Genomic DNA, 43,694 nt, shown 5'->3' on the forward strand with positions numbered 1-43,694 from the left:
ATAACTCATGGTGCAGCAACAAATACAATTATAGATATTAACGAAAAATTCTGTGTGACAGAAAATGATAAAATTATGGGGATTTCTTCACTGTGCTTTGATTTGTCAGTTTATGATGTTTTTGGTGCATTGAGCTGTGGAGCGGCCCTTGTAATTATAGATGATCAAAGGGATGTATATAACCTAAAAAAAGTTGTAAAGAAAGAAGGAATCACAATTTGGAACTCAGTTCCAGCAATTATGGAACTGACAGTGGACTTATATAATGATAGTGAACAGGATGATAGTCTAAGGCTTGTATTGCTTAGTGGGGACTGGATACCGCTGGAACTTCCTCAGAAGATAAAGAAAACTTTCAAAAATGCGGAAGTTATTAGCTTAGGTGGAGCAACTGAGGGGTCAATATGGTCCATATATTACCCTATTAAGGAAATTAAGGGTGATTGGAAAAGTATACCATATGGAATGCCGTTGGCTAACCAGAAAATTTATGTATTAAATCAAAACAAGCAATTGTGTCCCGTAGATGTAGAGGGAGAATTGTACATTGGTGGAGTGGGAGTAGCAAGTGGATATATAAATGATATTGAAAAAACTAAGATGTCATTTATTTTGCACGAAGAATTAGGATATATTTACAAAACCGGTGATTATGGCGTGTTAAAAGAGGACGGATATGTCGAATTTTTAGGAAGAAAAGACAGTCAAGTTAAGATAAGGGGATATAGGGTAGAATTAGGGGAAATTGAAAATTGTATAATCAAATATAAAGGTGTAAATAAAACAGTAGTAATTGACTATACAAACGATAATAAAATGAAAAGCCTATATGCTTTTGTAGTTTCAGATGAAGACATAAACCCAAATGAACTAAAACAATATTTGCAAAATCAGCTCCCGAATTATATGATTCCATCAAGATTTTTCAAAATAGATGAAATACCATTGACTGTAAATGGGAAAGTAAATAAGAGTATTTTGGGGGAATTAATAAAAAATCATGAACTAGATGAAGTTGCAGCAACTACATGTGAAGAAGCAGAAAATGAAACTCAAGCCCAAATATTAGATATATGGAAAGACGTATTTGGAATAGAAAACATAGGAATAGATACTAATTACTATGAAATAGGCGGAGATTCATTAAAAGCGATATCGATTGTTACTGAAATTAAAAAGAGAATGAATATAGAGGTGCCGATAGGAGAAATATTTAAAAATGACACTATAAAGGTATTAGATCAATATTTGAAAAATAGCCAAGACAATCATAGGGGAAATAGGATTGAAAGGGTATCGAAAAAGGATTATTATGCTACATCACCTTCTCAAAAACGAATGTACATGCTTTCTATGATGGAAAATAATAGAGGAGCATATCATATTCCTATGGCGTTACTTGTCGAAGGTGAAATCGAATGTAATAGACTTGAAAATGCATTTAGAAAATTTATAGATAGACATGAAATCCTGAGAACAGGATTTGAAGTATTAGATAATGAATTAGTTCAAAGGGTTTATGATAAAGTTGATTTTGATTTGGAATACCAATGTTTAGATATAGTCGTAACAGATGATGAAGGTTTAAGAGATTTCACTAGCAAAATGTGTAAGGAATCAACAAAGCCTTTTGATTTAAGTAAACCATCATTAATGAGGGCTAAACTAATTAAAATCGGAGTAGAGAAGCATATATTGGTTGTTAACTTCCATCACATAATAGCAGATGGGGTATCACAAGGAATATTTATGAATGAAATACTCGATTTATATAACAATCTTGATCTACCTAAGATAAATATACAATACAAGGATTATGTAGAATGGAATAATACGTATAATCAATCTAATGCTATAAAAAAACAAGAGCAATATTGGCTGAATTTATACAGTCATCTGCCATCTAAATTAGAATTACCTTATGATTATAGAAAAGAAAATATTGATACCTTTGCAGGAGAAAATGCATACTTTCATATAGAAAAAGAGTTATCTGAACAGATAAGAAGGGTAGCTAAGGATACAGGGTCAACTTTATATATGCTTATGCTTAGCGCTTATCATATATTACTTCACAAATATACTGGAAAAACTGATATTGTTGTCGGAACAGCAGCATCAGGTAGGTTACATCAAGATTTACAAAATATTTTTGGTGTGTTCGTCAACACTATTGCTTTAAGAAACAATATAGATGCTACAAAAAGTTTTAAAGAAATTTTGGAACAGGTAAAAGAAAATACAATTACAGCATTTGAAAACTCAGAGTATCAGTTTGACGAACTAATTCGCAGTATAGACTATGAAAGAGACTCTAATAGAAACCCTTTATTTGATACCATGTTTGTATTGGAAGACGCTAAATTATTTACTAAGAAGCAAGGTGCTTTAAATCTTAGTCCAATAATATTTGAATTAGATAATGCAAAATTCGATATCACTTTTAATATTTTAGATTATGACGATGAGATCGTGTTAAATGTCGAATATAGTACTGGATTATTCAAAAGAGACACAATATTAAGAATGACAGAAAATTATATTAATATTCTGAGGGAAATATCAAGGAATCTTTCGATAAGTGTAAATAAAATAGATATGATCCCACAAGAAGAAAAGCGCTTTTTATTGTATGAACATAACGATACAAATGTAGATTTCTCTAAAAACCAGTTAATACACAAGTTATTTGAAGAACAAGTAGAACGAACGCCAGATAGCATTGCAGTTGTTTTTGAAGATAAGAAATTGACATATAGGGAGTTAAATGAAAAATCTAATCAATTGGCAAGAGCGTTAAGAGAAAATGGTGTTGGTTCTGATAAAATAGTAGGAATATTATTAGAACGTTCAGTTGATGTGATTGTGGGAATTATGGGGATTTTAAAAGCTGGTGGTGCGTATTTACCAATTGATCCTACATATCCTATAGATAGAATTAAATATATACTTCAAGATAGTCAAACTGAAATATTATTGACCCAGGATAAATTAATTAATTTGGTTGATTGTACAGAAGTTGATGATATTAGCATTATTAATATTCATAATGAGCATTTGTTTAAATACGGAACCGAGAACTTACGTATTGATAGCAGCAGTAAAGATTTAGTCTATGTCATTTATACATCTGGTTCTACTGGAAAGCCAAAAGGAGTTATGGTGGAGCATCATTCATTGGTGAACTTATGTAATTGGCATAATTCCTTCAATAAAATAAGTGAAACTGATAAAAATGCTAGTTATGCAAGTATAAGTTTTGATGCATTTGCTTGGGAAGTATTTCCTTATATCATAGCGGGTTCAGAGATTCATATTATAAATGATAATTTAAAATTAGATATTACGAAATTAAACAAATATTTTATTGAAAAAGAGATTTCAATAAGCTTTTTACCTACACAAGTATGTGAACAATTTTTAATGCTTGAGAATACATCTTTAAGGAGATTATTAACAGGTGGAGATAAACTAAATTATTTTGAAAATAAAAGTTACCAGATTGTTAATAACTATGGTCCTACAGAGAATTCAGTAGTAACAACAAGCTTTATTATAGAAAATTCTTATGACAATATACCGATAGGAAAACCAATATGTAATACAAAAGTCTTTATTTTAAACGAATCTAATGGGCTTTGTCCATTGGGAGTGCCAGGCGAGCTTTGTATCAGCGGAGAAGGTTTGGCCCGTGGTTATTTAAATAGACCAGAGCTCACAGCAGAAAAATTCATTCCAAATCCGTTCATTCCAGGAGAGAGAATGTATCGAACAGGAGACCTTGTGAGAATGTTACCTGATGGAAATATTGAGTTTTTAGGAAGAATTGACCATCAAGTTAAAATTCGTGGTTTCAGGATTGAACTGGGTGAGATAGAGAGTCAGCTTCTAAAACATAAGGAAGTAAAAGAAGCTGTTGTTATCGCAAGAGAAGATAATAATAATCATCAATATTTATGTGCGTACTTTACTTCCGAAACATCGAAGGGCGAGACTAGGGTTCAAGAAATTCGAAAGTTTTTGGCAAAAGAGTTACCAGAGTATATGATTCCTGCTTTTTTTATTCAGCTAGACAAGCTACCACTTACTACAAATGGGAAAGTGGATCGAAAGGCTTTACCAAGTCCTGATGGAAGTTCGGTTGCAGGAGTAGTAGAGTATGAGGCGCCAAGGAATACAGTCGAAGAAAAGCTTGTATCCATTTGGCAAGATATTTTAGATATAGAAAACATAGGAATTCAACACAACTTTTTTGAAATTGGAGGCCATTCACTGAAAGCGACTACGATGGTTTCTAGAATCCATAAGGAACTTATGGTGGAGATACCTTTAGGACAAATCTTCCAAACACCTACTATAAAAGGGATTGGAGAATATATTGACTCTACAAAAGAAAGTGTATATGCATCGATCAAAAAAGTAGAAGAACAAGATTATTATCCGCTTTCATCTGCCCAAAGAAGACTCTACATTTTAAACAAAATAGAGGGTAGCGGAGTATCTTATAATATGCCTTTTGCTATGAAAATAAAAGGTGATTTGGATGTTCATCAGCTTGAACAGGCTTTCCATAAATTAATCGAAAGACATGAAGCTTTAAGAACTTCTTTTGTAATGGTAGATGGTGAACCAGTTCAAAAGATTGAAAAAGACATAGATTTCCAAGTGACGTATAGAGAAATGGGTACCAATCAGCTAGATGATATGATCAATGGATTTGTTAAACCGTTTGATTTGGAGAAGGCTCCTCTTTTACGGGTTGAAATCATACATGTTACAGATGATGAGCACGTGGTGGTATTAGATATGCATCATATCATATCAGATGGTGTATCAATGGGGATTTTCATGCAGGAATTAGCTGAATTATATAATGGTCAAAAATTATCTCCATTAAGCATTCAATATAAAGATTATTCTGCGTGGCAAAGAGGCTTGTTTACTCAAGAAGAAATCACAAAGCAAGAAAAGTATTGGATGAATGTGTTCAATGAAGAAGTACCAGTACTAAATATGCCAACGGACTATAAAAGGCCAAAAAGAAGAAGTTTTGCTGGAGATAGAATCAATTTAAAAATCAATAGTGAAACTTATAATCAGTTAAACAAGTTGGCTACTGAAAATGAAGTTACTATGTATATGCTGATGTTAGCAGGATACACGACTTTGCTTTCTAAATATTCAGGGCAAGAGGATATAGTAGTAGGATCACCAATTGCAGGAAGAAAACATGTAGATTTAAATAACGTAATGGGAATGTTTGTGAATACCCTTGCGATGAGAAATTATCCAAAGGGCAATAGATCTTTTAGAGAGTACTTAAAAGAAGTAAAAGAAAATACATTGAAAGCATATGAAAATCAGGATTATCAATTTGAAGAATTGGTAGAAAAGGTAAATGTGAGAAGAGACATTTCACGAAATCCACTATTTGATACGATGCTTGTATTTCAACACACTGATAATATGCTATTAAATTTGGATGGACTAAAGGTTAGCATGTTAGAAGATCAGAGGAAAATAGTTAAGTTTGATATTACTATACATGTAAGTGAGTTAGAGGACGGATTAGGATTAGAAATTGAATACTGTACGGCTCTCTATAAAAAGGAAACAATAGAGAGGTTTTTAGAGCATTTTATAAATATCTTAAGAGAAGTAGTAGAAAATCCAGAACAGAAATTAAGTGAAATAGATATATTAACAGAGAAAGAAAAAAGTAAGTTATTAAACGAATTTAATAATACAAAAGGAAAATATGATAAAGAAAAAACACTTCCAGAGCTTTTTGAAGAACAGGTAGAGAAGACACCTAATAATGTGGCACTTGTTTTTGAAAATCAAAGTATAACATATAAAGAGCTAAACGAAAGGGCAAATAGCCTTGCGCATATACTTCGCGAAAAAGGAGTTGGTCCTGACGTAGTAACGGGAATAATGGTGGAACGCTCTATTGAAATGATAGTAGGTATAATGGGGATTTTAAAAGCTGGAGGAGCTTATTTACCGATTGATCCAACTTATCCTAGGACAAGAAAAGAATATATGTTACGTAATAGCCATATAGAGATACTATGCGTAACGAATGAGGTTCATAGCGATATATCTTTTCATGGACAAATTATACAATTAGATAAATTAAAATATAAAGAAAATAAAACGAATATCAGTAAAATAAATAGTCCCCGAAATTTAGCTTATGTAATATATACATCGGGTTCTACAGGGAATCCTAAAGGTGTAATGATAGAACAAAATAGTGTAAATAACTTAGTCAATGGGTTAAATGATGTAATTTATAAAAGATTCAATACTAATGTTAATGTCGCGTTGCTAGCACCATTTATATTTGATGCATCGGTGAAACAAATATTTGCAACATTACTTTTAGGACATACCTTATTTGTTGTGCCAAAGGAAGTAAGTTGGAATGCAATGAGTTTAATTGAGTATTATGCAGCAAATAAAATACATGTATCCGATGCTACTCCGGCACATTTAACAATGCTTAGCTATGTAAATAAAATAGAACAAGAATTAGAAATTAAAGAATTTATTGTAGGAGGAGAGGCATTAACGCCTTATTTAATCAAAGGTTTATTTGAAAAATTTGCTGATTTTAAACCTAATATCACAAATGTTTATGGGCCTACAGAGTGTTGTGTAGATTCCACAAGTTATAGAATTGAGTTTGATCAAATAAGCGGTGATAAGGTAATTCCGATTGGAAAACCAATTTTAAACACTAATATATATATATTAGACAAGGGAAATAATCTTCAGCCAATTGGAGTAGCTGGAGAACTGTGTGTATCAGGTGAGGGGATAGCAAGAGGATATTTGAATAATCTAGAATTAACAGCTGAAAGGTTTATTGAAAATCCATTTAATAACGGTAAATCTATGTATCGAACTGGAGATCTTGCAAGGTGGTTACCTGATGGGAATATAGAATTTTTAGGACGGATAGATCATCAGGTGAAAATACGTGGTTATCGAATTGAACTTGGAGAAATAGAAAGTCAACTGTCAACTCATCAAGATATCGAAGAAACGATTGTTATAGCTAGAGAAGATAAGGAAAGTAATCAATATTTATGTGCGTATATTGTTTCACAAAAAGAATTACATGCAAGGGAAATTCGAGAATATTTAGAACAGAAACTTCCGGATTATATGATTCCTGGATATTTTGTGAAATTAGATAAACTTCCGTTGACAACGAACGGGAAAGTAGACAGAAAAGCACTTCCTGAACCAGATGGAAGTATTAATACTGGGGTAGAGTATGAGGAACCGAGAAATGAAGTGGAAGAAAAGCTCGTTGAAATTTGGAGAAGTATTATTGGGATAGAGGATATAGGGATTAATCATAATTTCTTTGTATCTGGAGGAGATTCCATTAAGGCAATCCAAATTATATCTAGATTATCTAAAATTGGTCTTAAACTAGAAATGAAAGATTTATTTGCAAATCCAAAAATTAAAAATCTTGGAAAATATATAAAACGAGAAAAGAAAGAACAAAAGGTTCATGAAATAGTAAAGGGGGAAGTAGAATTAACCCCGATACAAAGCTGGTATTTTGAGAAAAACCAAGAAGAGATACATCATTTTAATCAATCGTTCATGCTATTTAGAGAAAATGGATTTGATGAAAAACAGATAGAAGAAGTATTTAATAAAATTATGGAACATCATGATGCTTTACGCATGATATATAAAGAAAAAGAGGGAGAAATAATTCAATATAATAGGGGTTATGACAAGAACCTATTTGATTTATATATTCATGATGTTAAGGGCATTGAGAATAAGGAAGAGAAGGTATATGAAATTGCTACAAATATTCAAAAAGAGATGGATATTAAAGAAGGTAAACTTGTAAAGCTTTGTATATTTAAATCGGATGAAGGAGATCATCTTCTGATTGCGATTCATCACCTTGTAGTGGATGGAGTATCATGGAGAATCCTACTCGAAGATTTGGAGACTTTATATTCACAACTAGAAAAGGGTGAAAAGCTAGAAATAGGATTCAAAACAGATTCCTATAAAGAATTTGCATCAAAGTTAAAAGCTTATAGCGTGAGTAGGGAATTAATGAAAGAAAGGGAATATTGGACAAGTATATCAAAAGAGAATGTACAGTTTATCCCTAAAAAGAAAGAAATCACAAAAAACAACTTTGAAAATAGTAGTACAGTAAGTATTACATTAGATAAAGAACTCACTACATCTTTACTTAGAAATACAAATAGGGCATATAACACAGAAATAAATGATATTTTATTAACAGCTTTAGCAGTTGGAACCAGAGAATTGACGGGGAAATACAAGCTAAAAGTAAATATGGAAGGGCATGGAAGAGAGGACGTAATAGAGAATTTCGAAATCAATAGGACTGTTGGATGGTTCACGACGATGTATCCAGTGCTTTTAGATATAGGGAATGAAAATGAACTTTCGACCAACATAAAGACAGTTAAAGAAATTTTGAGGAAAATACCAAATAAAGGAATAGGTTATGGAGTATTAAAACATTTAGCAAAAGATAAGGGATTTATGAATGAAGAAAAGGCACCAATTTCATTTAACTATTTAGGTGAATTGGATCAAGATATTAACAGGAGAGAATTCTCTGCATCGAAATGGTCTATAGGTGAAACAGTGGGTAAGAAAATTAATAGGAATACATCTATAGAAATGAATTCAATGGTTTTAAATGGTGAATTGGTTATTCATACAACATTTAATAAATTAGAATACAGTGAAAAAATGATAAAGGACTTAAATCAGAAATATAAAGAAAGTCTTGAAATGATAATTAATCACTGTGCGAATAAAGTAGAACCAGATCAAACACCTTTTGATTATGGAGATATAAATATAACATTAGAAGAACTTGAAGAAATAAAAGAAAAATACAATGGTTTTATTATTGAGAAAATATATCCGTTAGCAAATATGCAAAAAGGGATGTTATTCCACGCATTAGAAGATAAAAATTCAAGTATGTATTTCGAACAAATTGTAATGGATATAAAAGGGACTGTAGATGTAGATATTTTAGAAAAATCATTTAATACAATAATGAGGAGACACGAAATATTAAGAGCAGCATTTGAGTATGAATTAGTGGAGGAACCAAGACACGTCATACTTCAAGATAGAAAAGTAGGTTTCAAATATTATGATATTCAAGACGAAAGCATTGAGCAGAAAACAAAGTTTATAGAGAATTATTTACAAAATGATAAACAAAAAGGCTTTAATTTAAGTGTAGACACATTAATGAGAATTAGCTTAATTCAAATGAATCAGGATTCATATAAATTGGTATGGAGTCATCATCACATATTGTTAGATGGATGGTGTCTTGGGATTATATTAGGTGAGTTATTTGATGTTTATGGAAGAAAGATGAAAGGTGAAGATAGCCATTTAGCGGAGCCAACACCATATAGTGATTATATAAGATGGTTGGAAGAACAGGATAAAGAAGAAGGATTAGCACATTGGAAGAGCTATTTGGATGGATATGAAGAACAAGCACAGGTTCCTAAAATCTTGAATAAAGTTAATGAGTATAAAAGAAAAGAAAAAATGATAGAATTTTCAAAAGAAATGACTCGTAACATTATTCAACTCGCAAATAGAAATCAAGTTACTTTTAATACCGTACTGCAGACAATTTGGGGCATTCTTTTAGCGAGGTACAATAATATAGAAGATGTTGTATTTGGAACAGTCGTATCAGGAAGAGAGGCAAAAGTAGAAGGAATTGAAGCGATGGTAGGATTATTCATTAATACAATTCCGACTCGAGTTAAACTGGAAAAAGATAGTAGTTTTAAAGAGGTTTTAAGAAATGTCCAGGATGAATCAATAGAAAATAATAAATATAACTATATAAATTTAGCTGAAATTCAATCTTTACATGATCTAAAAAGAAATCTAATTGATCATGTAATGGTATTTCAAAATTATTCACTGGATGATAGTAGTTTTAATCATGCAGAAAGTAATACAGGTTTTATGTGTCAAAATATAAGGGGAGAAGAGCAAACCAATTATGGATTCAACATTGTAGCAATTCCTGGAGAACAGTTAGTATTAAAATTAACTTATAACGAAAAGATTTATCCACAGAAAATAATAGACAATATAGAAATGCATCTTAAAAAAGTAACCGAACAAGTTGTTATAAATGAGGATAAGAAATTAAATGAGATAGACATAATCCCAGAGAAAGAGCGAAATGCATTATTGTATGGATTTAATGATACAAAGACGAATTATCCGAAGGATAAGACTATACATCAGTTGTTTGAGGAACAGGTAGAGAAAACGCCTAATCATATTGCCGTTGAATTTGAAGGCACTAAAATGACGTATCAAGAATTAAATGAAAAGTCTAATCAAGTTGCTAGATGGTTACGAGATAAAGGGATTACTGCAAATACAATTGTGGGAATTATGGTTGAGAGATCCCCTGAGATGATAATTGGAATAATGGGTATCTTAAAATCAGGTTCAGCTTATTTGCCGATAGATCCTAAATCTCCGCAGGATAGAATCAAATTTATGATACAAGATAGTGATATTCAAATTCTATTAACGCAGGAGAAGTTCATTAATGATTCCTCATTGGATGTAGAGATGGTTAGTTTAGATAAGAGTGAGAATTTTCAATTGAGTAAAGAGAATTTAGCTCCTATCAATGATTCTGGGAACATAGCTTATATCATATATACATCGGGCTCTACTGGAATACCAAAAGGTGTGGTTACATCACACTCTAATGCAGTAAGAGTTGTTCGTGACACAAACTATATTAAGATTGATGCAGATGATATTATTTTACAGCTTTCAAATTATTCTTTTGATGGATCCGTATTTGACATCTACGGTGCATTGTTAAATGGTGCAAAATTAGTGATGGTATCAATAGATACAGTATTGAATTTAAGTAAGCTAACAAAATTAATAAAAGAAGAAAAAATTAGTGTTATGTTTATAACTACAGCCTTATTTAATACGGTGGTTGATTTAGAAATAGAGTGTTTATCTAATATAAGAAAAATCCTTTTTGGTGGTGAAAGAATTTCAGTATCACATACAAAACGAGCATTGGAGTATCTAGGGAAAGATAAGCTGATTCATGTATACGGTCCGACAGAAAGTACTGTTTTTGCTACGTATTATTGTATAAATGAAATCAAGGAAGAATTCGACACAATACCAATTGGGAAGCCATTAGCAAATACTTCAGCATTTATAGTAGATGGAAATCAGAGACTACTTCCAATCGGCGTAGCTGGAGAACTTTGTTTAAGTGGAGCAGGATTGGCTCAAGGATATTTAAACCGACCAGATTTGACAGCAGAAAAGTTTGTCTCAAATCCATTTATACCAGAAGAAAAAATGTATCGAACAGGGGATCTTGTTAGGATGTTGCCTGATGGAAATATTGAGTTCTTAGGTAGAATAGATCATCAAGTGAAAGTTCGTGGTTTCAGGATTGAACTTGGTGAGATAGAGAGTCAGCTACTTAAATATAAAAAAGTAAAAGAAGCTATTGTTATCGTAAGAGATGATATTCATGGTGAAAAATATATATGCGCTTACTTTACTTCTGAAACATGGAAAGATGAATTAATAATTCAAGAAATTAGAAAGTATCTAACTAAAAAGCTTCCAGAGTATATGATTCCTGCATTTTTTGTTCAACTTGATAAGCTACCGCTAACTACAAATGGGAAAGTAGACCGAAAGTCATTACCAAAGCCTGATGGGAACGTAACAACTGAGGTAGAGTACGTAGCACCAAGTAATTTTGTAGAAGAGACTATTATTTCAATTTGGGAAGAAATCCTAGGCATCAAATCTATTGGAATTTCTCATAACTTCTTTGAAATAGGAGGAAATTCACTGAAGTTAATGAGTGCTGTTGCTGCTATTAATAAAGTTTTAAATACAGATATAAGCATTCACAATTTCTTTGAGAATCCAAGTGTAATGGGTTTAGCAAATTATATCCTATCAACTGAACATGATCGTCAAAATAGTTCTTATGATTATGTTGAGGAAGAGGTATAACGGTTTAAAATGAAATTCATTTCTTTTGGAGGTAAAAGATATTAGTACTAGGTGTAAAAAGGCACATTTTCTATAATGTTGATTGTTTTGAGATTTAAGATTCAATTATAAGAAAAGGGGATTTATCCTAGGAAAACTGTACAATCTATACTTCTTCTCAGCAGAGAAAAAGGAATAGATTGTGCAGTTAAACTAGGCCCAATGGTTTAAATTTCAAAGATGTATATGAAATTTGATAGTTGTTTTAGTTATTTACTAACAGTGTGAGAAATTGAATGGGCACCGCGAAGGGAATGATTCTAGTTATGGATATTAAAGGGTTTATAAATGATTTGAAAAAATCAAACATTTTCTTATATCAGAATCAAGGGAAGATAAAAATTATTGGACCTCGTGAACTAATAACAGCTGAATTAAAGGGAAAAATAAAGTTATATAAAGAAAAAATTATTATAGCTTTAAAAAATGAAGATATAGAAAAAAAGAATGAAATTCCAAAAGCGAAACAATCAGAAAATGATTGTTATACCTTATCAATGGCACAAAAAAGGATGCTTATTTTGAATAATTTGGAATCTAAAGGTACGACATATAATATTCCTTTAGTTATCAAAATCGTGGGCGATTTCCAAATGCAAGTTTTTGAGAATGCTTTTAAGGTACTAATTGATAGACATGAAGCATTAAGAACATCCTTTGTAATGATTGATGGAGAACCAGTTCAAAAGATAGAAAAAGAAATAGATTTTAAAATTGAATATAGTGAATTAGGAGAAGATAGCGTATCAGAACGAGTGGCACGATTTATAAGACCTTTTGATTTAGAGATAGCGCCGCTTCTAAGGGTAGAGATTTTACGTGTTAATCAGAATGAGCATATCATGATGCTTGATATGCATCATATTATTTCAGATGGAGTATCAATGGGCATTTTGATGAAGGAGTTAGCTGATTTAGTTAGAGAAAAAGAATTAGCACCATTAAAAGTTCAATATAAAGACTATTCGGAATGGCAAAAAGAATACTATAAAGGAGATAACATAAAGCAGCAGGAGGAATATTGGCTCAAGGTATTTGAGGGTGACATTCCAGTTCTGAATATGCCAACTGATTTTCCAAGACCACAAATACAAAGTAGTGAGGGAGATAGGCTTGGTTTTGAAATAGATTCTGAACTAACAAATAAACTTAAATTTCTTGCAAGGGAAAATGGAGTTACTATGTATATGCTTCTTTTAGCAGTATATAAAACGCTTCTTTCTAAATATACAAGGCAAGAGGACATAATAGTTGGTTCACCAATTGCGGGAAGAACACATGATGATTTAAAAAATACAATTGGCATGTTTGTCAATACCCTTGCAATGAGAAGTCATCCAAAAGCAGATACTAAATTCATTGATTATTTAAAACAAGTAAAAGAAAACACATTAAATGCTTATGAGAATCAAGAATATCAATTTGATACATTAGTAGAGAAACTAAATTTAAGAAAAGAAACAAGTAGAAGCGCATTGTTTGATACGATGTTTGATATACAAACTCAAAATAATTTTGAGTTTAATATAAATGGAGTAACCACTGAGGTTTGCGATATTGATTTTAATGTGGCGAAATTTGATTTAAGTCTTACGGCGATAGAATATACAGATCATTTGAAATTTGATTTGCAATATTGCACAAAATTATTTAAAAAAGAAACAATCAAAAGACTTGCAGGTCATTTAGTAAATGTAATAAAGGAAATTACCAATAATCCGGGGCTTAAATTAGGAGAAATAAATTTACTTTCAGAAGAAGAAACGGAAATCATATTACACAAATTTAATGATACTATGGCTGAATTTCCTAAAAATAAGACCTTAAACCATGTATTTGAAGAGCAGGTTCTAAAAACACCAAATCATATTGCAGTTATATTTGAAGAGGAACAATTAACATATACACAACTAAATGAAAAAGCAAATCGACTGGCAAGGTTGCTTAGAAAAAATGGTACAAAGCCGGATACTGTAATAGGAATTATGGCGGATAAATCCCCAGAAATGATAATAGGCATATTGGCGATTTTAAAAGCTGGAGCAGCATATTTACCAATTGACCCTGAGTATCCTGAAGAAAGAATTGAATATATGCTAAAAGATAGTGAAGCAAAATTAGTTGTTACTCAGGAGCACTTACAATTCAAAGTAAGAACAGTTCCAAGTATTTTATTTAATGATGAAGAAATTAGTTCTTTAAATAAGGACAACCTAGAAAATTTAAATCATTCATCTGATTTAGCTTATTTAATATATACGTCAGGTTCTAGTGGAAAGCCTAAAGGGGTTATGACTACACATCGTAACGTTATTAACTATATTTATGCATTTTCAAAACAAATTCCTTTAAATGAAGAAGATTCTATATTACAAGTAGTTTCATTTTCATTTGATGCTTTTACGGAAGAAATATTTCCTATTTTGGCTAATTCAGGGAAATTAATCATTGGTAAAAAAATTGGTGATCTGAACATAGATGAGCTAGTTAAAAATATTGAAAAATATAATGTGACTTTAGTAAGCTGTTCACCAATGTTACTCAATGAAATTGATAAAAATAAGCATTTAATACTTAATAAAAATATGAAATTTATTAGTGGTGGAGATGTTTTAAAGTATGAATATATAAAAAATATTATTGAGATTGCCGATGTTTATAATTCATATGGTCCTACAGAAACAACTGTTTGCGCAACATATTATAAGGTCAGTTTCAATGATTGTATGGGAATGAGTGTACCTATAGGTAAACCACTAAGCAATTATAAATTGTATGTTTTGGATAATAACGCTCAATTACTGCCGATAGGAATACCTGGTGAATTATATATAGGTGGAGAAGGTGTAGCGCGAGGATACAAAAATAAAAAAGAATTAACTGAAGAAAAATTCAAGTCTAATGCTTTTAGTTTAGGAGAACGAGTGTATCGGACTGGAGATTTAGTAAGATGGCTACCTGATGGAAATATTGAATTTTTAGGTAGAATAGATAATCAGGTAAAAATTCACGGTTTTAGAATTGAACTGGAAGAAATTGAATATCACTTATTAAGACAATCGAACATAAAAGAAGCTAAAGTAATTGATAAAGAGGGGATAGATGGAAACAGATATCTTTGCGCATTTATTACAGTTAATGATTTGAATGAAGAACTGAACATAGATAAAGTGAGAGAGTTGCTTGCCAAAGAGCTTCCTGGTTACATGATTCCTTTGCATTTCATAGAGATGGAAAAATTGCCGATTACACTTAATGGAAAAGTGGATGTGAAAGCATTACCGGAACCAGATTTCAATAAATTCATAGAAGATCATTATGAAGCACCTCGAAATCTAGTAGAAGAGAAGTTGGCTTTAGTGTGGAAGGACGTTTTGGGTATAGAGAAAATTGGAATAAATCATAACTTCTTTGAAGCTGGAGGACATTCACTAAAAGCTTTTTCATTGGTATCAAAGATACACAAAGAATTAAATGTTGAAATGCCATTAAAACAAATATTTAATTTTCCTACTATCAAAGGCATTGGTGAATATATAAAAGGGAAAGAAACGAGTACTTACTCAAAAATAAAGAAAGCTGAGGAAAAGCAATTTTATAATCTTTCATCGGCTCAAAAAAGGTTATATATTTTAAATCAAATAGAGGATAGTGGAATTACTTACAATCTACCAGTTGTTATACAAATGAAGGGGCGCTTTCAATTGGACACTTTTGAAAAAGCCTTTAAAGCATTAATTGATAGACATGAAGCATTAAGAACTTCTTTTGTAATGATTGATGGAGAACCAGTTCAAAAGATAGAAAAAGAAATAGATTTTAAAATTGAATATGGTGAATTAGGGAAAGAGAATGTATCAGAACGAGTGGCGCGATTCATAAGACCCTTTAATCTAAAGGTAGCTCCTCTTCTAAGAGTAGAAATCGTACAAGTTAGTCAGGATGTGCATATCATGATGCTTGATATGCATCATATTATTTCAGACGGAGTATCAATGAGCATCTTGATGAAAGAGTTAACAGATATATTTGGAGAAAAAAAATTAGCGCCATTAGAAATTCAATATAAAGACTATTCAGAATGGAAAGAAAAGTTTTGTAACGGTGATAATATAAAGAAACAGGAGGAATATTGGCTTAAAGTATTTGAGGATGAGATACCAGTTCTGAATATGCCAACTGACTTTCCAAGACCACAAATACAAAGTAGCGAGGGAGATAGATTAAGTTTTGAAATAGATTCTGAACTAACAAACAAGCTTAAAATGTTTGCAAGGGAAAATGGAGTTACTATGTATATGCTACTTTTAGCAGCATATACAACGCTACTTTCGAAATATACGGGACAAGAAGACATTATAGTTGGCTCACCAACTGCAGGAAGACAACATGATGATTTAAAAAATACTATTGGTATGTTTGTTAATACTCTTGTGATGAGAAATCGTCCTAAAACAGACAGTAGATTCATTGATTATTTGAAGAAAGTAAAAGAAAATACCTTAAATGCTTATGAAAATCAAGATTATCAATTTGATGAGTTAGTTGAAAAGCTAGCCTTAAAAAGGGATATTAGTAGAAACGCATTGTTTGATACGATGTTTTCTATTCAAAATTTAGATAATCTAGAGTTGAATATAAAAGGCTTAAAAATCGAACCGTATGACATTGATTTTAAAGCGGCAAAGTTTGATTTAAGTTTATCGGCAATTGAAAATACAGATCATATAGAATTTATTTTAGAGTATTGCACAAAATTATTTAAAAAAGAAACAATAGAAAGAATTGGAAATCATGTAGTTAATATCTTAAAAGAAATTGTTAATAATCCTGAACAAAAATTAAGTGAAATAAATTTGCTTTCACAAGAAGAAAGAGAAATGATATTAAACAAGTTTAATGATACTGCTGTTGAATATCCAGTAGGTACTATACACGAACTTTTTGAAGAGCAGGTTAAAAAAACACCAAATCATATAGCTGTAGTGTTCGAAGAAAAGCAGTTGACCTATGAGGAATTGAATAAAAAAGCAAATAAACTAGCTAGAACTTTGAGAGAAAAAGGTGTTGCACAAAATAGCATAGTTGCAATAATGGTGGATAGATCAGTAGAAATGATTGTAGGAATATTGGGGGTTCTAAAAGCTGGAGGAGCATATCTGCCGATAGATCCAGAATACCCTACAGAGAGAATAGAATTTATGCTTGAGGATAGTAATGCGGACATTATTATTACCCAAGAACATCTAACGGATAAAAATGGTTCCTACGGTGAAGTAGTAAATATAAATCATATAGATATATATGATATTGATGAAGATAATTTAAATCATATCAATTCACCAGATGATTTAGTGTATATCATATATACATCAGGAACAACTGGAAACCCTAAAGGTGTGTTAGTAGAGCATAAAAATTTGGTTAATGCCCATTACACTTGGAGAGATCACTATGAATTGTCAAAGTATGAAGTCAATTTACTACAAATGGCTAGTATGTCGTTTGATGTATTTGCAGGGGACTTATGTAGAAGTTTATTAAATGGTGGGACAATGTATATAGTACCGAGTCATATCAAGCTAGAACTGGATTTATTATATAAGACAATTAAGAAGTATAAGATTAATATTTTTGAATCTACTCCAAGTCTTATTATACCTTTTATGAATTATGTATATGAAAATAATTTTGATCTCACGACATTACGATTATTAATATTAGGTTCTGATAGCTGCCCTATACATGAGTACAAAAATTTGGTTAAAAGATATGGGGAGAATATGAGAGTAATTAATAGCTATGGAGTTACAGAAGCAACTATTGATTCTAGCTATTATGAAGAAGAGTACGATTATATACCACAAATGGTAAATACTCCTATAGGAAAGCCATTAAATAACACAAAATATTATGTTTTAAATTCTTTATTAGAACCACAACCTATAGGGGTGTATGGTGAATTGTACATTGGTGGAAAAGGCCTTGCAAAAGGATACTTAAACAAACCAGACCTTACTCATGAAAGGTTTGTTTCAAATGGCTTTATACCTGGTGAAAAAATGTATAAAACAGGAGATTTGGCAAGATGGCTTTCAGATGGAAATATTGAGTTTTTAGGAAGAATAGACAATCAAGTAAAGGTTCGAGGGTTTAGGGTAGAAATAGGAGAAATTGAAGCTAAACTATTAGGTAATCAAAATATAAATCAGGCGGTAGTAATTGATCGGAAAGATAATGCTGGTTTTACCTATTTATGTGCATACATAATAGCTAAAGAGGAGCTAACTACAAGTGAATTAAGAGACTACTTGTCAAATTATTTACCAGATTATATGATCCCTTCATTTTTTATTCAATTAGATAAAATGCCTCTTACACCGAATGGAAAAATAGATAGAAAAGCATTGCCTCTTGTACAAGAGGGGGATCTTTCTAAGGGAACAGATTATGAAGCGCCTCGAAATGAAGTGGAAGAACATCTTGTATCAGCTTGGCAGGATGTCTTGGGTATTAAAGAAATTGGAATTAACGATAGTTTTTTTGAGGTTGGTGGAGATTCTATAAAAGCGTTACAAATAGTTTCTAAACTATCGAAAGTGAATCTTAAACTCAAAATTAAAGATTTATTTGAAAACCCGAAAATTAAAAATCTTAGTAAGTATGTAAAAAATGAATCGAGAGTAAAGAAAAACTATGAAATAATTCAGGGAAATGTTCCTTTAATGCCAATACAGAAAAGACATTTTGTATTAAACGAAGCATTAAATAATAAAGAGCTAAATCACTATAATCAATCATTTATGCTGTATAGAAAAAATGGATTTGAAGAACAGATTGTAGAAAAGGTGTTTCGTAAAATTTGTGAAAAACACGATGCTTTACGAATGATTTATAAAGAGGAAAATGGTGAAATTATCCAATATAATCGTGATTTGAATGGGGATTTCTTTGATTTATATGTCCATGATATTAAGAATCAAGATAATCAACAGGAGATAGTAGGTCAACTAGCAACAAATATACAAAAAGAAATTTCGATTACTGACGGTAAAATGTTAAAAATTTGCATTTTTAGAACAAATGAGGGTGATCATTTGCTTATTACTATCCATCATCTTGTAATAGATGGAGTATCATGGCGAATATTATTCGAAGATTTCGAAATGTTATACAAACAAGCATATCTCAATGAAAAACTTGATATAGGTTTTAAAACGGATTCATTTAAGGAGTTTTCAGAAAAGTTAATGGATTATGCGGTAGGTAATAAACTTCTAAAAGAAAAAAAATATTGGGCAGACATATCTAAAATGAAAGTAGATTTTTTAGCGAAAAATGAAGAAATAGATGTGACCGATTATAAAAATAGCAAGACCTTAACCATTTCACTAAATAAGGAGAACACTCAAAAGTTATTGGGAGAAACAAACAAAACATATAATACTCAAATAAATGATATTCTTTTAGCGACTTTGTTAGTAACAGTAAGAGATTTAACAGGAGAAAACAGGCTGAAAATTCTCATGGAAGGTCATGGAAGAGAAGAAGTCATTGAAAACATAGATGTTAGTAGGACTATTGGGTGGTTTACTACAATATACCCTGTATATTTTGATTTAGGTAAAGAAAAAGAAATTTCTATGAGTATAAAATTGGTAAAAGAGACTTTAAGAAAAATCCCTAATAACGGAATAGGATATGGGGTTTTAAAATACCTAAAAAAGGATCAAGATTTGTTAAATGATGAGCCGGCACCTATATTATTTAATTATTTGGGAGAAATGAGTAAAAAAGCGACCAATGAAGAATTTTCTGCATCGTGGCTATCACCTGGCGAAAGTATAGGTGGCGAAAATGCAAGAGATGCTTCTATAGAAATTAATTCAATAATTGTAGAGGATACATTAATAATAAACACTACCTTCAACGAAGGGGAATATTCTGAATTTTTAATCGCTGATTTTAACCAAAAGTATAAAGAGAATCTTGAAATGATAATCGATCATTGTATTAATCAAACGGAATCAGAAAAAACAGCTTCCGATTATGGTTACAATAAAATGTCACTAGAAGAGCTTGATGAGTTACTAGGTGAATATGAATTCATCGATAATTAAAGCCTGGAGGCAAAACACAATCATAGCGACTACTTAATTGTACAAATCATATTTATAATTTTTGTGCCTTTTCCGACGGAAACTATTTAGGGGGATAAATTTATGAAAGTTAATAAAGTTGAGAAAATCTATCCATTGTCAAATATGCAAAAGGGGATACTGTTTCATGCTATTGAAGATAAAAATTCAGATGCATATTTTGAACAAATTATATTGGATATAAAAGGTTATGTAGATGAAACTATTTTTGAGGAAAGTTTCAACGAGATTATGAAACGGCACGAAGTGTTAAGAGCATCATTTAATTATAAATTGGACGAGCCATTACATGTAATATTAAGGGATAGAAAAATTAAGTTTAGCTATAATGATGTAAGTGATTTAGATTTAAACACTAAAGATTTATATGTGGAAAAATATATAGTAGATGATAAGGTGAAGGGCTTTGACCTAACAAAAGAAACCCTTATGAGAATTTGTTTGATCAAAACAAATGATAACTCATATAAAGTAATTTGGAGCTTTCATCATATATTACTTGATGGTTGGTGTATTGGGATTATATTAGATGAGTTATTTACTATCTATTCACATAAAATGAAAGGTGAAGAGCATCAATTAGAAGATCCTAGACCCTATAGTGATTATATAAATTGGCTAAATAATCAGGATAATGAAGAAGGATTGAAGTATTGGAGTAAGTATCTGGAGGGGTATGAGTTAAATGCTACCCTCCCTAAATTTAATAACTCTAGTGCTGGAAAGTATCAGAGAAGAGAAAAAGTGATAGAGTTTTCAAAAGAGTTAACTGATAAGATTACACAACTGGCAAATAAAAATAACGTCACCTTAAATACAGTGATGCAGAGTATTTGGGGGCTTATTCTAGCGAAGTATAACAATAGTGAGGATGTTGTTTTTGGAACAGTTGTCTCAGGCAGAGATGCAGCTGTAGAAGGTATAGAGAATATGTTAGGTTTATTTATAAATACAATACCAACTAGAATAAAGCTGCAAAGTGAAAAATCATTTAAAGAAGTTTTAAAAGCAACTCAACATGATGCAATAGAGGGTAATGATTATAATTATATTAATCTAGCCGAAGTTCAAGCTCTTAGCAACTTAAAAAGTAATCTTATTGATCATATATTAGTATTTGAAAATTATGCTATTGATGAAAAAGGATTGGAAGAAAAGGAAAGTGGATTAGGGTTCGAAGTTGTATCTGTAACCGACGAAGAGAGAAGTAATTATAGCCTAAGCCTTACTGTAGGAATAGGAGAGAAATTGAAACTAACAATTGTATATGATGAAAATGTATATGAAGAAAGACTAATCAATAATCTAGAGTGTCATATTCAAAATGTAACGAAGCAAGTTATCGAAAATGATGCTAAGAAATTGATCGATATAGATTTAATTTCAGAAGAGGAAAGAAACATCCTTCTTTATAAATTTAATGAAACAACCGTTGAATATCCTAAAGATAGGTTGATACATCAATTGTTTGAGGAACAGGTTGAGAAGACACCTGACCGTGTGGCAGTTAGCTTTAAAAGTAATAACCTAACTTATAGGGAATTAAATGAAAAATCAAATCAAATAGCTAGACTACTGCGAGAAAAAGGTGCTCAATCAAACACAATTGTAGGAATCATGGTCGATCGTTCTTTAGAAATGATTATAGGAATTATGGGGATTTTAAAATCCGGAGCGGCTTATTTACCAATTGATCCTGAGACTCCTAAAGAGAGAATTGACTACATGTTACAAGATAGTAATGTAAAAGTTTTATTGACTCAAGATAGATGTATAAGTCAACTTAATTTGAATGTGGAGTTAATTAATTTAGATCAAGAGAATTTTTTAAGGCTAAGTACAGATAATTTGAATTTGATAAATCATTCAAGTGATACAGCTTATATCATTTATACTTCAGGATCAACAGGAACACCAAAAGGAGTAGTTATTCCGCATTATAGTGCAATTAGAGTAGTTAAGAATACAAATTATATTGAAATTAATGAGAATGATACGATACTACAACTTTCGAATTATGCTTTTGATGGGTCTATATTTGATATTTATGGTGCGCTTCTAAATGGTGCAAAGTTAATAATGGTTGAGAAGGACACTGTATTAAGTCTTGTTAAACTAGCTAAGTTAATAAAGGAAGAACAAATAAGTATTATGTTTATTACCACAGCTTTATTTAATGCGCTTGTAGATTTAGAAATAGATTGTTTAGATAAAATAAGAAAAATATTATTCGGTGGTGAAAGAGTTTCAGTTTCACATGTGAACAAAGCCCTTGAGAAATTGGGCAAAGATAAAATTATTCATGTTTATGGTCCAACTGAAAGCACGGTATATGCTACTTATTATTTTGTTAATGAAGTAACTGAGGTTATCCCAATAGGAAAACCGTTAGCAAATACTTCGGTTTTTGTAGTAGATAAAAATTCTAACCTGCTTCCACTTGGTGTGCCTGGAGAACTATGTATTTCTGGAGACGGATTAAGTAAAGGGTATTTAAATAACGAGAGATTAACAGTTCAGAAATTCGTTCCAAATCCGTTCATTCTAGGAGAGAGAATGTATCGAACAGGAGACCTTGTGAGGATGTTACCTGATGGAAATATTGAGTTTTTAGGAAGAATTGACCATCAAGTTAAAATTCGTGGTTTCAGGATTGAACTGGGTGAGATAGAGAGTCAACTTCTAAAACATAAGGAAGTAAAAGAAGTTGTTGTTATCGCAAGAGAAGATAGTAATAATCATCAATATTTATGTGCGTACTTTACTTCCGAAACATCGAAGGGCGAGACTAGGGTTCAAGAAATTCGAAAGTTTTTGGCAAAAGAGTTACCAGAGTATATGATTCCTGCTTTTTTTGTTCAGCTAGACAAGCTACCACTTACTACAAATGGGAAAGTGGATCGAAAGGCTTTACCAAGTCCTGATGAAAGTTCGGTTGCAGGAGTAGTAGAGTATGAGGCACCAAGGAATATAGTCGAAGAAAAGCTTGTATCCATTTGGCAAGATATTTTAGATATAGAAAACATAGGAATTCAACACAACTTTTTTGAAATTGGAGGCCATTCACTGAAAGCGACTACGATGGTTTCTAGAATCCATAAGGAACTTATGGTGGAGCTACCTTTACGACAAATCTTCCAAACACCTACTATAAAAGGAATTGGAGAATATATTGACTCTACGAAAGAAAGTGTATATGCATCGATCAAAAAAGTAGAAGAACAGGATTATTATCCGCTCTCATCTGCCCAAAGAAGACTCTACATTTTAAACAAAATAGAGGGTAGCGGAGTATCTTATAATATGCCTTTCGCTATGAAAATAAAAGGTGATTTGGATGTTCATCAGCTTGAGAATGCATTCTATAAACTAATCGAAAGACATGAGGCCTTAAGAACTTCTTTCGTAATGGTAGATGGTGAACCAGTTCAAAAGATTGAAAAAGAGATAGATTTCCAAGTGACGTATAGAGAAATGGGTACCAATAAGCTAGATGATATGATTAATGGATTTGTTAAACCGTTTGATTTGGAGAAAGCTCCTCTTTTACGGGTTGAAATTATACATGTCACAGATGATGAGCACGTGATGGTCCTAGATATGCACCATATCATTTCAGATGGAGTTTCAATGAACATTTTAAATAGAGAGCTCTGTAAACTGTATGAAGGGAAAGAGTTATCCCCATTGGACCTACAGTATAAAGATTATGCAGTATGGCAAAAAGACTTGTTTACTCAAGAGGAAATGAAGAAGCAAGAAGAATATTGGATAAATGTTTTTAAAGAAGAAGTACCTATTTTAAATATGCCAGCAGATTATAAAAGGCCGCCGACACAAAGTGTTGAAGGGGCCCGAAGAAGTTTTGAAATAGATAGTGAGTTGACAAAGAAGCTTAATAGAATTGCAAAAGAAAATGGGGTTACCATGTATATGCTTCTGTTAGCTGGATATACAACTTTACTTTCAAGATATACGGGTCAAGATGATATTGTGGTAGGATCTCCAATTGCAGGAAGAAGCCATCATGATTTTGAAAATATTGTCGGAATGTTTGTGAATACCCTTGCGATGAGAAATTATCCAAATGAAGATAAAACATTTCGTAATTATTTAAGAGAAGTAAAAGAAAATGCATTAAAGGCGTATGAAAATCAAGATTATCCTTTGGATGAACTGGTTGAAAAGCTGGACTTACAAAGAGATATGAGTAGAAGTGCATTATTTGATACGATGTTTGTGCTACAAAACTTAGATACCTCTAATGAAGAGATTAAAGGGTTAAGTTTTGAAACATATGATAGTGAACTTAATATAGCAAATTTTGATTTGACATTATCAGCAGTAGAAACTAATAACATCATAAAATTTGATTTAGAATATTGTACAAAATTGTTTAAGAAAGAGACAATAGCTAAAATATCAGAGCACTTTGTTAGTATTTTAAGAGAAATTACTAATAATCAGGAAGTTTGTTTAGGTCAAATAGATATGCTTTCGGGAGAAGAAAAGCACATTCTTTTGAATGAATTTAATGAAACTTATATGGATTATCCAAAGAATAAAACCATTTATCAATTATTTGAGGAGCAGGTAGAGAGAACTCCAAACAAGGTTGCCGTAGAATTTGAGGGGCAACAAGTTACTTATAAGGAGCTCAATGAAAAATCCAATCAAGTAGCTAGAGTACTTTATGATAAGGGTGTTCATCCAGAAATGATTGTAGGAATTATGGTGGAACGTTCTTTAGATATGATTGTCGGTATCATGGGGATATTAAAATCAGGGGCAGCGTATTTACCAATAGACCCTGAATATCCTGAAGAGCGAATTAAATATATGGTAGAAGATAGTAACACAAAGTTCGTATTAACGCAGACTCATTTATACGATAAACTTCATTTTATCAATAATGAATGTATAACTAAAATCTCAATTAATGATGAAACAATAAAAAATCAAGAGCAAATTAATATGGAGAGGCGTAATAATAGAAATGATTTAGCCTATGTCATTTATACGTCTGGTTCCACGGGTTTACCAAAAGGGGTGTTAGTGGAACATCATTCCTTAGTCAATTTATGTAATTGGTATGTAGATTTTCATAAAATAACAGAAAGAGATCGAATTACAAACTATTTGAAAGTCTCATTTGATGCATCTATTGGAGAAATTTTCCCTTGTTTAATCACCGGAGCTACTTTGCATGTTTTAGGAAAAGATATTAGGCTTGATCTAGATAAATTAAATGAATATATGAATAGTAAAGACATAACAGTTGCAACATTCCCATCTAAGGTAAGTGAACAATTTATATTACAAGATAATCATTCTTTAAGAATGTTAGTATCCGGTGGCGAAAAGTTAATTTTAAATAAGAATACCCGCTATCAGCTTGTAAATGCCTACGGTCCAACCGAAAATACAGTAGTAACTACAAGTTTCTTAATGAATAAAAATGATGATAATATTCCAATTGGAAAACCAGTGTATAATACTAAAGTTTATATAGTAAATAAGTATAATCAGCTTTGTCCAATTGGAGTAACAGGAGAGTTATGTATATCTGGAGTTGGATTGGCAAGAGGTTATTTAAATAATCCAGCCTTAACTGCCGAGAAATTTGTGGAAAATCCTTTCGTCAGTGGGGAAAAAATGTATCGTACAGGTGATCTTGTAAGATGGATGCCTGATGGAAATGTTGAATTCATAGGAAGAATTGACCATCAAGTAAAAATACGTGGGTATAGAATAGAACTTGGTGAAATAGAGATCCAGTTGTTAAAACATCAAGATATAAAAGAGGTCGTAGTAGTAGCAAAAGAGGATAAGGAAAATCATACGTATATAAGTGCTTATATTGTGTCTGAAAAAGCAATATCTTCAGCCAAGATAAGAGAATTTTTAGAAAAGGAACTCCCTGATTACATGATTCCCTCTTATTTTGTTCAACTTGACCAGTTACCACTTACATCAAACGATAAAGTGGATCGAAAAGCACTTCCAGAACCAGATAGAAGTAGTCAATCAGGGGTAGAATATGAGGCACCAAGAAATGAAGTTGAAACACATCTTGTTGAGATTTGGAGGGATATCCTAGGCATAGAGGATATAGGGATAAATCATCATTTCTTTGTATCAGGTGGAGATTCTATTAAGGCTCTGCAAATTGTGTCCAGGTTGTCTAGAATAAATCTTAAGTTAGAAGTGAAAGATCTATTTGCAAACCCTAAAATTAAAGATCTTAGTAAGTATGTAAAAAAGCAAATCAAACAGTTAAAACCTTATGAAATAGTTACAGGAGAAGTAATATTATCTCCAATTCAAAAATGGTATTTTGAGAAAAATAAAGAAGAACTAGATCATTTTAATCAATCATTTATGCTGTTTAGGGAAGATGGATTTGATCGAAAGAGAATAGAGAGAGTCTTTAATAAGATATTAGAGCAGCATGATGCCCTTAGAATGATTTATAGAGAAAATGATGGAGAGATTATTCAGTATAATAGAGGCTATAAGGATAACCTCTTTGATTTATACGTTCATGATGTTGAGGGAGTAGAGAATAAGGAAGAGAAAATATATGAATTAGCGACAAATATCCAAAAGAAATCTTCCATCAAAAATGGTAAACTCGTTAATCTTTGTTTATTTAAAACGAATCAAGGTGATCATCTGCTTATTACCATTCATCATCTTGTAGTAGATGGAGTATCATGGAGAATAATATTAGAAGATTTTGAAACTCTATATTCTCAGGATTTAAGAGGTGAGAAGTTAGACGTTGGATTCAAAACTGAATCCTTTAAAGAATTTTCCTCTAAGCTGAGGGAGTATGCTAGTAGCAATAAATTATTAAAGGAAAAAGAGTATTGGCAAGAGATAGCAAATACTGAGGTTGCATTTATACCTAGAAAAAAAGAGCTCAAAAGTGACACATTCGAAAATAGTAAAACAGTTAGTATTTCTTTAAATAAGGAAAAGACTATAAGTTTATTAAGAGAATCCAATAGAGCATACAATACAGAAATAAATGACATATTGTTAACTTCCTTATTATTAGGTGCTAGAGAGATAACAAGTGAAAATTGTATAAAAATAAATATGGAGGGACATGGAAGAGAAGATATCTTAGAAAATGTAGATATTAGTAGGACTGTAGGTTGGTTTACAACTATGTATCCAGTACTTATAGATTTAGGCAATGAGACCGATCTTGCTACTAATATAAAAATGGTAAAAGAAATTTTAAGGAAAATTCCTAACAAGGGAATCGGATTTGGTATACTAAAATATTTATCAAAAGAGAAGTATCTATTAAATGAACAAAAAGCACCAATTTCATTTAACTATTTAGGTGAAATGGATAATGATGTTAACAGAAATGAATTTTCTGAATCAAAATTTTCTTATGGGGAAACAATTGGAGGAAAGATTTCAAGAAATAATTCGATAGAAATCAATTCGATAATTATTAATAATGAATTGGTTATAAATACTACCTTTAATGAGCTAGAGTTTGATGAACTAACAATCAGGAAATTAAATGATAAGTTTAAAGAAAGTCTTGAAACTATAATTGATCATTGTGTTAGTCAAATAGAGGTGGAAAGGACGCCTTATGACTATGGGGATACTAAATTAACTCTAAGTGAACTTAAGGATATTAAAGAGAAGTATAAAGATTTTGAAATTGAAAAGATTTACCCGTTAGCAAATATGCAAAAGGGAATGCTGTTCCATGCTTTGGAAAACAAAAATTCAAAAGCATATTTTGAACAAACTGTCATGGATATAACAGGATACATTGATGTAGAGATATTAAAAACAAGTTTTAATAAAATCATGCAAAGATACGAAATACTAAGAGCATCATTTGAATATGAAATAGTTGAGGAGCCTAGACAAATAATAATAGCGGATAGAGAAATAGGTTTTCAATATTGCGATATAAGTGAAAGAGGAACTATAGAAAAAGAGTTATTCATAAAAAATTATAGAGAAGAAGATACAGAAAAGGGATTTAACTTAAGTAAAGATACTTTAATGAGAGTATGTTTGATTAGAACAGATGAAAACTTATATAAATTGGTATGGAGTCATCACCATATTTTATTGGACGGTTGGTGTCTTGGAATCGTATTAGGTGAGTTATTCACTGTATATGGAAAATTAATAAATGGTGAAGAATATGAGTTAGAAGAAACGAAACCTTATAGCGATTATATAAAATGGCTGGAAGAGCAAGATAAAGAAGAAGGTAAAAGTTATTGGGAGCAATATTTAGATGGTTATGAAGAGAAAGCGCAAATACCAAAATTACAGATTACTAAGAATAATAGTGAGTATTTAAGAAGAGAAAAAGTAATTGAATTTTCGAACGAACTAACAAATAAGATTACACAGCTTGCTAATAGGAATAGCGTAACCTTTAATACAGTATTCCAGAGTATTTGGGGTATTATTTTGGCGAAGTATAACAATACAGACGAAGTAGTATTTGGAACTATTGTATCGGGAAGGGAAGCACCAGTAGACGGAATTGAAAAGATGATTGGTTTATTTATTAATGCCATTCCAACTAGAATAAATCTTGGAAAGAATCAGAAGTTTAAAGAGGTTTTAACGGTTGTACAGAGTGAAGCTATAGCTAGCAATAATTATAACTATATGAATTTAGCTGAAGTTCAAGCAATGAGTAAATTAAAGAATGATCTTATTGATCATATAATTGTGTTTGAGAACTATGCTGTTGATAAACGTATTGCCGGAAATGAAAAAATGGATATAGGTTTTGAGGTAGAAGATATACACGCAGAAGAGCAGAGCAATTATAGTTTTAGTATTGCTGCAACTCCAGGTGAGAAGTTAAATTTAGTTTTAACTTATGATGGCAATATTTATGATGACAAAATAATAGATAATATCGAAATGCACATTAAAAAAGTAACTGAACAAGTGATTGCAGATGAGAATAAGAAAATAAATGAAATAGACATAATTGCAGAAGAAGAAAGAACAACTTTATTGTATGAATTTAATGATACAAAAGTAGATTACCCAAAAGAGAAGACGATCCATCAATTGTTCCAAGAACAGGTAGAAAGGACACCTGAAAATATTGCAGTTGTGTTTGAAAATCAACAATTGACTTATTGGGAACTGAACGAAAAATCTAATCAAGTCGCTGCTCTGCTAAGAGAAAAAGGTGTGAAATCTAATACTGTGGTTGGTATTATGGTTGAACGTTCGATTGAAATGATAGTTGGTATGATGGCGATATTAAAAGCCGGGGGAGCATACCTTCCAATTGATCCAGAGTATCCAGAGGATAGAAGAAGATATATGTTAGAAGACAGTGGTATAGAAATATTGTTAAAACAAGAAAATAAACATGTAGATTATGATTTAACTTGTATTGATATAAATGTACAAAAGATTAAGGATAGATTTACAGAAAACTTGCCTAGTCTAAATAAGTCCTCTGACATGGCTTATATAATATACACTTCAGGTTCAACTGGAAAACCAAAGGGTGTTATGGTGAATCATAAATCTATTCTCAATACGTTATGTTGGAGAATAGAATCATATCAATATAATGAAAGTGATATTACGTTACAGATGCCTTCTTTCTCTTTTGACAGCTCTGTTGAAGATATTTTTACTACTTTGCTTTCTGGAGGTAAATTAATTTTAATAGAAGATATAAGAATGAATTTCAGTAAATTTATAAATATTATTCAAAATAATAAAGTAACTAATTTGTTAGCTGTTCCAAGTTATTATAATAATCTATTAAACACTATTGATAAGCCTTTAGTAGATTTAAGATTTGTGACAATTGCAGGTGAAGGTTTTAATGAAAATTTAATTACAAAACATTTTCAGAAAATGCCTCACGTAAAATTGTTTAATGAATATGGTCCAACAGAAAATAGTGTTTGTTCTACAATATGTGAATTAAAACAGGAAGATCAGAAGGTACTTATTGGTAAACCAATAAGTAATAACAGGGTTTATATCCTTGATATGGAAAATAATTTAGTGCCATTAGGAGTTGCAGGTGAACTTTGTGTAAGTGGGGAAGGTTTGGCACGTGGTTATTTAAACAGACCAGAGCTCACAGCGGAGAAGTTTGTTCCAAATCCATTCATTCCAGGGGAAAGGATGTACCGGACAGGAGATCTTGCAAGGTTATTACCTAATGGGAATATCGAATTTTTAGGTAGAATTGACCATCAAGTGAAAATTCGAGGTTTCAGGATTGAACTTGGTGAGGTAGAGAATCAACTTTTGAAACAGAAAGAGATTAAAGAAGCCGTTGTCATCGCAAGAGAGGATAATAATGGTCAACCATATTTATGTGCTTATTTTACGTCTGAAACACGTAAGAAAGAATCCAAATTACAAGAAATTCGGAAGGATTTGGCGCAAGAGCTTCCAGAGTATATGATTCCTGCGTTTTTCGTTCAGTTGGATAAACTACCACTTACAGCAAATGGAAAAGTGGACCGAAAGGCCTTACCAGAACCTGATGAAAGTGCAGTTGTGGGAGTAGAGTATGAGGCACCAAGGAATGAAGTCGAAGAAAGACTTGTATCCATTTGGCAGGAAATTTTAGGAGTGGAAAAAATCGGTATCAACCAGCACTTTTTTGAAATAGGAGGTCATTCTCTTAAAGCAACTACGATGGTTTCTAAAATCCATAAGGAACTTATGGTGGAGATACCTTTACGACAAATCTTCCAAACACCTACTATAAAAGGGATTGGAGAATTTATTGACTCTACAAAAGAAAGTGTATATGCATCGATCAAAAAAGTAGAAGAACAAGATTATTATCCACTTTCATCTGCACAAAAAAGACTCTATATTTTAAACAAAATAGAGGGTAGCGGAGTATCTTACAATATACCGTTCGCCATGAAGATAAAAGGTGATTTGGATGTTCAGCAACTTGAGAAGGCTTTCCATAAATTAATCGAAAGACATGAAGCTTTAAGAACTTCTTTTGTAATGGTAGATGGTGAACCAGTTCAAAAGATTGAGAAAGACATAGATTTCCAAGTGACGTATAGAGAAATGGGTGCCAATAAGCTAGATGATATGATCAATGGATTTGTTAAACCGTTTGATTTGGAGAAGGCTCCTCTTTTACGGGTTGAAATCATACATGTTACAGATGATGAGCACGTGATTGTATTAGATATGCACCATATTATATCGGATGGTGTATCAATGGGGATCTTTACACAGGAATTAGCTGAGTTATACAACGGGAAAGAATTATCTCCATTAAGCATTCAATATAAAGATTATTCTGTATGGCAAAGAGAATTGTTTACTCAAGAAGAAATGAAAAAACAAGAAGAGTATTGGATGCATGTATTTAAAGAAGAAGTACCAGTACTAAATATGCCGACAGATTATAAAAGACCGCCAATTCAAAGTACAGAAGGTGACCTTGTACATTTTGAAATTGATAGTGACATATATGTTAATCTTAAGAAGATGGCGAAGGAACATGGTGTGACGCTGTATATGCTTCTGTTAGCGGGATACACAACACTGCTTTCAAAATATACGGGGCAAGAGGAAATCGTAGTGGGATCTCCAATCGCAGGAAGACCTCATGATGATTTGAAACAGATTATGGGTATTTTTGTTAATACTCTTGCAATGAGAAATTATCCAAAACGAGACGTTTCATTCCAAGATTATTTAAAAGAAGTTAAAGAGAATGCTTTAAAAGCCTATGAAAATCAGGATTATCCATTTGATGAATTAGTTGAAAAATTAGATTTAAAGAGAGATATGAGCAGAAGTGCTTTGTTTGATACAATGCTCGTCTTACAAAACTTTGACTATGATGATTTTGAAATACAAGGTTTAACTTTCTCACCATATCAAATGAAGGCGCATGTATCTAAATTTGATTTAACACTTACCGCTGTTGAAGAAGAGCGTAGTATCAAATGTGTATTAAATTACAGAACTAAATTATTTAAGAAGGAAACTGTAGAAAGATTAGCTAAACATTTAATCCAGGTTTTTAAAGAAATTATTGAGAAGCCAGAACAAAGCATTCAGGATATTATGTTGCTTTCAGAAGAAGAAGTGCAGATGCTATTGCAGGATGATAAAGATACAAAAGCTGATTATCCGAAAGATAAAACAATTTCACAATTATTTGAGGAACAGGTGAAACGAACACCTCACCATGTAGCCGTGGTATTTAAAAATCAGAAACTTACGTATCTGGAACTGAATGAAAGAGCGAATCAAATGGCAAGGTTGCTTCAAGAAAAAGGAGCAAAGCCAGGGATAACAGTAGGTATGTTAGTGGAAGAATCTCTTGAAATGATTATTGGAATTATGGCCGTATTAAAAGCAGGAGCGACTTACTTACCAATAGATCCTGAACAACTGGATAAAAGAACGAATGTCATTTTAAAGGATAGTAATGCTAGCCTATTGATAGTAAAAGGAGAAAGGAAAGAAACTCTCCAATTTAATGGAGAAATAATCTCCATGGAAGATGATTCTATAAAAGAGAGGGATACATCAAATTTATTAGTCAATTATAAATGGAATCATAATGCGTATATCATTTATACATCAGGTTCGACTGGTACACCTAAAGGTGTATGTGTTCAGCACAACAACGTTGTAAACTACATGACTTGGTTTACAAAGGAAGCGAATCTAAAAGAAACAGATAAGGCAATGTTAGTATCTTCCTATGCATTTGACTTGGGCTATACAAGTCTATATTCATCACTTTTAAATGGATGTGAACTGCATCTCGTTACAAAAGAAGTATATACTAATGCTCAGAAGGCATTACAGTATATAGAAGAACAAGGGATTTCTTATTTGAAATTAACACCGTCTCTCTTTAACGTCTTGGTGAATGATCCGAGTTTCTCAAATAATCAGAGCTGTAAAACTTTGAGATTAGTCGTGTTAGGTGGAGAGAAAATCAATCCAATAGATGTTGAAAAATTCTATACACATTACCCAAATCATGCGGTAATGAATCACTATGGACCTACAGAGGCGACAATTGGTTCGGTATATCAAGTTATTGAATATGATACAATGGCAGCTTTCAAAGAATGCCCTGTGATTGGGAGACCAATTCAGAATATGAAGGCTTACGTAGTGGATCAACAAATGAAACTTGTCCCAGAAGGTGTTTATGGTGAATTATGCTTATCAGGAGATGGCGTAGCAAGTGGATATTTAAACAGAGCAGATTTGACAGAAGAAAAATTTGTTCAAAATCCGTTTGAACCAAATAAAAAAATGTATCGGACAGGGGATCTTGCTCGAAGACTATCAGATGGTAGAATTGAGCTTGCAGGTAGGATTGACGGTCAAGTGAAAATAAGAGGTTATCGAATTGAAACAGAAGAGATTAAGCGTCATTTAGTTAAACACGAACAAATTAAAGAAGCATTCGTGATTGATCGAGAAGGTCAGGACGGAAGAAGATATCTATGTGCATATATTACGTCCCAGAGGGACCTATCATTTGAAGAATTAAGAGCGTACTTAAAAGTAGAAATCCCTGAATACATGATTCCATCTTATTTTGTTCAGATGGAGCGTATTCCACTTACGGCAAATGGAAAAGTAGACGAAAAAGCCTTACCAGAGCCAGATGTGAGTAAGGGAGTAGATTATGAAAAGCCAAGAAATCAGGTAGAAGAAAAACTTGTGAAGGTATGGGAAGATATATTAGGAGTCAAGCCAATTGGGATTAGCCATAACTTTTTTGCTTCGGGTGGAGATTCTATTAAAGCTTTACAAATTATCTCACGTTTATCACGAGAAGGTATCACGTTAGAGATGAAAGATCTATTTACCTATCCGGAAATCAAGTTTTTAAGCAACTATGTCAATATTGAGACAATACAAGAAGGCTCTTATGAAATTGAAACAGGAGATGCGTTGCTCACTCCAATTCAAAAAGCGTATTTTATGAATGGAAAAGAAGAAGTAAATCATTATAATCATGCAGTTATGTTGTATAGGAAAGATGGATTCCGTGAGGAAATGATAAAAGAAGTTATGGAAGCAATTTTTGTACATCATGACGCATTACGAATGATTTATAAAGAGGAGAATAATGAAGTAATTCAATTCAATCGAGAAGTGGAAAAAAATCAATTTGGTTTTAATGTTTATGACGTTTCGAGAGAAGATAATCCAGATGTGAAAATTCAAGAACTTGCGACAATATTGCAGAAGAAAATTGATATACAAGAAGGACCTCTTGTAAATGTAGCACAGTTTAAGACGAATGTTGGAGACCATCTGTTACTTATTATTCATCACCTTGTGGTGGATGGAATCTCTTGGAGAATCCTATTTGAAGATTTTGCACTTGGATACAGCCAGCTAATGAAAGGCGAACCAATAGCGTTTTATCCAAAAACGACTTCTTATAAAGAGTATGCTACTCAGCTCAACGAGTATGCTAAGAGTGCAAAAATCCTTAGAGAAAAGCAATATTGGGTGAACACATTAAAGGATAATGTTAACTTTTTAGAGAAAAAAGAGGAAGTTGGACTATTCCGATATGAGGATAGTGATACTTTTAGTACCGCTCTCGGAATAGAGGAAACAAGCCGATTGTTAAGAGAAACAAATCAAGCATATCATACTGAAATCAATGATTTACTGATTAGTGCTCTTTTAATAGCTACAAGGAGAGTAACTGGTGAAAATAAAATTAGGATTAGTCTAGAGGGCCATGGTAGAGAACGGATTATAAAAAATGTAGATATTAGCCGAACAGTTGGATGGTTTACAACCAAATATCCTGTATACATCAATTTAGGAGATGAAAAGGACCTTTCAATGACTATTAAAACAGTGAAAGAGTCTCTTAGAAGAATTCCGAATAAGGGAATAGGCTATGGGGTTTTAAAACAATTGAGTGGAGATCCAGATTTATGGCATATTGAACAGCCACCTATTTTGTTTAATTACTTAGGTCAAATGGATGCAGATCTCAATAATACAATCTTTTCTTCTTCTTGGATATCGGCAGGAGAGTCGATTGGAGGTAAACATACAAGAGAAACACCTATAGAAATGAATGCTATTGTCTTAGATGGAAAGCTCACTATTGATACGACTTATAATACAAAAGTATATGCAGAGGATGTCGTAGTGGAGTTTACAGAAGCTTTCAAGGCTGCTCTTCTTGATGTAATCCATCATTGCATTTCTAAGGAACAGGCTGAAAAAACACCATTTGACTATGGAGACAAAGAATTAAGCTTCGAACAACTAGAGGAAATCAAGGCGAAAAATAGGTGGGGAGAAATAGAAAAGATTTATCCATTAGCTAATATGCAGCAGGGTATGCTATTCCATGCATTAGAAGATCCACAATCAGGTGCATACTTTGAACAACTTGTCATTGATGTCAAAGGGTTTATTGATGTCAACTTATTCGAGGAAAGTTTGAACGATATTATGAAAAGACATGAAATCCTTCGGACAGCAATTGAATATGAAATTACAGAACAACCAAAAAATGTAATTATAAAAGGTCGAAAGATTGGCTTTAGATACCGAGATATTAGACAGCAAGGAATAGATCAGCAAAAAGAAAGTATAACAACCTACATTGAACAAGATCGAGAAAAAGGTTTTGATTTTAGTAAAGATGTCTTAATTAGACTGGAACTTATTCAAACTGATGATAAGGCTTATACAATTATATGGAGTAATCATCACATCTTGTTCGATGGATGGGGCAGAGGTATTATTTTGGGAGAATTGTTCCATATCTATGGAAACAAACAAGTAGGACAGTATCCTAATTTAGAAGAGCCAAGACCATATAGTGATTATATTAGATGGTTAGGAGAACAGGAAAAAGAAGAGGGAATTCAATATTGGAAACAATATTTAGCAGGATATCAAAAACCTGCGAAAGTTCCATCGTTCAAAATTGATAGTACAAGAGAGTACCATGGACAAGAGACGCTCATTGAATTTTCAAGGGAGCTTACGAAAAAAATGACTGAATTGGCTAATCAAAATAATGTTACGTTAAACACTGTGCTACAAACTTTATGGGGGATTATTTTAGCCAAGTATAATCATACAGACGATGTTGTATTCGGTTCTGTCGTTTCTGGTAGAGATGCCAAAGTAGCTGGAATTGAAAAAATGGTTGGATTATTCATTAATGCAATTCCAACGAGAATTAATATAAAAGAACAGAAGAGCTTTAAAAATATTTTAAAAGAGGTACAGCAACAAGCAATAGAAAGCCAAGCATACAACTATATGAATCTTTCAGATATACAGTCTCTTAGTGATTTAAAAAGGGATTTAATTGATCATGTAATGATTTTTGAGAATTATGCACTTGATGAACGTTTACTTCAGGAAGAAGAAAGTAAGAGTAGTTTCGTATTTAAGGATATTAAAGGGATTGAACAAACCAACTATGGATTTACAATAGTTGTCGTTCCAGGTGAACAGCTTATTCTCAAAATATCATATGATGGAAATCTCTATTCAGAAAAACTCATCCAGAACATAGCAAATCATCTGAAAAATGTTACGGACCAAGTTGTGCAGGATGAACATAAAAATGTGAATCAATTAGAAATCCTTTCAAAAGAAGAAAAGCATTATTTCTTGAATGAGTTTAATGAAACAAAGGCAGAGTATCCAAAAGAAAAAACAATTCATCGCTTATTTGAAGAACAGGTAGAACGGACTCCAAATAAGGTAGCTGTGGTATTTGATAAGCAGCAACTTACTTATAAAGAACTTAATGAAAAATCTAACCAAATAGCTAGGATACTCCAGAATAAAGGAGTTCAACCAGACACAGTTGTAGGTATCATGCTTGAACGTTCTCTAGAGATGATTATAGGAATTATGGGGATTTTAAAATCTGGAGCAGCATATTTACCAATAGATCCTGAATATCCTGAAGAGCGAATTAAGTATATAGTAGAGGATAGTGGAACAAATATAATACTTACAAAAGGTAAAGATGCAGTGAGGTTAAGCAAAGAAATAGTATTTTTAGATGAAGAGTACAATCATTATTCTACTGAAAATATAAAAGTAACAAGTAATACTAACAATCTAGCTTATATGATTTATACTTCGGGTTCTACAGGTATGCCAAAGGGAACTATGCTGAAGCAACGAGGCCTAGTCAATTATATAACATGGGCAAATAAGGAATATGTCAAAGGAGAGGCCTTAGATTTTGCCTTGTATTCATCTTTCTCATTTGACCTTACAATTACATCATTATTCACACCATTAATTGCTGGAAATAAAATAGTTATTTACAATAATGATGGGGATGAACCAATTATAAGAAAAATCTTTAAGGATAATAGAGTAGGTATAGTAAAATTGACACCATCCCATTTAAGGTTGATAAGAGATATTGATAACAGCAATTCAAATATAAAACGATTAATAGTGGGTGGAGAAGATTTAAAGACTGAGTTAGCAAGAGAGATTTCAAAAAGTTTCAATCATAATGTTGAAATCTATAATGAGTATGGTCCAACAGAAACAACAATTGGTTGTATGATTTATAAATATAGCCTTAATGACGATAAACACATATCGGTACCTATTGGGAAGCCAATTGATAATGTTCAAATTTATATATTGGATGATAATCAAAAGATATTACCAGTAGGAATAGAAGGAGAACTTTATATAAGTGGAGATGGTGTTGCTACAGGTTATTTAAATAGACCTGAATTGACAGCAGAAAAATTTATATCAAATCCATATGTACCTGGAGCAAAGATGTATAGAACAGGGGATCTTGCAAGATGGTTGCCTAGTGGAAATATCGAATTTATAGGGAGAACTGACCATCAAGTAAAAATTCGTGGTTATAGAATTGAATTAGGAGAAATAGAGAATCAAATTCTAAAATTAGATAATATAAAAGAAACAAAAGTTGTTGCAAGAATAGACGGTGAGAATAGTCAGTATCTTTGTGCATATGTTGTTTTAGAGAATAAAGAAAAAGCAATTACTGTTACAGAGATGCGAAGATATTTATCAAAAGAACTTCCAAATTATATGATACCGGCATTTTTTACACAGCTTAAGGAATTACCGTTGACAACAAATGGCAAAATAGATGTAAATTCATTACCAGCACCAGATGGAAATGTCAAATATGAATTAGAATACGAACCGCCAAGAAATGATTTAGAAGAAAAAATTGTTAGCATATGGGAAGAAATTTTAAATATCAAAAAAATAGGTATGAATACTAATTTATTTGATATCGGAGCGAACTCTTTAAACGTTATGACATTTGTTTCAAGGATAGTTGCAGATTTAAACTTTAGAGTACCGTTTAAAGATGTATTTGATAAACCTACAGTCCGAAGTTTTTCAGCGTTCTTAGAAGGTGCAAAAGAAATGTTAAAGGATTATACAGAGGATTGTATTCAACTTAGTAGCTCAACAAGCACCAATAAAAAACTATTTTGTTTCCCACCTGCTGCTTCAATAGGAATAGCATATATGGGGCTAGCAAAGCATATTGAGTCATATTCGGTTTACAGTTTTAATTTTATTAAATCTGAAAATAGAATTGCACAATATGTTAAAATAATAAAAGATATTCAATCAGAAGGACCGTACACATTAGTGGGATATTCAGCTGGTGGAATTCTTGCCTTCGATGTGGCAAAAGAATTGAATAGACAAGGTTTAGAAGTAGAAAATCTTATTCTTATTGATTCAAAATACCGTACGATTGTAGAACAGAATCTTTATACAGAGGAAGAGTGTAAGAGAGAACTTCATGAAAAATTCAATCTGAAAAAATATAAAGATTTAGAAAAATTAGCTAATGATTATTTGATAGAATTAATTATGAAGTCTTATATGTATGTACAGAGTACAACAACAAATGGCAGTATTGATGGAAATATAAGTTATATAAAATCAGTAAAAGAAAAAGAAGATGAAAATAATTTACTGTGGGAGAATGCTACTACGAAGAATTTCAGGATAATTCAAGGGTACGGAACCCATATGGAAATGTTATCAAATTCAAAGCTAGACATTCTTAAAAAGAATGCTAATATAATAAACGACATATTGGCGTTTGAAACAGTTTAATTTTTGAGAATTGGCATTTCTTTAAAGAAATGCCAATTTTCTTATTTTGATGCCTTGTAAATTAAAGAGAATAAGAGCAATAATTTTGGACATGTATAATAGAAATTATGAAAGCAGGTGTTATTTTGCGAGAAATTAGAATTCTTATAGCGGATGATGAAAAAGAAATTAGAGATTTATTAAAAAAATATATGGAGCGAGAATTATATAAGGTTGATGTTGCTATAGATGGCGAGCACGCTCTTTCGTTATTTAATAAAAACAAATATGATCTGTTTATATTAGATCTTATGATGCCAAAAATTGATGGGATTGAGGTCTGCAGAAAATTAAGAGAAAAAACGAATGTTCCTATTCTTATGCTCACTGCTAAAAATCATGAAACTGATAAGATATTAGGTTTAAGTATGGGCGCAGATGATTATATTACAAAACCTTTTAGTATAAATGAGGTAGTAGCTAGAGTTAAAGCTCTTATGAGGAGATTTTTAGTTTTAGGAAGTGAAGCAGGGGATAGAGAACAAACACGTATAGAGTTTAAAGAAATCTCAATTGATATGAAAAAATATACTGTTTTCAAAGAGGGGAAAGAGATTCCTTTAACTGCAAAAGAGATGGAACTACTAAGGTTTTTTGCTTTAAATCCGGAGCAAGTGTTTACAAAATCTCAGTTGTTCCGTAATGTTTGGGGGGACAACTATTTAGAAGATGATAATACTGTCATGGTCCATATTCGAAAACTTAGAAAAAAAATAGAAGTGGATCCCTCTAATCCTCAATTAATACAAACAGTTTGGGGAATCGGATATAAGTTTGTAGGTGACCAAAATGTATAGCGATAAAATTATCTTGCTTAATATTCTTCAATTATTATGTATTATAGGACTTTTTTTTACAGATTTAAATAATCAGCTATTAGGAATAAATAAACTTGTTTTGTACATAGTACTATTTTTCTTTACGACTTTTCTCTTACTTATAAGGTTCCACTTCGTTAATCGTTTGAAAATAATGATTGAGGAGTTACAACGTGTAATTAAAGGGAATTTAACAACAAGGTTAATTGTAAATGAAGATAATGTATTTAATAAAATGATATTTTCTGTGAATGAATTAATTGAACAGTTAGAGAGAGTTCAAATCGAATCCATTAAAGCTCAAAATGCGAGAAAAAGGCTCTTATCAAGTATTTCTCATGATATCAGAACTCCTCTTACATCTATTATAGGATATATTGATGCTTTAAAAGATGATATAGCTGTTTCTCGAGAAGAGAAAAAAGAGTATCTTGAAATTATTTCAAAAAAATCCAGCAACTTAAAGCAATTAATCAATGAAATATTTAATATGGCAAAGCTAGATGCAGATGAAGTTTTAATAAATTCTGAATCTCTAGAGTTAACTGAAATTACCAGAGAAGTATTAATTGAGTATTTGCCTGAAATCAAGAAGAATAATTTGGAGTTAAAGCTTAGTTTACCAAAAACAAAATGTTTTATCACGGCTGATTATCTAAGTATTATAAGAATTATAGATAACCTAATAAAAAATGCTATTTTATATGGGAAAGAAGGAAAAGTACTTGGAATAGAACTCATGGAATCAAATCAAGAATTCCAATTGCTTGTTTGGGATAAAGGACAGGGAATCGCGGAACATGATTTAGATCATGTATTTGAACGAATGTATCGTGGTGACCAATCAAGAAATTCTATTAATGGAGGTAGCGGATTAGGGCTTGCTATTGCTAAATCCTTAGTAGAAAAAAACCAGGGCAGGATATGGGTTGAAAGTAATCCATGGAATAAAACAGTTTTTGGTATCTCTTTTCCAAAAACAGAAAAGGTTTAATAAATATAGATAATATATGGTTTAAATTAAAATTTGTCCCAAATAATGTAGTAAAGTTGTTATACAATATAGGTTTACGTATTAGTGACCTCTTAAAACTAAAGGTTGCAGGCTTGAAAGGGAGTTATATCTTAATGCTTGAAATGAAGAGCGGTAAGCAGTAATGTATCTAGATTACTGCCGCATTAAGAAGAGATTTAAATAGGTACATTGGAGATATGGAAGACCATGAGTATCTAACAGAAGACCAAGCACGTCTTATGCGTCAAACCTTCGGTTGTATACGTTTCGTGTATAACAGAATGTTAGCTGAACGGAAAGAAGCGTATGAAAAATATAAAGATGATAAGGATCAACTAAAGAAACAAATGCTTCCCAATGCTGCAAAATACAAAGCAGAATTTGATTGGTTAAAAGAAGTTGATTCATTAGCTTTGGCAAATGCTCAACTAAACTTGCAAACTGCCTATAAAAATTTCTTTCGTGGTCAAAATGACTTCCCAACATTCAAAAGCAAAAAAGACAGAAAGTCTTATACAACGAATGTAGTGAACGGAAATATTATATTGCTTAACGGTCATATCAAATTGCCAAAACTGAAAATGGTACGTATCAAACAGCATAGAGAAATACCACAAGGCCATATAATCAAGTCATGTACGATTTCTATGACACCTACTGGTAAATACTATGTGCCCATTTTGACTGAATACGAAAAAGAGATCGTACAAAAAGAAGTAGAAACAGTTGTTGGATTAGACTTTGCGATGGATCAATTATACGTCAGTTCTGAGGATGAGAGAGCCAATTATCCTAAGTTCTATCGTGAAATGTTAGACCGATTAGCAAAGGCTCAACGAGTATTATCAAGACGTACAAAAGGTTCAGGGCGTTGGAATAAACAACGTATCCGTGTAGCTAAGCTGCATGAAAAAGTAGCAAACCAACGTAAGAACTTCCTTCATCATAAGTCTAAAGAGTTAGCTACTCATTTTGATGTTGTAGCTATTGAAGATCTAAATATGAAGGGAATATCGCAAGCACTTCATTTTGGAAAAAGCGTCGCTGATAATGCTTGGGGTATGTTCACTTCTTTCTTAGCTTATAAACTAAATGAACAAGGCAAACAGCTTGTGAAAATAGACAAATGGTTTCCTTCCACAAAAATATGTAGCAGTTGTGGAAATGTGAAAAATATGTCATTGTCTGAGCGAGTCTATTTTTGTATATGCGGTGTAAATCTCGATAGAGATTTACACCGCAGCTATCAATATCAAAAATGAAGCAATACGCCTATTAGCGTTATCATAGATAGCAATAAAATAACCCTTGGAACAAGGGAGTTAGCTCGGCTGTCTTAGGACGAATTCGTTAGCTACAAAAGTAACGACTAACCGAGAAGCCCCCACTTCAAACAGTCCGTTAGGACGTTAAGTGGCGGGTAGTTCACCGCTACTAATAGCTAGAACATAAAACATTTTAAAAAGCCTTACTACTGTAAAATTAAATGTAGTAAGGCTTTTTTATTTTATAAATATGTCATGCTTTTTGTCCATTAAAAAGGAGGGAATATGAAATTGACATCAATCTAAGTTGTAACTATAATAGTTGCAGTTCGTTTCGTGAACTAATTCGAACTTTTTTGTTAATGATAGTATATTTTCATTCCTTTTTAAGTGTGACAGTTAGAAACTAACTATAATTCAATAGAGGATTAGATTCTATCTCATATTTAAAGAGTAGATAAGTTGTGCCATCCAAATTTACGATGCGAAAATGCTTAAAAAAATCACATTTTTCAATGTATCCTATTTCGAATTCTCAGTATTAAAAATTGTAAACATCTACAAAAAGTTAATAAGGCTGTTGTGTGTAGAAAGAAATCTTTTAAAAAGGTCATAATATACATAATAGGTTGCACACATTTTAATTAGTAGGAGTTGTGCTACTATCAAGACCTTTTTAATAAAAGTATAGAAAAAACTCAAGAAGGTGAGTCCATTGCGTAAACATGCATATGTGCAATTTTATGTATTGCTATTGGCTTTAATAGCTTATATAAGTTTTTGCGTTATATTTTTATTTGTTTTTCCGAATCTTTATTTTGTATCAGATTTTAATATCCGGCTATCATCTTTAGTTGTTGAAACTACTGTATTTATCTCATTACTGTATTCTATATTATCCAGAAAAATTAAGTTAGGAGTATTCTGGGTTTGTATTACTATTGCGATAGGGTGTTTCTTGATAGGGAATTTCATATCTGCTTTTCAAGTACTTAATGTAGAATTACCAATCCAAAATTTTAATATCTCTGATGTATTTTTGTTGTTTTTCTTATTCTTCTTTCTTTTTGCGTTCTTCTATAAAATTATGATGGAATGT

Annotated in this window: 5 protein-coding genes and 2 pseudogenes (1 of these 7 only partly in view); all 7 read left to right on the forward strand. The window is 31.9% G+C overall.

What is annotated here, in order from left to right; all coding sequences use genetic code 11:
• Window positions 1-12,102, forward strand: the 3' portion of a protein-coding gene (locus DN404_RS06505) for a non-ribosomal peptide synthetase (protein ID WP_149214869.1). 3,720 nt of this gene lie to the left of the window's left edge; 12,102 of the gene's 15,822 nt are visible here — the last part of the coding sequence; its start codon lies beyond the left edge, outside the window; its stop codon occupies window positions 12,100-12,102.
• Between the two features lie 305 nt (window positions 12,103-12,407).
• Window positions 12,408-20,261: a non-ribosomal peptide synthetase gene (locus tag DN404_RS06510; protein WP_149214870.1), complete on the forward strand. Its 7,854-nt coding sequence runs from the start codon at window positions 12,408-12,410 to the stop codon at window positions 20,259-20,261.
• Window positions 20,262-20,363: 102 nt separating this feature from the next.
• The gene (locus tag DN404_RS06515) at window positions 20,364-39,458 is read left to right on the forward strand and encodes a non-ribosomal peptide synthetase (protein ID WP_149214871.1); all 19,095 of its coding nucleotides are present in this window, start codon (window positions 20,364-20,366) and stop codon (window positions 39,456-39,458) included.
• A 125-nt stretch (window positions 39,459-39,583) separates the two neighbouring features.
• A complete protein-coding gene (locus tag DN404_RS06520; protein WP_001206988.1) occupies window positions 39,584-40,294 on the forward strand; it encodes a response regulator transcription factor in 711 nt (236 codons plus the stop codon).
• On the forward strand, window positions 40,287-41,309 hold the full coding sequence (locus DN404_RS06525) for a sensor histidine kinase (protein WP_179951859.1): 1,023 nt from the start codon (window positions 40,287-40,289) through the stop codon (window positions 41,307-41,309). The genes DN404_RS06520 and DN404_RS06525 overlap by 8 nt, the downstream gene beginning before the upstream one ends.
• Window positions 41,310-41,527: 218 nt before the next feature.
• A pseudogene (locus DN404_RS06530) lies at window positions 41,528-42,620 on the forward strand (RNA-guided endonuclease TnpB family protein).
• A gap of 690 nt (window positions 42,621-43,310) precedes the next feature.
• Window positions 43,311-43,694: pseudogene (locus tag DN404_RS06535) on the forward strand (GGDEF domain-containing protein); the annotation flags it as partial.

Origin of the sequence: Bacillus sp. TE8-1 (genome assembly GCF_008368855.1) — a bacterium.
Lineage (GTDB): Bacteria > Bacillota > Bacilli > Bacillales > Bacillaceae_G > Bacillus_A > Bacillus_A cereus.

Bases quoted from the DNA above. Each gene is read 5' to 3' on its own strand.
- DN404_RS06525 (WP_179951859.1), top strand. From the start codon at position 40,287: ATGTATAGCGATAAAATTATCTTGCTTAATATTCTTCAATTATTATGT.
- DN404_RS06510 (WP_149214870.1), top strand. From the start codon at position 12,408: ATGGATATTAAAGGGTTTATAAATGATTTGAAAAAATCAAACATTTTC.
- DN404_RS06515 (WP_149214871.1), top strand. From the start codon at position 20,364: ATGAAAGTTAATAAAGTTGAGAAAATCTATCCATTGTCAAATATGCAA.